We start from the raw sequence: 43,669 nt of genomic DNA on the forward strand, positions 1-43,669 counted from the left end.
CCTAAGTTTATGTGAGGATGTGTCCAAACTTAGGGGGCTAATCCGCCTATTCCGTTAGCATCAGCATGCGTACAATAGCAACGGCAAACGCAACGGCAAACGCAACGGCAAACGCAACAGCAACGCAACAGCAAATGCAACAGCAACGCAACAGCAAATGCAACAGCAGACGCAACTTTAAGCGCTGCAGCACATGCACATCTGCCTGCGCAGCATCGCCAAGCGGAGAGTCGGCGCGGCTGTCCTAACTTTCATAGTTATGATTCCCAACCTGTCCGCATAGGTTGTACAGAGATCAGCAGGACAGGGGGATGCGGGGCGATGAATGCTTACTTGAGTATGGATCCGGCGGTGTATACCGGTCAATTCCTGGCGATCTTAGTGATGGCGCTGGCATTGGGGCTGGATGCCTTCTCCCTGGGAGTCGGGATCGGGATCAGGGGGATCCGGCTGCTGCACATCATGAAGATCAGCTTCATCGTCGGTATGTTCCACATCCTCATGCCCCTAATGGGGATGTTCACCGGCAACTATGTCAGCACGCTGCTGGGCAATATCGCGACGTTGTGCGGCGGCCTCCTGTTGGTCATACTCGGTTCTCATATGGTATACAGCACATTTCATACTGGACAGATGGAGCCCATCGATCATCATACGTTTCTGGGCTTGATGGTGCTTGGCCTCAGCGTGAGCGTGGATTCCTTCTCCGTCGGCCTGTCCCTTGGGCTGTTTCATGCTGATATCCTGCTGACGATGATGCTGTTCGGTCTATGCGGGGGGCTGATGGCGGCAGGAGGTCTGTGGCTTGGCAGGCACTTCAATGGCCTGCTCGGCGATTACGGGGAAGCCGTTGGCGGGTTGATTCTCATCCTCTTTGGCATTAAGTTCTTGTGGATATGAGTTTTAGGGCGGTATGTGCAAGGTGCAGAGGCGGGATGGGATCTGATAACCAAAAAGCATCGAAGAGATCATTCGGTCATCCCTCCATAATATTCTTAATCTAAGGTACAATAAGATAGATAACCTTGCGGCTGATTGCATGCAGCATTAACTGAGCATGAGATGTGATTTTCGGACAGGGTATCGACGCCTCTCTTCTCCATGATACAATCACGAAGGGATAAAGCGGCTGTGAAAGTGTACAAATGCAGTAAAGGAAAGCAGCCTGGATCGGATGTCAGCTCACATGATCGGGCGCCAGGTTAAGCAACGCTGCAGCTTGGTGCGGCAACCGCAAGATTAGAGGAGGAAGACCGATATGATGCGCATATTGTTTGTATGCACAGGCAATACATGTCGTTCGCCAATGGCGGAAGCTATATTCAACCATATGGCCAAGCAAGCCGGCATCGCAGCAGAAGCCCGCTCGGTCGGCGTCGCTGCTCTTACCGGCACGCCGATGTCGGACAAATCGCAAAAAGCGCTCAAAGACCGGGGCATCTCCGCAGAGCATCGATCTAAGCTTTTGAGCGAAGAGGATATTGCTTGGGCTGATCTGATCTTGACGATGACGATCGGGCATAAGCGGGCGGTCATAGAGCAGTACCCGGATGCGATCGACAAAGTCTACGCGCTCAAAGAATATACCCGGGATGATCTGGAATTGCGTCGTCACCTGGAGGAACGGGAGTCGCTGATCGCCGGTATGCAGCTGAGCATTGCGGCGAATCAGCCCCTCGATGAACGGGATAAGGAGCGGCTGTTGGAATTGGAACAGCTGCTTCCAAATTTCGATATTGCGGACCCTTTCGGCGGGGATCAGCGGGTGTATGATCATTGTGCGGTTGAGATCGAAGAAGAGCTCAAGCGGCTGATCGATAAATTGCAAGGATCTGCGAACGGACTTTATGAAGGGTCTGCGGGCGAGAAACTGTCAGGAATTGAATCTGAGCATCTTCCTGAATCAGGAGACATGCATCTGCCAGGAACTGAAGACGAACATCGATTAGGAACTGAAGACGAATATCAGTCAGGGGCTGAAAACAATCATCTGCCAGATGCTGGTGATGGGAACGAACAGAACATGGAGAGCGGCGAAGGCGGGGAGAAACAAGATCCATCCTAAGCGGAAACCGCCATACATCATCTTCAATACTAAACGAGCCCGGCATGAATAGGGATGCACAGGGCTCGTTGTTGTATGCGCAGGTTTAGGCATGGGATGTTAATATGAGATGTTAATGTTAACGTGGGATGTTAACGTGGGGATGTCTACGTGAGATGTTACGTGGGATGCTAACGGAATCTGATTCCGGTATTATGGCGGTTTGCAGCATCACGGTGATGTGCGCCTATTCGGCGGCGAAAGCATGCCGCTGCAATTCTCACTCCATCGCTCATCTAACGTTGTATCGATCACCAGTATGCTTCCGTGTTCGTTCGGCGATGCATACACGATAGGCGAGCCGTGCTCGATATCCGGCGGCGGTGTGAGAGCTCCTGTGCGGCCATCCTCCACGGGTTCCGGAAAGGTCTCATGATAGAAACTCACCACCGTCTTCTGGATGCTGTGAAACAGAGTGACGAAGGAGTAGGCTCCCGGCACCTTCATGTTCACCGCCAGAGTCAGCACAGCTGAACCGATGAAAACCGCAGCGATATACCGCAGTCTCTGATTCCAGCGCTGCACAGATCTGCGCCTTGCAAGCCGCTCCTCAACCCTCTTCCAAGACTCGGTGCTGTCCGGAATCTCGATCTCCTCGTATATTCGCTTCAGCGCTTGTTTTAATGTTTGATCCTGTCGATTATCATGGTCCATCATCGATCCCACTTTCTTCGAAACTGTTGGAGCAGCTTCTTTCTGGCGCGGAACAGCTTCTGACTGGCGGCTGTTTCCGCCAGACCGAGCATCTCCGCGATCTTCTTAAGCGGCCGTTCATCGACATAGTACAGCATGATCATCAGACGGTAATCCGGTTTGAGTTCAGCGATCGCTTCGTACAGCAGTTCATCGCGGATCATCTCTTCCACATGTTGGTCGATGGGCAGCTCTCTAGCCGCGCTCGCTTCATATATGCTCTCTATAGTATTGACGTCTTCCGCGTACAGGATATGACGCTCTCTGTCGATTCTTTTTAAGTAATCCAGTGCTCTGTTGCGGGCAACCTGCCTAATCCAGGGCAAGATCCTCTTCACATCATACTTATGAACAGCCGAGAGGATCTTGAAGAAGGATTCTTGGATCATATCTTCGGTCGCTGCGTGATCTTGCAGCAGATAGTAGATATCTTTGTATACATACGAATAGAAAGAGCGATAGATCGTTTGCTGCACTTCGGGATTTAAACCTTCAAATTGGAGGAGGAGATAGAACCATTCTTTCATGCCGCTGATCCTTTCAACATTCACTAATTAACAGGCGCACGCATTTTCGTACAGTAAATTAGCATATATACCAGATTTTAAGCATAATGGCTTAGGATGTAAAGGATGCGCCGTTGGTTGCAGCTTCAAAGGAGGGCTTTACAGAAATTTCGAAATGAAGTATGATGAAATCAACATTCTTGGCCTGATGTGACTGGCGACAGAAGTGGGTTAACCACGGTGGAGCATCAGGCAATACGGCCGGTCGCCTGGGCAGAGCACTTCGCGCTGATGAAGCGCTAGGTTGCTCTGCCCGTTGTCATTTTTCGATACACAAAGGGATGCTTCCAGAGTGTCGAACATCTCTGACCTGTGCCGTGAACATGGGTATAATAGAAGTCAGTTAAGGAGGTTATCACTTATGAAAATTGCTATCGGTGCTGATCACGGAGGTTTCCGGCTGAAAGATGAGATCATCAAAGTCATCAAGGAGCTCGGCCATGAAGTGATGGACTTCGGCTGCACATGCGGGGATTCGGTGGATTATCCGGACTATGCCCTCCCGGTATGCGAGCAGGTGGTATCCGGCAAAGCGGACCGCGGCATCCTCATCTGCGGCACGGGCATCGGTATGTCGATTGCTGCGAATAAGATTAAAGGGATCCGCTGCGCGTTGGTTCATGATGTTTTCTCAGCTAAGGCAACAAGAGAGCACAACGACACGAATGTCCTGGCGATGGGAGAGAGGGTCATCGGTCCCGGACTGGCAGCGGAGATCGTCCGCGTATGGCTGACGACGGAATTCTCGAACGAACCGAGACACGTGAATCGGATTCAGAAGGTACAAGCACTGGAGGAGAAGCAATCCTAATCCGCTTCAAGAACCATAACGATCCTTGAATCATAACGATGGAGGTGGCGGGACAGATGGCGGATCTTGCGATGATCGCAAGACAGACGGAGACGATCGTGCGTGAGACGGCGGAAGCAGCCAAACTCACCGCAGGCAGACTGCTGGTCATCGGTGTGAGCACCAGTGAGGTGATCGGCCAGCGCATCGGTACCTCCGGTGCTCTGGAGATTGCGGAGGCGATCTTCACGGGAGTGGAGAAGGTGCGGCAAGAGTCCGGTTTCTGGACAGCCTACCAATGCTGTGAACATCTGAATCGCGCGCTCGTCATGGAGCGTTCGGCAGCCGTGGCTATGGGGCTTGAAGAGGTAACAGCTGTACCGGTGCCGAATGCAGGAGGATCGATGGCAGCTTTGGCCTACCGCAAGCTTGCGGAGCCCTGTCTGGTCGAAGCCGTAGAGGCGCATGCCGGCATCGATATCGGGGAGACGCTCATCGGCATGCATCTGCGCCGTGTAGCTGTACCGTTCCGCCCGTCGCTGCGTCAGGTGGGCGAAGCGAGAGTGACCGCGGCCTATACCAGGCCGAAGCTGATCGGCGGAGAACGTGCAGTATACAGACTAGAAGCGAACTCAGAAGGAAACTGTTGATCCAGTCCAGCTGAAGCGCCGTACGAACATCCAAATGTCGATACGGCACGTCATTACGGCGTGAATGCAGGCGGTAACTATATTTCATGATAGAAGGGTGATGAAGCAATATGGAACATCTACGCAAGGCCGATCCGGAGATCTTAGCTGCGATGGGCCAAGAACTGAAGAGACAGCAGGATAATATCGAATTGATTGCATCGGAGAATATCGTCAGCCGTGCGGTCATGGAAGCGATGGGTTCCGTGCTGACGAACAAGTACGCGGAAGGCTACCCGGGCAGACGTTACTACGGCGGATGCGAGTACGTCGACATCGTCGAGGACATCGCACGGGAGCGGGCGAAGCAGCTGTTCGGTGCGGAGCATGTGAACGTGCAGCCGCATTCCGGGGCACAAGCGAACATGGCGGTATATCTGGCAGCACTTAATCCCGGCGATACGGTACTGGGCATGAACTTAGCGCATGGCGGTCATCTTACGCACGGCAGCCCGGTGAATGCCTCCGGAATCCTGTATAACTTCGTTGCATACGGCGTCCATCCGGAGACGTATATGATCGACTATGATGAGGTGCGCAAGGCGGCATTCAAACATCGGCCGCGCATGATCGTAGCCGGTGCCAGCGCCTATCCGCGGACAATCGACTTCGAAGCCTTCGCTTCCATCGCCAATGATGTGGGAGCCCTGCTGTTCGTCGACATGGCTCATATCGCCGGCCTGGTGGCAGCGGGTCTGCATCCGAACCCAGTGCCTCATGCGCACTTCGTGACGACGACGACGCATAAGACACTTCGCGGGCCGCGCGGCGGCATGATCATGACGCGCAAGTCTTGGGCGGCGGCGATCGACAAGGCCGTCTTCCCGGGTACCCAGGGCGGACCGCTGATGCATGTCATCGCGGCGAAGGGCGTAGCCTTAGGCGAAGCTTTGAAGCCGGAATTCAAGGCTTATGCAGAGCGAGTAGTGAAGAACGCGAAGGTGTTGGCCGAAGCGCTGATGGCGGAGGGCATCGATGTCATCTCCGGCGGTACGGACAACCATCTGCTGCTGCTTGACCTGCGCAGTTTGAATATCACCGGCAGAGATGCGGAGCAAGTGCTCGATGAAGTGCGGATCACCGTCAACAAGAACGCGATCCCCTTCGATCCGACCAGCCCGTTCGTGACAAGCGGCATCCGCATCGGCACGCCGGCGGCGACCACACGGGGCATGGGCGAGGAAGAGATGAAAGTGATCGCGAAGATCATCGCTTCCGTTCTTAAGGCTCCTCATGATGAGAGCGTGAAGGAGAAGGCCCGCGCGCAAGTGCAGGAGCTGACGGAACGCTTCCCGCTGTATGAAGGACTGGAATACTAAGCACACAAAGAGCAAGCAGCGAGCTCGACCAAATAAGCCCAAACAATAGGCGCCAAACTCAAGCCAATCAGCGGCGGCAGCCTGTGAGCCGGCATGCCGCATGATTGTGGTGACACCCTCTTATTCTCCGGAATAGGAGGGTGTTTGCTTTTTCCATTATTTGATCGTCATAAGTCTGCTCCTTCGGTGAGAAAATTTGGAGGACATCAACATGCGGGAGGCCGCCGCAGCAAAGCGGCCGCCACTAGAGAAAGGAGCGAACCTGTCATGAGGCGTGGATTCACGATGTTGTCCATCCTGGCAGTCCTAGCGCTGGCCCTGCTTACGACGATCAAGCTTCCCTTGAACGAGCCGGCGGGGGGCGGCCGGTCCCCGTATCACTTCGGCTTCAAGCGAAGCAAGGATGGAAGTCTCCCCTCCATCGAACAGGAAGGATTCAAGACGATTCTGGAGAAGCATGGCGCGATTTTCCTGGGCGATTCTTCGCAGAAGGAACTCTACCTTACCTTTGACAACGGCTATGAGAACGGCTATACGGCGAAGATCCTTGATGTTCTGAAGGAGAAGCAGGTGCCGGCGGCATTTTTTGTTACCGGGCATTATGTGAAGAGCGCGCCGGACCTTGTGCAGCGCATGGCCGAAGAAGGGCATATCGTCGGCAACCACTCTTGGTCCCATCCCGATATGACCACCCTGTCCGATGCGAAGATCAAAGAGGAACTGGTGAAGGTCCAAGAGGCCGTAGCGAGCCTGACCGGTCAGAAGGAGATGCGGTACCTGCGGCCGCCGCGGGGCATCTTCGATGAACGAGTCTTGGCGGTCAGCCGTGATGCCGGATATACCAGCGTTTTCTGGTCGATTGCTTATGCCGATTGGGATAAGAAGCAAGTGCGCGGCGCGCAGTATGCCTACGACAAGGTAATGGGCCAGCTGCATCCCGGCGCGGTCATCCTGCTTCATGCCGTATCGAAGGACAATGCCGATGCCCTTGGCCGCATCATCGATGATGCCCGGGCACAGGGTTATGAGTTCAAAAGTTTGGACGATCTGCAAGTCCGAAATTACTGATGGATAACGGAAGGAATGAAGTCAGGGCGAGGCGGTTGCGGATGGAATGAAGTCAGGGCGAGGCGGCGGGCGGAATGGATGATGATGGTTGCATGATCGGATGAGTGAAGGGCCGCGTGCTCTTTGCTCTTTTTGTATGGGCTGGATCTTGTTTTGTATCCGATTTTCAATCGTGCTAATATGGAATGAAGAAGAAGGAGGCGATGATGGTGAACTCTTCGAACATCCAACGGGCAACCTTTGCCGGAGGCTGCTTCTGGTGCATGGTATCTCCATTCGAAGATATGCCCGGCATCTTAAAGGTCGTGTCCGGATATACCGGCGGGCATAAAGAGAATCCGACCTATGAAGAGGTTTGTGCAGGTACCACCGGTCATTATGAAGCCGTGCAGATCACTTACGATGAGGATATCTTCCCCTATACCCGCCTGCTGGAGATCTACTGGCAGCAGATCGATCCGACGGATCCGGGAGGCCAGTTTAACGACCGCGGCCAGTCCTATCAGACGGCGATCTTCTATCACAATGAAGAGCAGCGGAACGCTGCCGAGGCTTCGAAGCAAGAGCTCGAAAGAAGCGGGCGCTTCAACAAGCCGATCGTCACGAAGATTCTCCCGGCAGGACCTTTCTATGAAGCTGAGGAGTATCACCAGGACTTCCACAAGAAAAATCCGTTTCATTACAAACGGTACAGGGAAGCATCCGGGCGCGATGCCTTCATCGAGAAGCATTGGATGAAGAAACCGGACCCGGAAGAACTGCGCAAGCGGCTGACACCGATGCAGTACGAGGTCACGCAGAACAACGGGACCGAACCGCCGTTCCAGAACGAATATTATGACCATGATGAGCCGGGGATCTATGTGGATATCGTGTCCGGCGAACCGCTGTTCAGCTCCTTGGACAAGTATGATGCAGGCTGCGGATGGCCAAGCTTTACAAGGCCGCTACACAGCTACAACATCAAGGAGAAGTTGGATCTCAGCCACAACATGGTCCGTACGGAGGTACGCAGCAGGTGGGCGGATTCTCATCTGGGTCATGTGTTTAACGACGGTCCGCCTGAGCACGGCGGGCTGAGGTACTGCATCAATTCTGCGGCGCTGCGCTTCATCCCCTTGGAAGATCTGGAGAAGGAAGGATACGGGGAATACCGGGTTCTCTTCGAGCAGAGGGAGCAGCAGAAATAACCTGATCCAGCCCTGACTGTATGAGGCTGTGCCTTGTTCAACCTATCGAACGTAAAATGTAAACTTTCATCGCCATAACTTCACGGTACTGTACAATGATTTTCATCTCTCGTGTATTTTGCAATTGCATCGAGCCAAGACCTGTAATACGCTTAACTAGCTGCCAGTCTGCGCCGGCCGCACAGCTGGCAGTACACTCTAACCGTACGGAGGCATCTGAAGAATATGGGTAAAGTAGTGGTATGCGATCATCCGCTGATCCAACATAAGTTAACGTACATAAGAGATGTGGAAACGAAGACTAAGGATTTTCGGCAGCTGGTCGATGAAGTGGCCATGCTGATGGCGTATGAGATTACGAGAGATCTCCCCCTGCAAGAGGTCGACATCAGGACGCCGGTATGTCCCACGAAAGGCAAAGTGATCGCCGGCCGCATGCTGGGCTTAGTGCCGATCTTGCGGGCGGGCCTGGGCATGGTAGATGGTGTGCTTAGGTTGCATCCAACGGCGAAAGTCGGCCATATCGGACTGTATCGGGATCCGGAGACGCTGCAGCCGGTGGAATATTACGAGAAGCTGCCATCGGATGTGCATGAGCGGGAATTGATCGTCATCGATCCGATGCTGGCAACAGGCGGTTCAGCCGCTGCGGCGATCTCTCTGCTGAAGAAGCGCAAGTGCACACAGATCAAGCTGATGTGCCTTATCGCTGCGCCGGAAGGCATCGAAGCGGTGCACAGCGAACATCCGGATGTGGATATCTATGTTGCAGCGGTGGATGAGAGACTGAATGAACAAGGATATATCGTACCGGGGCTCGGCGATGCCGGCGATCGGCTGTTCGGCACGAAGTGACCGGTACGAAGGAGATCATCGAAGATGATCGTATACGCCGGCGTATAGACGCCGGCTGCGCGGTCATCACGAGCCAGCGCCGCTCCCTCGTTCAGGGGCGGCTGTGAATATTATGGTAAGGGATGTAGAAATGATGTCTAAGTTAAGAGTCATGACGATCTTCGGCACACGGCCGGAAGCGATTAAGATGGCGCCTTTAGTGCTGGAGCTTAAGCGGTATCCGGAGGAGATCGAATCCCTCGTCTGCGTGACGGCTCAGCATCGCGAGCTCCTGGATTCGGTGCTGGAGATCTTCAAGATCACGCCCGACTATGACCTGAATGTGATGAAGGAGCGGCAGACGCTGCAGGAGCTCTCGATTCGCGTGCTGGAAGGGCTGGAACCGGTGTATCGAGAGGCGAAGCCTGATCTTGTCCTCGTGCACGGGGATACAAGCACGACCTTCTTAGCCAGCTATGCCGCGTTCTTGCAGCAGATCCGGGTCGGCCATGTCGAAGCGGGCCTGCGCACTTGGAATAAGCTGTCCCCTTATCCGGAGGAGATGAACCGGCAGCTCACCGGCGTGCTGGCTGATCTGCACTTCGCACCGACTTCTTGGTCGGCAGGGAATCTCCTGAAGGAGAACAAACCGGAGTCGGCGATCTACACGACGGGCAATACGGTCACGGACGTCTTCCAATATACGGTGCGGGAAGATTACAGCCATCCGCTGCTGACATGGGCGCAAGGCAAGCGGATCATCCTGATGACGGCCCATCGCCGGGAGAATCAAGGACAGAAACACCGTCAGATCTTCCAAGCGGTGAGACGCATCGCGGATGAGATGGATGATATCGCTGTCATCTATCCCGTCCATCCAAGTCCTGCTGTGAGAGAACCTGCTTATGAGATCCTAGGCGATCATCCGCGTATCCGCTTGACGGACCCGCTTGATGTCGTCGATCTGCATAATTTCTATCCGCATACCCATCTGATCTTGACGGACTCGGGCGGATTGCAGGAGGAGGCGCCGTCCTTCGGCGTACCGGTTCTCGTGCTGCGGGATACGACGGAGCGGCCGGAGGGGATCGAAGCCGGAACACTCGAACTTGCGGGGACCGAGGAAGAGCATGTCTATGCGAGGACGAAAGCGCTTCTTACGGACGAAGCGCTGTATCAGAGGATGAGCCAAGCAGCGAATCCCTATGGAGACGGACGCTGCTCACCCAGGATCGTACAAGCGATCTTGCATTATTTCGGTCGAACCAGCACCCGCCCAGAGGAGTTTAAAATATAGGTTCAATGACGTATATCACGCATCGACAATAGATATACGGTGCATGATTGTCGATAATTCGACGTTTTTGCAAATTCAGCTAATTCCTTCGATTGACAAACTAAATATCGCTTAGATAAAATAAGTAAGGATTATTGGGATTAGACCCAAGATTATGTTATAATTATGACCTGATGCTATAATTATAACATTGGCGGTGGTCTGCCAAACGTACCCAGTGAGGACGACGATGAATCCCAAGAAACCCGCACAGCCCCCGAGTTCATACAAGATTGCCTTAGCCTTCAGCGGCATAGGCGTCCAATTTGCAATCTGGATCATAATCGGATACTTGGCAGGCGCATGGCTGGTCAAGCATTTCGAGCTGTCACCATTGTGGAAGGGGCTCGGCGCTGTCGCCGGCATGCTTCTAGGTTTGGTGAGTGCGATCCTGCTGATGGTGAGATATCTGAGGGGGCAAGATGAATGACGGATATGGACAAGATCGTCCAGGCGATCACGAGAGTGACATACCTGTTGATATCGGTTTCCTTGCTGGGCTGGGTCTTCTTTCCCGATCTTCGTCCGATCATGGCGGGGTTCTTGATCGGTGCTGTGATCGGGTTGATCAATGTTCGCTATCTAGCGATAAGGATTCACAAAGTGACGGAGTCGGTTGTGAATCAAGAGTCGCGAAGATTCGGCCTGGGTTTTGGCATCCGCTTCCTGATTGCCTTGCTTGGGGTCATGGCCGCCCTTCGCTTAGAACAGATCTCCGTTGAAGGGACGGCAGCGGGATTGATCATCGTGCCGCTGCTGCTGATCCCGGTTGGGATTTTTCTGAGTATGAGGAGCTGAAGCTTCAAGGTTTTACTTCGCTGGAAAGGGGTGAATACTTTGAATGCATGATTCACCGATTATTAATATAGGCGGATTTAATATCGACTTATCTGCCGTAATTATGTTGACAGTCACCTGTGTCATCGCTTTCGTATTAGCGAGACTGGCAGTCCGCAATCTCTCCGTGGAGAATCCGGGTAAGCTGCAGAACTTCATGGAATGGCTGGTGGAGTTCGTACAGAACATCGTGGCCAGCGCCATGGATCTCCGCAAGGGGAAAGTGTTCATCTCTTTAGGTTTGACGCTGATGCTGTTCATCTTCGTGGCGAACCTATTGGGTCTGCCGTTCTCCATCGTAACGATTGCTGAAGGCGAGGTCCAGATCTTCGGTTATGCGATTGAGGCGACGAAGAATCTGGCGGAAGGAGAACATGCAGAACTTCTGTGGTGGAAATCCCCTACCGCGGATATCTCGATCACGACGGGACTGGCATTGGTTGTCTTCTTGGTGATACATATCCAAGGCTTAAGGATGAACCGGAAGCATTACTTAAGACATTATATTGAGCCTTATCCGATTTTCTTGCCGATCAATATCATCGAGCAGTTCTCGCGGCCGATCTCGCTGGCCATTCGTCTATACGCGAATATCTTCGCCGGCGAAGTATTGATCTACGCGATTCTGCAGGCAGGAATATTCGGAATTCCATTCCTGTCCGCATGGCAAGGCTTCAGTATATTCGTAGGTGCTTTGCAAGCCTTTATCTTCACGATGTTGACGATGGTCTACATCGGGCAAGCTGTGGTGCATGAGGAACATTAGTCCTATGCAATATAGATGAACTAAGTTTATTTTTAAACAAAATGGATATAGGAGGAAGTTAATTATGGAAATGTTAGCAGCAGCAATAGCAGTTGGTTTGGGGGCAATCAGTGCAGCCCTGGGGAACGGTTTGATTGTGAGCCGTACAGTGGAATCGATCGCGCGCCAACCTGAAGCAAGAGGACCACTGCAAACAACCATGTTCATCGGTGTAGGTATCGTAGAGGTCGTTCCCCTAGCCGCGGCCGTTATCGCTTTCTTGATTGTATTCGCTGGATAAACAAGATAGGGACAATATTCTAGCATGGCGGGGAAGGCAGAAGCCGTCCGCGCCTTTGTTTTGCATGAGGTATACGTGAGGGTATTGGAACCTGATTGAAGGGAGTGACTTCCTGCATGAATATTACATGGGAAAATATTGTCATGACCGTCGTTGCGTTCGGTATATTGTACTACTTTCTCCACAGATATGCCTTTGGTCCGCTGTTTTCCATCATGGAGAAGCGTCGTGAGCTCGTAACCTCACAGCTGAAAGAAGCGGAAGAGAACAAGCTCAGCAGCGAGAAGCTTCTGGCGGAACAGCGCGAGGCTTTGCAGCAAGCAAGAAATGAGGCTTCGGAGATCATCGAACGTGCGAAGGCGAATGCAACGAAGCAAGCGGAAGAGATCCTGAAGCTCGCACAGGAAGAGTCTGCTCGTATGAAAGAAGAAGCGGTCAAAGAGATTCAGCACGAGAAGGAGAAGGCGATTGCGGAAGTGCGCAGCCAAGTGACCGAGATGTCTGTGCTCATCGCTTCGAAGATCATCGACAAACAGATCGACGAGAAGACACAGTCCGAATTGATTGACCAGTACTTGAAAGAAGTAGGAGGTTAATCATGAGCGACCTCATTTTAGCCAAGCGCTATGCTAAAGCGCTGTACAGTTCCGCAGAAGAAGCGAACGCAGCTGAACAGATCGGCGAGCAGCTTAAGGCGGTTGTCGACTTGTTCGCGCAAGCGCAAGAACAGGACCCGATGGTTCGAAGCTTCCTGTCGCATCCTTCTGTTACGAATGAGGCGAAGATGGATGTGATCAAACAGGTCTTCGGAGATTCGTTGTCTGAATTGTTATACAATACCCTCGGCTTATTGATCGAACGGGGAAGATGGAGCCTTCTTCCGGCGTTGTATCAAGCATACGAGGAGATCGCTGACGAGAAGGCGGGAAGAGCGCGGGCGCTCGTGTACTCCGCTTACGAGCTTTCGAAAGCAGACAGCCAAGCGATCGCAGCGCAGTTCAGCAAGATTACGGGCAAACAGATCCTAGTGCAGAATATCGTCGATCGCTCCCTGATCGGAGGCATCCGCGTGCGGATCGGCGATCGGCTGTACGACGGCAGTATCGCAGGCAAGCTTGAACAACTGCGCAAACAATTGAAGCAGAATGCTTAAACGATAGGGGTGAGGTTCATGAGCATCAGACCTGAGGAAATCAGCACACTGATTAAGAAGCAGATTGAGAATTTTAAATCTGTAACTGAAGTACAAGACGTAGGTACGGTCATTACCGTCGGTGACGGGATTGCTCGCGCACATGGGCTGCAGAACGTGATGGCCGGCGAGCTCCTGGAGTTCGAGAACGGCGTAATGGGGATGGCACAGAACCTGGAAGAAGATAATGTCGGGATCATCATCCTCGGTCCTTATACCGACATCCACGAAGGCGATCAGGTGAAGCGTACAGGCCGGATCATGGAAGTTCCCGTCGGTGAAGCTCTGCTTGGACGCGTGGTGAACGCCATCGGCGAGCCGATCGACGGCAAGGGACCGATCCAAGCTTCGGAATACCGTCCGGTAGAAGCGCCGGCTCCAAGCGTTATGGACCGCAGATCGGTTCATGAACCGATGCAGACGGGGATCAAGGCGATCGACGCGATGATTCCGATCGGCCGCGGACAGCGGGAGCTGATCATCGGTGACCGTCAGACAGGGAAGACGACGATCGCGATCGATACGATCATCAACCAGAAAGGCAACGGCATGATCTGTATCTATGTAGCGATCGGCCAGAAGCAATCGACGGTAGCGAACGTCATGGAGACGCTCCGCAGACACGGGGCATTGGATTATACGATCATCGTCGCAGCGAATGCCTCCGAGCCTTCTCCGATGCTGTATCTGGCTCCATATGCAGGCTGTGCGATGGGCGAGTATTTCATGTACAAAGGCAAGCATGTACTCATCATCTATGATGACTTGTCGAAGCAAGCGGCTGCTTATCGTGAATTGTCCTTGCTGCTTCGTCGTCCTCCGGGCCGTGAAGCTTATCCCGGTGACGTCTTCTATCTGCACTCCCGTCTTCTGGAGCGTGCTGCGAAGCTGAATGATGAGCTCGGCGGAGGTTCCTTGACTGCACTGCCGTTCATCGAGACCCAGGCAGGGGACGTATCGGCCTATATTCCGACGAACGTGATCTCGATTACCGACGGACAGATCTTCCTGGAGACGGACCTCTTCTATGCAGGACAGCGTCCGGCGGTTAACGTGGGTATCTCGGTATCCCGGGTAGGGGGCGCAGCGCAGATCAAGGCGATGAAGAAAGTTGCCGGTACGCTGAAGCTCGACCTGGCGCAATACCGTGAGCTGGCAGCCTTTGCGCAGTTCGGCTCGGATATGGACAAGTCGACGCTGGCACGGCTGAACCGCGGGAAGCGGATGATGGAACTGCTCAAACAGGGCGTTCACCAACCGATGCCGGTTGAGAAACAGGTCGCATCGATCTACACAGGCGTAAGAGGCTATCTGGATGATATCCCTGTAGAGGATATCCAGCGTTTTGAGCGTGAGTTCTTAGCCTTCCTCGATGCTTCCCACCCTGAGATCCTGAAGGGCATAGTTGAGACGGGCGACTTGACGGAAGAGATCGACAAGGCGCTTGCCGATGCGGTTACGGAATTTAAGCAGATGTTCAAGCCTTCTGGATCGGTAGATTCGAACGAACAGTAAGACAGCGGATGAAGCGAAGCTGAACGTCACGAACACAAAGGTGGTGAAGAGATGGCAAAGGGATTACGCGAGATCAAACGCCGGTTGAAGAGCGTAAGGAATATGCGGCAGATCACAAAGGCGATGGAGATGGTCGCAGCCGCCAACCTGCGGCGCGCGCAGGTTAGAGCGGAATCCGCACGTCCGTATGCGGAGAAGATGCGTGAGGTGATCGCCACCATCGCTGCCGGAGCGAAGGAAGAAGTCCAGCATCCGATGCTGCAATCCAGGCCGATCAAGAGGACGGGCTACCTGATCATCACATCCGACCGCGGACTGGCCGGCGGGTACAACGCCAACCTGCTCCGCGAAGCGATCGAGGTGATCCATGAGCGGCATAAGTCGCCGGATGAATATGCGATCCTGGTCATCGGCCGTAAAGGGCGTGACTTCTTAAGAAGACGCGGCATCGAGATCGACGGAGAGATCACGGGTCTGCCGGATTCGCCGCGGTTCTCCGATATCAAATCGATCGCGGCCAGGGCGGTGCAGAAGTTCGCCGACGGCGAGATCGATGAGCTGTACATATGGTACAACAAGTTCATCACAGCTCTGACCCAGAGACCGACCGAAAGCCGTCTGCTTCCATTGGCGGATGTAGGCGAGCACAGCGAGATCAGTTACGAATACGAACCTTCTCCGGAAGCGGTGCTTGAGGTATTGCTGCCGAAATATGCAGAGACCCTCATCTTCGCCGCACTCCTCGAAGCGAAGGCGAGCGAATTTGGCGCACGGATGAATGCGATGGGCAATGCTACCCGCAACGCCAATGATATGATCCACACCTTGACGCTTGAATACAACCGTGCTCGTCAAGCTGCGATTACGCAGGAGATCACGGAGATCGTCGCAGGTGCGAATGCATCACAAGGATACTGATCCTTAACGGATACTTATATGACGGGATCTTATGACGGGATCAAGGTTCCCGGCACGAGCCAACCGTTACAGCAGAATAGATATCCAGCGTTAGCCAATATCATTTGAGGAGGGAATCATAGATGCACAAGGGTCGTGTTATACAGGTCACCGGTCCGGTTGTCGATATCGAATTTGAACGCGGGCACCTGCCGGAGATCATGAATGCGGTCAAGATCAAACACGAGCCGAAGTCCGAATATGAGCGTGCCATCGACTTGACCGTTGAAGTTGCTGTGCACCTCGGAGACAACGTCGCTCGTTGTGTCGCGATGTCCTCGACGGACGGCCTTGTTCGCGGCATGGAAGCGATCGATACGGGCGCGCCGATCACGGTTCCAGTAGGACCGGCCGTCCTGGGACGCATCTTCAACGTTCTGGGTGATACGATCGACAACAAGGGAGATGTAGAGGCGGAACTGAAGCTTCCGATTCACCGTCCAGCGCCGAAATTCGAAGACTTATCGACGGGCACGGAGATGCTCGAGACAGGGATCAAGGTCATCGACCTGCTCGCACCATATGCGAAGGGCGGTAAGATCGGACTGTTCGGCGGTGCCGGTGTCGGCAAGACCGTCCTCATCCAAGAGCTCATCAACAACATCGCGCAAGAGCACGACGGTTTGTCTGTATTTGCTGGTGTAGGAGAGCGGACCCGTGAAGGGAACGACCTCTACCATGAGATGAATGAAACCGGCGTAATCAACAAGATGTCCATGGTCTTCGGTCAGATGAACGAACCGCCGGGAGCACGTCTGCGCGTCGCTCTGACGGGACTGACGATGGCGGAGTACTTCCGCGACTACGAAGGCAAGGACGTTCTGTTGTTCATCGACAATATCTTCCGCTTCACGCAGGCAGGGTCCGAGGTTTCTGCATTGCTGGGCCGCATGCCTTCGGCGGTTGGATATCAACCTACGCTGGCTACGGAGATGGGTCAGCTGCAAGAGCGGATCACCTCGACGAAGAAAGGTTCCGTTACCTCGATCCAGGCGATCTACGTTCCGGCGGACGACTATACGGACCCGGCTCCAGCTACCACTTTCGCGCACTTGGATGCAACGACAAACCTGGAGCGTAAGATTTCGGAGATGGGAATCTATCCAGCCGTTGACCCGCTGGCTTCGACATCCCGCATCTTGACGCCGGAGGTCGTGGGCCAAGAGCACTATGAGGTAGCGCAGGGCGTAAAACGCCTGCTCGCTCGTTACAACGAGCTGCAAGACATCATCGCGATCCTCGGTATGGACGAGCTGTCGGATGAAGACAAGATCGTCGTAGCCCGTGCACGCCGTGTACAGCGCTTCTTGTCGCAGCCATTCCACGTGGCCGAAGCGTTCAACAATATACCTGGTAAGTACGTTCCGGTTAAAGAAACCGTTCGGAGCTTCAAGGAGATCCTTGAAGGGAAGCACGACCATCTGCCTGAGGCAGCATTCCTATATGTAGGCACGATCGAAGAAGCCGTGGAAAAAGCAAAGAACATGTGACGTTAGGAGGCCAATTCATTGAAGACATTTCAATTAGAAGTTGTCACTCCTGAACGCAAAGTGTACAGCGGCGATGCCACGATGGTGATCGTGAAAGGAATCGAAGGCGAACTCGGCATCATGGCGAATCACCTGCCCTTCGTCACGCCTCTGCAGATCGCTCCGGTCAGGATCAAAACGCCGGATCAAGACGAGCATGTGATCGCAGTGAACGGCGGATTCATCGAAGTTCATAACAATAAAGTCATCATCCTGGCTGAATCCGCTGAGCTTCCGGAAGAGATCGATATCGACCGCGCTGAGCGGGCCAGGGAGCGTGCGGAGGAAAGATTGCGCAGAGCCAAACAGGAGAAGATCGACTACCACCGCGCTGAAATGGCGCTGCAGCGGGCGATTAACCGTCTGCGCGTAGCCGGCCGCGGCCGTTGATGGTTGATTCCTTCAGGGTCACATGTTCTTACCCGTGTGGTCACAAAGAAGGGGCTGTCCAAAAAGTCAGTATTCACTGGCTTTAGACGCCCCTTTATTATTATGTATGAGACAACAGATTCTGTTGTCTCATAGTACGCGTAAGGATAACCTGCATTCGTAACGCAAAGGGGCTGTCCTTCAGTCAGTCATCGCTGACTTATTGGACAGCCCTATTGCATGAATACCTTATGACATGATGCACTATATATGATCTATGTGTAGTTCATTCATATATGTTCAATCTTCGCGATCTTGATCATGGTCAATAAGTCTAACCGTCGGTGAAAGTTGATCCCATTCGATGATGCCGTCTTCCTTTAAGTCTTTGAGCTGTTTGGTCAAGGTATTAAAGGAACGGATTCCGGTCATCTCCTGAATCTCTTGCAGAGTGGGATCTTCTTTCGTCTTGTCATAATGCAGTTTAATCGCACGATAGATCAGTCGCCTTCGCGCCTCACCTTTGCTGCTCGTTCGGGGCTCGGGTTCAGGTCCCATGTAAGACATCTACTCCTCTCAAAAATGTATTCAGAATTAATTATAACACTTATTAATTTATTTCACAAAAAACGCTTACAAGCGAAAATGACGAGAAGAGTTAGATAAATGGAGGTTTGTTCATGAAAAGTTTGAAGTTTTCGAAAAATAGAACGAAACATTCATTTAATTTTCCCAACTCATTTATAATAGGATATTGACTAAGGGGGGATGTTATGTCAAATAGGTTAGACACATCAGGGCTTCATTTGCTATAATTGATGGGAAATTTATGGACATTAAGAGAATGGAGGCGGTTAGATGGGCTATGCCAACAACTATATCATCGTCGTCATTTTTATATCATTAGGCATATTATTACCAATTATTGCGCTATCAATTGGAAGATTGCTCCGCCCGCATAAACCGAGCGAAGCGAAGGCGGAAACTTATGAGAGCGGGAATACTCCCGTTGGAGACAGCAGAGTACGCTTCAATGTACGCTATTATCTATTCGCACTGATGTTCGTTATATTCGATGTTGAGACCGCTTTCCTATATCCTTGGGCAACAGCCTATGACCAATTGGGGTTATTCGCGTTGATTGAGATGTTCATATTTGTTTCATTGCTTGTAGTAGGTTTAATATATGCATGGAAGAAGAAGGTGCTAAAATGGCATTCGATTTGAGCACAGTGAAGCTGGATGATGCACAAGAGCAGCTCGAGCGCAATGTATTTCTCGGCACACTTGAACAGATCAAAGGCTGGGCGCGCAGCCATTCCCTGTGGCCGCTGCAGTTCGGTCTGGCTTGCTGCGCGATCGAAATGATGGGAACCGGGGGCGCACACTATGATCTGGATCGCTTCGGCGTGATCTTCCGTGCATCGCCAAGACAAGCGGATGTGATGATCGTTGCCGGTACCGTTACGAAGAAGATGGCCCCGCTTCTCCGGCGGCTGTATGACCAGATGCCGGATCCGAAGTGGGTGATCGCCATGGGTTCCTGTGCAACGGCTGGAGGTCCGTATGTGAATTCATATTCCGTGGTGAAGGGTGTGGACCAGATTGTACCAGTGGACGTCTATATCCCAGGCTGTCCGCCGAATCCTGCAGCGCTGATCTACGGCATCAACAAATTGCAGGAGAAGATCCGCTACGAAGCTAAGACAGGGAAGCGGGTGATCCAAGATGAGTGAGGAGCAGAAGAGAGCCGAGCAGTTGGAAGATCAGAAGCAGGCTGACCAGCAAGAGCAGAAGCAAGATCAGACAGGTGCGCAGGAAAAGAAGCCGAAGGAGCCGTCGCCGAATCAGCCGCTCCTTGATAAAGCAGCGAAGCTGATCCGCGAGCAGGTTGGCACCGAGGCCGTGGAAGAGGCGTATATCAACGAAGCGGACAGTCATCTGCCCGTTGTTGCGGTGAAGGCTTCGCACTGGTTCAGAATCGCCCAACTTCTCAAAGAAGAACTGCAGCTGGACTATCTGATCAATCTCTCGGGCGTGGACTACGAGACACATATGGAAGTGGTCTACCATATCGAGTCGTTCCAGACGGGCGAGAACTACTGTTTCAAAGTACGCACCGATCGGGAGGCGCCCAGCGTCCCGTCAGTAACCCCGGTATGGAACACGGCGAACTGGCCGGAACGCGAAGTCTATGATCTATTCGGGATCGATTTCCCCGGACATCCTGATCTCAGACGGATCATGATGCCGGACGACTGGGTCGGTCATCCGCTGCGCAAAGACTATGAACCGCTTGATCCGGAGGTGTGACCAATGGCAGTACGCACGGAAGAACTGTTACTGAACGTAGGGCCGCAGCATCCGAGTACACACGGTGTGTTTCGCATCATCGTCAAGATCGACGGCGAGGTCATCCAGGAAGCGATCCCGGTCATGGGATATTTACATAGAGGAACGGAGAAGCTTGCGGAGAATCTCAGCTATACGCAGATTATTCCCTATACGGATCGGATGGACTATCTGTCGGCTATGACGAACAATTACGTGCTGGTCTCCGCTGTTGAGAAGCTCATGCAGCTGGAGATCCCGGAGCGTGCGGAATATCTGCGCGTGATCGTCATGGAGCTGCAGCGCATCGCCAGCCACCTGGTATGGTGGGGGACCTATCTTCTGGATATCGGAGCGATGAGTCCCTTCCTCTTCGCCTTCCGCGACCGCGAGATCATCATCGATCTGTTCAATGAACTCTGCGGTGCAAGATTGACCTATTTTTACATGCGGGTCGGCGGCGTGAAGTGGGATGCTCCTCCAGGATGGATTGAGAAGGTAAGGGATTTCATCCCGTATATGCGCGAGCGGCTCAAGGTCTATGACGATCTGGTCAGCGGCAACGAGATCTTCCTGTCGCGGGTTAAGGGCGTCGGCCGTTATGATGCACAGACGGCGATCGATTATGGTCTGAGCGGCGCGAATCTGCGCTGTACCGGCGTGAAGCGGGATCTGCGCAAGGATCATCCATACAGCATCTATGACCAGTTCGAATTCGACGTGCCGACGCGCACCGAAGGGGATTGTTATGCACGTTATCTGGTGAGAGTTGAGGAGATCAAGGAGAGCCTGAAGATCCTCGAACAAGCCGTCGAATCCTTCCCCGAAGGACCGGTTATGGCGAAGGTTCCGCGGGTGATTCGTCCGCCGGAGGGCGAGGTCTATACCCGCGTCGAATCACCGCGCGGCGAGATCGGCTGCTATCTCGTCTCCCGCGGCAAGGACACCCCGTACCGTTTAAAGTTTAGAAGGCCGTCCTTTGTGAATCTGCAGATTCTTCCGAAATTGCTCGTCGGGGAGAGCATCACCAATCTCGTGACGATACTGGGCGGGATCGATATCGTCGTAGGGGAGGTCGACGCTTGATGGGAGAGTTACTGCTGCAGCCCCTGACATGGGGGAATTTTCTGATCTTTTTGGTCATGGCCGTTATCTTTCTCTTGATTATCCTGGGGATGGTGACATACGCCATCTATTTTGAACGGAAAATTCTCGGCTATATGCAGCTTCGTCCCGGCCCGAATCAAACCGGGAAATTCGGCCTGCTGCAAACCGTGGCCGATGTCTTGAAGCTTCTCATGAAGGAAGACACGATTCCGCAGGAAGCGGACCGGCCGCTCTTTAAACTTGCGCCTGTGATCACCTTCGTGCCTTCCTTCGTCGTGCTGGCGACGATCCCTTATTCGGAGAATCTCTACTTTGCGAATCTGGATATCGGCGTCCTGTACTACGTGGCGCTCTCTGGACTGTCGACGATCGGCATCGTCCTCGCCGGCTGGGCGTCCAACAACAAGTATGCCTTAATCGGCGGCATGCGGTCGGGCGCACAGCTCATCAGCTACGCGATCCCGCTTGTCATCTCCGCTGTCGGTGTGGTGATGATCAGCGGTACGATGAATCTGATCGGCATCGTCGAGAGGCAGGCCGGATGGTTCTGGAACTGGAATTTCTTGACCCAGATCCTTGCTTTCATCGTCTTCATCATCGCAGCGGTTGCCGAGTTGAACCGTTCCCCCTTTGACTTGCCGGAGGCAGAGTCGGAGCTGGTGGCGGGGTACCACGTGGAGTACAGCGGGTTCCGATTTGCCTTCTTCATGCTTGCTGAGTACGTGTATATGATCGCGATGTCGGCGCTGATCACGGTGCTGTTCCTCGGCGGTTGGCATGCACCCGCACCGTTCCTGGCGTTTATTCCCGGCATTATATGGTTTATCATTAAGTTTTGTTGTGTATTCTTCTTCATCATCTGGCTTCGCGGTACGATGCCGCGCATACGCGTCGACCAATTGATGAGTCTCGGATGGAAAGTGCTTCTTCCGTTGTCGCTGGCAAACATATTCATCACGGCAATCGTCATGGAGATCATCAGAGCGATCAACGGTTGAAGTGCATAAGACAAGGGGTGATTAGATGAAAGGCTTGGTCACAGGATTAGGCGTCACGCTCCGCAATATGACGAAGAAGAAAGTGACGTACAAGTATCCGCAGGAACCGCTAAAGATGCCGAACCGCTTCCGCGGCATCCAGCACTTCGATCCGGACAAATGCATCGTCTGCAACCAGTGTGCCCGCATCTGTCCGACGCAGTGCATCAGCTTGACCGGTAAGAAGAACCCGGACCCCGAGAGCAAGGTGAAGCTGGTCATCGATACCTTTGATCTAAACTTCGAGATCTGCATCCTGTGCGATCTGTGCACAGAGGTTTGTCCAACGGAAGCCATCGTCATGACGAACAATTTCGAGCTGTCCGTCTACAGCCGGGATGAGCTTTACAAGGACAAGGAATGGCTGGCTGCTAACAACACGAATATCCGGGAAGAGAACAATGTTTCCTTGCTCAAGGCCAAAAAAGGAGGCGCCGATTAATCGATGATCCAGCAATTGTTCAGCAACATCATCCATTTCTTCGGAAGCGGCACGAATGTCGGATTCATGATCTTAGCCCTTCTCGCGATCGGCGGAGCTGTGTTCATGCTGAACTTTACGAAGGTCATCCATATGGTGATCTCGATCGCCGTAACGTTCATCAGCATAGCCGGTATCTACATCCTGCTGCAGGCGGAATTCGTCGCGGTCGCGCAGATCCTGATCTATGCCGGGGCGATAACGATCATGATGATCTTCGGCATCATGATGACGAATCATCAAGAGATCGATCAGTCCACTGGCAGACCGCTGCATCATGCCCTCGTGATCGTGGGATGCGTGGGGCTCTTCGCACTCATCTTCTATGCGATCCAGCAGGGAACGTTCCGGACACAAGTGGTGGACTTGGCGGAAAACAACACCAAGAATATCGGCCTGGAATTGTTTACGGAGCATGTCATTCCATTCGAATTGATGTCGGTGCTGCTGACGGTTGCCTTCATCGGGGCGATTATCATCGCGAAGCGGGAGGAGGACTAGGCCTATGAATGTTGTTTCACCATATCTGATCCTGGCCGCGATCTTGTTCTGTATCGGGCTGTACGGCGCCTTGACGAAGCGAAGTGCGATCATCGTCCTGTTGTCCGTGGAACTGATGCTCACAGCGGTAAATCTCAATCTGGTGGCATTCTCCAAATGGGGACCCTTGCCCAATCTGAAAGGACAGATCTTCGCATTGTTCAACATGACGATTGCTGCTGCAGAAGTCGCTGTCGGCATTGCGATTCTGATCGCTTACTTCCGCAGCAAGAAGACGACGGATGTTCGCAGCATGGATTCGTTGAAGCGCTGAGTCTTAGTCTGATCCTAAACCTAACGTTAGGAGGCTAAACCGATCATGGAAGCTATTTATGCACAATATGCATGGCTGGTACCGCTGTTTCCGCTGGTTGCATACCTGGTGCTGGTGGCAACAGGGCGTACGGCTAACCGATCCGGCCCGCTGATCGGGATTACGGCTGTGCTGGCATCCTTCGCCTTCGCTCTGCTCGTCCTGTTCGAGCAGATGAGCGAGGGCGGCGCGGCTTATGTGTGGAATGATCTGGATTGGATCCAAGCGGGAAGCTTTACTCTGGCGATGGGCTTCGAGGTGAACCCGCTGAATGCGCTGATGCTTGCGGTCGTTACCTTCGTCAGTTTGCTCGTTCAGATCTATTCATTGGGCTATATGAAGGATGATTCGCGCATCGCGGTGTTCTATTCCTATATCGCTCTGTTTACGTTCTCGATGCTCGGTCTCGTCCTCTCTGTGAACCTGATCCAACTGTACATATTCTGGGAGCTTGTCGGCGTATGCTCGTTCCTGCTGATCGGCTTCTGGTATGAGAGACCAGCGGCCAGAGCGGCTGCGAAGAAGGCGTTCATCGTCACGAGGATCGGCGATGCAGGCCTCCTGATTGCGATCTTGATGCTCGTCTGGCATATGCCGGGGCATGCGCTGGACTTCACGAGCATCGCCAACGCCTTCGCGAACGGCGATATCTCGGGGAACCTGGCCACATGGACGGCCGTGCTCATCTTCCTGGGTGCCGTCGGCAAGTCCGGGCAGTTTCCGCTGCATACCTGGCTGCCGGATGCGATGGAAGGTCCGACGCCGATCAGTGCCCTGATCCACGCAGCGACGATGGTGGCGGCGGGCGTGTACCTCGTGGCTCGCACCTATCCGATCTTCCTTGCTTCGGAGGCTGCTTTGCATGTCGTTGCCTATGTCGGTGCGTTTACAGCGATCTTCGCTGCCTGCATCGCGCTGACCCAACAGGATATCAAGCGGGTGCTGGCCTATTCCACGATCAGCCAGCTGGGTTATATGATGATGGCGCTGGGGATCGAAGCCTATGCGGCCGGTATCTTCCATCTGTTCACCCATGCCTTCTTTAAGGCCTTGTTATTCCTGGCTGCCGGCTGCATCATCCATATGCTGCAAGAGCAGAACATCTTCAAGATGGGCGGCTTGTTCCGCAGGATGAGGATGACCGGCTGGACCTTCCTCATCGGTGCGCTGGCGCTTTCGGGCATCTTTCCGCTGTCCGGTTTCTGGTCGAAGGATGCGATCCTGGCAGCGGCTTATGATGCGGACCCGGTGTTGTTCTGGATCGGTTTGATCACCGCGTTCTTAACAGCTCTGTATATGGCTAGATTGTTCTTCTTGGTCTTCACCGGTTCGCCGGCGGCGCAGTCGAAGGCAGCGAAGGCCGAGGAGGCGCCTGCGGTGATGACCGTGCCGCTCATCATCCTGGCGATCTTCTCGATCGGCGCAGGCTTCGTCAATATCCCCGGAGCGGATCAGATGGCTGTGTGGCTTACCGGGGAAGCACAAGCTGCGCATCACAGTTTGCTGGTGATCGTGCTGTCAACGGTCGCTGCGCTCCTCGGCATCCTGACCGGCTTGCTGATCTACGGGAAACAGCCGGGCTCTTATGAACGGATCGCCAAGCGTGTACCATGGCTGTATCAGCTGTCGTACCGCAAGTTCTATATCGATGAACTGTATGATTACGGGATCGTCAGACCGCTGCGCGTGTTCGGATATTTCTTGCATCTGTTCGATGAATTCATCGTCGACGGCATCGTTCGGCTGATTGCGAATGTAACCACGGCGATCGGCAGAACCGGCACCAGATTACAGAATGGGCAGCTGCAGACCTATGGCCTTGTGTCCTTGTTGGGCGTCGTACTCTTAGCTGTCGCATTCGTAGGATGGAGGTTTATCGTCTATGCTGGATAATCTACCGATTCTGTCGATGTTGATCTTCTCTCCGCTGGTCGGCGTCCTGATCCTGGCCTTGATCCGCAGCGAGCACGGCCGGGCGCTGCGCATCGTCGGTGTGGCAGCAACGGCGCTGCCGCTGGCGCTGGCGATCTGGATGCTCAGCGGCTTCGACTTCTCGGGCGGCCGGCAGTTTGCAGAACAAGCTGTGTGGATTCATCTGCCGCTGCCGCCGTTATATGAAGGAGTACCCCATTACGTACAACTGAACTATTCATTGGTCGTTGACGGGATCTCGGCAGCCTTGATCTTCTTGACAACCTTGGTTGCTATGATGGCCGCTTTGGCCTCGCTCGGCCATATCAAGAAGCGGTGGAAGGCGTTCTATATCTGGTTCCTGCTGCTTGAGACGGGGATGCTCGGGGTGTTCGCGGCACAGGACTTGTTCTTATTCTTCATCTTCTTCGAATTGACCTTGGTCCCGCTGTATTTCTTGATCGGCATCTGGGGATACAAGGAACGCGAGCGAACGGCCAACAAGTTCCTTATCTACAATGGGATCGGCTCGGCTTTGATGCTGTTGGCCTTCATCATCCTGATCGCAAACCCTGGATTCATTGCCGGGAGCAAGGAACATGTATACACAAGTGAGATGGATGTCATTCAGTATAATCTAGAGCATGCTGATCTTCATCTTGATTCGCAGTCTCAAGAGCTTCATTATAAGCCGGCGAAAGTTTTGCTTCCAGAAACGAAGACGTTCGTTTTCTTCCTGATCCTGCTGGCCTTCGGCATCAAGCTTCCGGCATTCCCGTTCCATACGTGGATGCTTAGAGTGCATGCTGAAGCGCCGCCCAGCGCTGTCATGATCCACTCCGGGATCTTGCTGAAGATCGGAGCTTACGGGCTGATCCGCTTCGGCTTGGAGCTGTTCCCCGGGCACATGGAGCAGTACGCGCTTCTGATCGCCGTGTTCGGAGTGATCAACATCTTATACGGGGCTGTACTGGCACTCGTGCAGAGCGATCTCAAGCTGGTGCTGGCTTATTCCAGCGTCAGTCATATGGGCGTGGTGCTGCTGGGGATTGCGGCGTTGAATGAGACAGGATTGGAGGGAGCCGTCTTCCAGCTTGTCTCTCACGGTCTCATCTCGGCTCTGATGTTCTTAATCGTCGGCAGTCTCTATGAGCGGACGGAGACGACGTCGCTGGAGAAGCTAGGCGGACTGGCCAAGGCGATGCCCTTCATGTGCGGCATCTTCTTGCTCGGCGGTCTGGCTCTTCTCGGATTGCCGGGACTGTCCGGGTTTATCAGCGAGCTGTTGGCCTTCGTCGGACTCTTCGATTCGATGCCGGTGCTGACCATCCTGGGCGTCCTCGGCATCATCCTGGCGGCGGCTTATGTGCTGCGCGCTGTGATGCGCATCTCCTACGGGCTGATGGACGATCGGTACGCGGAAGTCAAGGATGCGCGGCTTAGCGAAGCGATTCCGATGATCGTGCTGGTCGCATTCATCGTGCTCATCGGCATCTATCCGGCGGTGCTCAGCGAGACGATCGGAACAGCCGTGACCGATATCATACATGGGATAGGGGGTTAGACCGATGGAACGGCTGCAAGCGAGCGATTTGATCTATCTGGCGCCGGAGTTGACGCTGGTCATCTCGGCGATCGTCATCAGCTTGATCGACCTGCTGTTGCCGAGGCGGATCAATCGGGATCTGATCGGCTGGTTGTCCCTGCTCGGGATCGCCGGGTCTGCGGCATTTGTGGTGTTCCACGCGATGCCTCTAGTGAACGGAAGTGACAGCCAGACCATTTCACTGCTCTATGACAGCTATCGGGTCGATGACTTCGCGAATATCCTGAAGTTAATCCTGCTGGGCGGCGGAGTCTTGATCACTTTGATGAGCATCGGAGCAGTTAAGGATAGTGATATTCAGCACCGGGGTGAGTATTACTATCTGCTCCTGCCGGCGCTGATCGGCGGGATGATCATGGCCTCTTCGGCGGAATTGATCACGTTGTATGTGGGGCTGGAGGTGCTGAGCATCACCTCCTATATTCTGGTGGCCCTGCGAAAAAATCATACAGGAGCGACGGAAGGCGCGTTTAAGTACCTGGTAACGGGCAGCATCGCCTCAGCGTTCATCTTGTACGGCATGTCCTTCTTATACGGTATAACTTCAACGACGCAGATTCAGTACATGCGGCACATGTTGGATGTGGATTCTTCCATCTTCCCGCTGCTTTATATCAGTTATATCCTGATGATCGGCGGTTTCGCATTCAAGATCGCGGCGGCTCCGTTCCACACTTGGGCAGCAGACGTGTATCAGGGCGCCGCCACGCCGGTAACCACATTCCTGGCTGCGGTCTCAAAGGCGGCGGGTTTTGCCATCCTGTTCCGCGTCGTTTATGTCACTTTCTTTGGCTTGGGATCGAATACAATTGTACCTGTCCATCATGATTTGTTCTCCGTGCTCATGGTGCTGGCGGCAGCAGCTATGATCCTGGGGAATACGATGGCTCTGAAGGAGAAGAATATCAAACGTCTAATGGCATATTCAGGTGTAGCGAACGCGGGTTATCTGCTCGTGCCGATCCTGAATCATCCCTTGCCGATCCTAAATGATCCTTACTTCCTTTATCACACTACTAAGCATGAGTCGATGTTTTCGGAATTCATCTATTATCTGATCGCCTATGTTCTGATGAATATCGGCATGTTTGCAGCGATCATGATGGTGACGGGCAAATCGCGCAACGAAGAACTGAGCGCCTTCGCAGGGCTCTACTATCGGGCGCCGGCGACGGCCGCGGCGATCATCCTCATCGTGCTCTCATTGGCAGGGATTCCGATCACCGGCGGCTTCTTCGGCAAGTTCTTCATCCTGTTCGGCACGATACAGTCACAGATTTACTGGTTAGCCGCAGTGATGATCATTACGAGTGTTATCTCATATTACTATTACTTCGCGATTGTGCGGCAGATGTTTATGCGCTCGTCGTTCCACGCTGCAGAGCTGACGAGAACCATTCCGCTCACCGCCGTGCTCTGGATCTGTGCTTTGGCGGGCGTGCTTATGGGCTTCTTCCCGCAATGGCTCGTCGGTGCGATCGAATCGATCTTCCATTATGGTTACGATCTGTTCGGCTGACGGGCAGATGATGGATGGGCGGCGGATGACGAATGGCGGTTCGATATGAGGACAAGTCACTGAGCGGCATATGACCTATTAGCTAAGGATCAGCTTTGCTCGAGTATGAGGAGCAGGGCTGATCTTTTTTTCGAAATCTGTCGAAAAGTTTCCCTTTGCCAATGGATTTCTAATGTTTCAGGTCGACAAATTTGATATGATAGGAATGATAAACCTTTATTAAATATTAGCAGGTTTTCCTAATGTTAAAGCGAATCATTAATAGATCATTGTGATAAAGGTTGAACGCCCTATGAGTGAGATTTGGAAGACTAGAATATCCCTCCTTCTCACGGCCATCTTCATCCTTAATGCGGTTCCATACGGGTTTGTTCCGCACAGCGGCGGTGAGCTGGCGGCAGGCGCATCGTTCGAAGCTGCTCGAGGGAGCGGCGCTCTGGACGAAGCTGCGGGTACTTGGATTATCCGTTGGGATGATGAGGTGCCGGCGGAGTTTGCGGCAGAGAGCGAGATCGTCGGCGTGCAGGACTTCCTGCAGGTGACGATCGCTAAGCCGCGTGAACCGGCGGACTTGGAGGCATGGCTTGCCCGCTGGTCCAAAGCGGAGGAGGTTCGCTACATACAACCGAATCATCTGGTGCGGACGGCGGCTGTTCCGAACGATCCCTATCGCAGCGAACAGCGCTATCTTGATCTAATCGGGGCTTATACGGCTTGGGATCATGTGAACAGCAATACGTCGATCACGATCGCGGTGGTCGACACCGGCGTCGACCTGAATCATCCTGATCTGAAGGGGAATCTTACGGAGGGTTATAACCTGCTCAATAAGAACAAGCCCCCGCAGGATGATAACGGCCATGGCACGAATGTTGCGGGCATCATCGCCGCGGTTGGCAATAACCGCATCGGTACGACGGGCATCCTGTGGAATGCCAAGATCATGCCGCTGAAGGCTCTCGACAGACACGGCACCGGCAATGAAGATCATCTCGGCGAAGCGATCCGCTATGCCGTGGACAACGGCGCCAAGATCGTCGTGATGTCCCTGGGGCTGCATCGCTATTCGCCTTATATGCAGGATATCGTTAATTACGCTGAAGAGAACGGCGTGCTGCTGGTTGCCGCAGCGGGCAATGAAGGCAGCGACGTCAAATATCCGGCGGCCTATCCGACCGTACTAGCCGTAGGCGGGATCGGGTCGAACCGCTCGCTCATCAACGAATCGAACTACGGTCCGGAGATCGATCTCGTAGCGCCGTGGGAAGTCTATACGACGGCGCTCGGCGGCGGTTACGAAGTGAACTACGGCACGTCGATGGCAGCGCCGCAGGTGGCTGCCGTCGCCGCCATGGTATGGTCGAGGCATCCGAACTGGACGCCGGCGGAAGTGCGAAATATGCTTCGTCAGACGGCTGAAGATGTCCATATGCGGGGGTGGGACGAGCGCACGGGCTACGGTCTCGTGAGAGCTGACCGGGCACTCACCGCTGTTTACAAACGGGATATGTTCGAGCCGAATAACACCCGCAATACGGCAGCCCATCTGCCGATCGATCACAGCATCATCGCCGAGCTGGCCGGCGGCAAGGATATGGACTGGTTCTATATCCAAGCGCCTTACAGGGGATCTGTGACGATTACACTGAGTCCTTTGCAGTCGACGAATGCTCAGATCACCGTCGATCATCTCGATGTGAACGGAAGGGTGCAGAACACCTATCCGAATATGCTCGGCAAGAGCATGACGATCCCGGTAACGACCAGCCGCAGCTACATCCGGGTGAGGGCGGCGAGCGAATCATCCAACATGGCGATCGGCTATGAGCTGACGACGAAATTCCTGATCTACAGCGATGATTATGAGGACAACGACCGCCAATACAAGGCTTACAGGCTGCAGCCGCGCAGCCAAGTGCTCAAGGGAACCTTCCATCAGGAGAATGATTACGACTGGTTCCAGATCCCGATCAGCCAAGATGGAACGCTGCGGGTGAAGGTCTCCGTTGATACCTCGCGCATCGATCCTGCGATTGTCATCCAGAGACAAGGCGGCAGCGCGCGGGAGATCGATGCTGGGGAAGAGGGGAAGACGGAGTACTCCGATCCGATCGATGTCACGCCGGGCACTTACTACATCTTGATCAAAAATGTCATCTCTAACAGGACATATCCGGTTACCGGCGAATATACGATGACCATCGAATACATGCCGAAGTATATCGATCCGAACGAACCGAACGACAAGCCGTATCAGGCTGTGATGATGGCGGTGGGCACGCAGTATAACGGCGTGATCAGCAGCGCGGCGGATCAGGATTGGTTCACCTTCGTGATGGAAGACAAGGGGGTCGTGGATCTCGATATCCAGCGCATCCCTAAGAACCGGACGATGAGCCTGACGATCTATGACTCCGCACAGAAGATGCTGGCGGTGTACACGTCCAAACTCGGTGCCGAGAAGCTGCATGTCCGCACGGAGCTCAATCAAGGAATCTATTATGTCAGATTGACCGCTAATGCACCGTTCCAGGATCAGATGTACGGCTTTACACTCAGGATCCATGAGCTGGTCGCTGGATTCATAGATATCAAGCATAATTGGGCGAAGGATACCATCGTCAACTTGGTTGAGCAGAACATCGTGCAAGGCTACGGTGATTACACCTTCCGCCCGAATGCTCCGCTGATGCGGTCCGAAGCAGTTGCGATGATCGTGCGGGCATTTAAGCCGCAGCAAAGGGCGGCCGCCTCCTACCCGGACGTACCGATCCGCCACTGGGCGTACCAGGATATCGCCCGTGCGTCCAGTGCCGGAATCGTCCGCGGCTACCCTGACGGCACCTTCCGTCCCAATGATCACGTGACTAGAGTAGAGATGGCACAGATGCTGGGCAATGCCCTGCAGCTTGAGGAACTGTCTGCGAATCCAGGATTCTCAGACATCCCGGAGGATTACTGGGCGGCTGGCATGTTGGCTGCTCTCAAGCAACATGGTACACTAACCGGGTATCCTGATGGCACGTTCCGCCCGAATGCCACCGCATCTCGAGCAGAGTTTGCTAACTTGCTTTACAAAGCTTTGACGAAATAATCGCAGCCGTCATGATGATTGCAGTGATCCTTGTGACAGGTGACCGTCAACACACGATATAAGTGAAAGCGTGGTGAGGAACGTGTCCGGCTTGCCAGTGCAAACCGGGGCGCAGGCGATCGCGTACTTAATCGTACTATTGGCTTGCATCTTGCTGGCATGGTGGGCTCTGACGGCTTTTCGGCTTGACGTCTTCTTAAGAGAGCCTAAGAGTCTCCGTGCCCGCATGCTGCAGCTGATCATCGCTGTCGTCATCGGTTACAACTTAGCCAAGTTTCTGATGGATTACGCTCACTTCGCGTCGCTTATGAGGTGGATCCTTTGACGGACTGATCGCATAACAAGCGGTTGATTAGTAAACAATGGATAGTACAACCGTCATAAAGAAGACCGTGCTATCGAATGGTATACGCAAGTGCCTTTTATTAATTGTGCAAGAACGATGCAATTTCATAAGTGGTACAGGTATAGACAAGTATCCTAAGAATTCATGACGCGGAGGGAATCCAAGATGAGCAGATTTATCGTCCGCGGTGGCCAGCGCTTATCCGGAACAGTTAAGGTACATGGTGCCAAGAATTCGGTACTGCCGATCATCGCTGCTTCAATCCTGGCTTCAGAAGGTCAAAGTATCATACGTGATGTTCCCATGCTCGATGACGTTGTGACGATCAGCAAGGTATTACAGTCGATCGGCGTGGACATATCCGTTCAGCCTGAACAAGAACAAGCCATTATCAATGCTAGATACATATCCAATTGCGAAGCACCCTATGATCTGGTGCGTCAGATGCGCGCTTCCTTCCTTGTGATGGGACCGCTGCTCGCGCGGTGCGGCGAGGCGCGTGTCGCTTTGCCCGGCGGCTGTGCCATCGGGACGAGACCGATCGACCAACACCTCAAAGGGTTCGAAGCGATGGGAGCTGATATCAATCTCGGCCAAGGATATATCGAAGCGCGCACGCGCGGTCGATTGAAGGGAGCGAAGATCTATCTGGATGTGGCCAGTGTAGGCGCTACTGAGAATATCATGATGGCGGCAGCCCTGGCCGAAGGTACGACGGTCATCGAGAATGCGGCCAAGGAGCCGGAGATCGTCGATCTCGCGAACTATCTTAATGCGATGGGAGCTAAGGTTCGCGGAGCGGGGACGGGCCTCATCCGGATCGAAGGCGTAGAGAAGCTGCACGGTGTGGAATATGCGGTCATTCCGGACCGGATCGAAGCCGGCACCTATATGATAGCTGCCGCCATCACCGGCGGGGATGTCTATGTGGAAGGAGCGATCGTCGATCATCTGAAACCGGTGATCTCCAAGATGCAGGAGATGGGCGTTGAGATTCGCGCCGATGAGAACGGCGTCCATGTGTTGGCACCGCATAAGCTGCGAGCCGTCGACGTGAAGACCCTTCCCTATCCTGGGTTCCCGACGGATATGCAGGCGCCGATGATGGCGCTGCTGCTGGTTTCAGAAGGGACCAGCATCGTTACAGAGACGGTCTTCGAGAATCGGTTCATGCATGTGGCGGAGCTGAAGAAAATGAGGGCTGAGATCAAGGTGGAAGGCCGGTCGGCGATTATCACCGGCGGAGCCCGATTGACGGGTGCGAAAGTCTGCGCCACCGATCTGCGTGCTGGTGCAGCATTGATCTTAGCGGGACTTGCCGCCGAAGGAGAGACGGTGATCTCCGGCGTGCACCATATCGATCGCGGGTATGTGAATATCGCGGAGAAGATGCAAGCGCTTGGCGCGGAGATCCGCCGCGTAACCGAGGAGCAGGATGCGGAGCTCGATGATGAAGCGCCGGCCTTGCAATTCGGCATCCAGCCGACGCTCGCATAAGCTTATCCGTGCGAAGCCCTTTTCCAGATTGACAGATCGACTTCTGTTGATCGTCTGGAAAGGGGCTTTTTTTTGGTTATTATTGACTCTTCGTTGATCCCAATTACGCTAGAGAGGTGCCTGCATTTGAGATGCGCAGCAGTGCAGTGAATGCAAGAATGAACGGCAATCCGAGTTTTGAGACGCGGAAGTTTGACATCATCCAGAAAGCATACGAGCTGGGCTTGGTTGATTACCAAGGAATCCTGCTGTCTGAATTCCGTGCTCAAGCATGATGAATCCAGCGGACACCAACTATGACGAATCAAGTGAATCCTATCAAGTTCGACGCCCTCCTGGGACGTGCTCATGTGCGTTCTTCGGAGGGTGATTTTCTTGGCTGCAACGACGGGGGTAAGGTGATCCTCTTCCTCTAATCGGTTCTAGCAAATTCGCCTTCTTCATAGAAATAGATGGAGTCACCATAATAGACAAACAACAGACGGCTCGATGAGGAGGAAACCATATGCCGCGTGCTGCGAAACCTCAGAAGAAATTGATCCTGATGTGGGCGGGGGTCTTGGTCGCGTCTGCGCTTATCCTTCCAACCGTCCTGGTGAAGCAAGTAAAGATGGAACTGCCAATCTATGATCCAATCTATGAGTGGCCGGTCATAGAACAGAAGCAGGAACCGGTGCTTATGATCCCCGTCTATCTATCCCGGCAAGAGAGAGTCATAGAGGTGCCGCTGGAAGGGTATGTTCGCGGCGTCGTCGCGGCTGAGATGCCGGCGGAATTCGAGCTGGAGGCGCTGAAGGCGCAGGCGATCGCCGCGCGGACGTATATCGTGCGGAAGATCGTGGAGCGGGACTTCACGAAGGCCCCCACACCGGAAGCATGGGTGACGGATACCGCATCGGATCAGGTTTATGCAACGGATGAAGAACTGCGGGCCCGCTGGACGCGAAGGGAGTACGCTGGGAAGATCAGCAAGATCAACCGTGCAGTGGCAGAGACGCGGGGACTTATCCTCACCTATGACGGACAGCCGATTGATGCGACTTACTTCTCAACGAGCAACGGCTATACGGAGAATTCTGAAGAGTACTGGTCCGAGACTATCCCCTATCTAAGAAGTGTGGCGAGTCCGTGGGATGCGGAGATCTCCCCGAAATATACGTCGGTGACGAAGATGACCTTGCAAGAAATGATGGAGAAGCTGGGCTTGCATGATCTTCTTGCCTCAGCGATTAAGGGCGGTAAACTGGGGATGGCGGTGACGGAGCGAACGAGCGGCAAGCGGATCAAAACAGTGCTGATCAACGGCATCCCGTTCAGCGGCAGAGAGGTGCGGGAGAAGCTGGGGCTGCCATCGTCAGAGTTTACTTGGAAGATCAGCGGCGATACGATCGAGTTTACCACCTATGGATACGGGCACGGCGTCGGCATGAGCCAGTACGGGGCGAACGGCATGGCGCTGGAGGGGGCTGCGGCAGAGGAAATCTTAACCTACTACTATAAAGGAGTAGAGATCGTTGATCTGAATCAAATAGAAGGCTGGCAGGGTGCTGCCCGGCCGCTTGCGTCTGACGACAGCAGCGGCGGAAATTAAGGAAAGTTGTGCGGACAGGACTGGGCGATGATGTATGAAGGATGTACGAATGATATGCATAGATGCTCAGCGGTTGGGGCATGATATTTTTTCTGCAAAAAAATCTGTCGCCTCATGTTTAAATTCCTGCCTTCTGGCAAGAATGGTAGATGAGGTGATGGAAATGAGTGACCAAAAGAGAGACCATAACGACAAAAACAGCTCAAAACCAACCAATACCGAGTCGATCCATAAGACCGAAAGCGGTGTACAAGGCCGTACTGCCCCGCAGAAGTCATCCTGGAGGAAGTTCACAGCGAAGAAGTGGGTATTCCCGGCGGCATATTTGGCGGCAGCGGCAATCATCTTAGGCATCATGATCGCTTACCAGGGTTCGCAGGACCAAGACATGCTGACCGAAGAGAATCTGGGACTTGAAGTCGGTCATGTCGATGAGCAGGGGGCGAACGCAGAGGAAGATGATCTGCCGGTGGTCGCGCTGCCAGAGGATTTTCGCTGGCCGGCAGCCGATATGACGGGCATCGAAGTCGTCATGCCGTATTACGATGACAGCCTGTCCCACGATGAGAAGACGATGGCGGTGATCCAGTATGAGAACACCTTTGTCACCAGCGAAGGCATCGCGCTGGCCAGGACGGATAATCAGCCCTTCGATGTCACCGCTGCGCTCAGCGGTAAAGTCATCCGGGCGGAGTCCGCACCGGTGATCGGCAACGTCGTGGAGATCGAGCATGCGGACGGATTGACCACGGTATACTACAGTCTGGCGAATGTGCAGGTCTCGGTGAACGATGAAGTGCAGCAAGGACAAGTAATCGCAAGAGCCGGTCAGAATGAGTATGAGAAAGACCTCGGCGTCCACCTGCATTTCGAAGTGCATCAGAACGGCGAACCGGTCAATCCTTTCAACTATTTGCCGGAGATCGACTGAGGTTTGCGTTTAGCAGCGGAAGGAAGATTCCTTCCGCTTATTTTTTTGGCGGCCCTTATGCATAGGATGCATAGCGGTGTGAAGCATGTCCTATGACATGAGACGGGCTCCGGCCAGCCGGCGGTCCCATGGAACGGGACGGAGCACAAGTTTTTGGGCTTGTCAGGCTTGTAAACAAAGCATATATACCCTCTCCACTCATATAATGTACCAATCTTAAATCGAGTAGGGAGGCGAAGGGAGTGCACGACTACATCAAAGAGCGTACGATCAAGATCGGTCACTGCATCGTCGAGACCAGGCATACTGTGCGCACGATTGCGAAGCAGTTTGGCGTCTCGAAGAGCACAGTGCACAAGGACTTGACGGAACGGTTACCCGAGATTAATCCCGAGCTGGCCAACCAGGTCAAGGTGATCCTTGAGTATCACAAATCCATTCGGCATCTGAGGGGAGGAGAAGCGACCAAGATCAAGTACCGGAAAGGCAAGCAAGAAGCGGAGAAAGCGGCGAAGGAAGCCGCAGCGGGTGAAGAGGCGAGCGGCGGGCTCGTATCCTCCAACTCCTGATTCGGGCCTGATCGGCGTTCATTGGTCATCATAAGAACGAATTTCGTCAAAATTATACAAATTGAAAAGGAATTCGATATCCGTACAGCGAATATTGCATTCGAACCTAAATCATCGTTAAATTAACCAATGATATGACCTGTAAGGGCGGCTGTTAGGAGGATTTAGTATGTTTAGCAAGGATATCGGAATTGACTTGGGAACTGCGAATGTACTGGTGTACATCAAAGGTCGCGGAGTGGTACTAAACGAACCGTCCGTAGTAGCGATTGAAAGTGAGACGAAGCGCGTACTCGCCGTAGGGGAGGAAGCGCATCGCATGGTCGGACGCACACCGGGGAATATCGTGGCGATCCGGCCGCTGAAGGACGGTGTGATCGCGGACTTCGAGATTACGGAGATGATGCTTCGCCACTTCATCTCGCAAGTCGGCGGCAAAAAGTGGTACAGCCACCCTCGCATCTTAATATGTGCACCTAGCAATATAACTTCTGTGGAGCAGAAGGCGATCCGTGAAGCGGCGCAGCGAAGCGGAGCTAAGGAGGTTTTCTTAGAGGAAGAAGCGAAAGCGGCTGCGATCGGCGCGGGAATGGATATCTTCCAGCCCAGCGGGAATATGGTAGTCGATATTGGCGGAGGTACAACGGATGTAGCCGTATTATCGATGGGCGACGTTGTCACCGCCTCTTCCATTAAAGTCGCAGGGGACAAGTTCGACGTCGCTATCACGAAATATATCAAAGATAAGTATAAACTGCTCATCGGTGAGCGGACGGCGGAAGACATCAAGATGCGCATCGGCACCGTGCATCCTCAGTCGCGCCAGGAAGAGATGGATATCCGCGGGCGCGATATGGTGTCGGGTCTGCCGCTCAGCGTGACGATTACCTCCGATGAAGTGATGGAGGCGCTCATGGATCCGATCTCCTCAATCATCGCAACGACGAAATCCGTGCTGGAACGCACTCCGCCGGAGCTGTCCGCCGATATTATCGACCGCGGCATCATCCTCACAGGAGGCGGTGCTTTGCTCCATGGATTGGAAGAATTGATGATGGAAGAATTGAAGGTTCCGGTCCTGATCGCCGAAGATCCGCTCGATTGTGTAGCCAAAGGCACGGGAATCATGCTGGATAATATGGATAAAATCTCAGCAAGAAAGTGACGATATAGTATAATAAGAGAATAGATTGTGATAAGAACGAGATCGACTTAAGTTCTATCAGCAGATTTAAGTTCTATCAGCAGAATAGGGGACGGAAGCGATGATCAGAGGGTTATACACCGCTGCTTCGGCGATGATCACCCAGCAGCGCAGACATGATGCGATTACGAACAATATCTCGAATCTGCAGACTCCCGGATACAAGCAGGAGACAGCCGCTGTGCGGTCTTTTCCCGAACTGCTCATCCACTTGATGGAGAACAACGGGCAAGGGCAGCCGGCAAGATCGATCGGCAGGCTGAATACAGGTGTGTTCGTAGAAGAGAATATCCCGTCGTTCCTGCAGGGGGACTTGTCCAGAACGAATCAGCCCGGCGACTTGGCGTTGATATCGAATATTCAGGTGCCCGGCGTGGCCTTCGATCAGAATGGACAAGCTGTCGTCGACGGAGAGATCGTCTATCAGCCCCAAGCGTTCTTCACGGTTCAGGGAGCCGACGGGGAGCCGCGTTATACGCGGGACGGCCGCTTCCATCTGGATGAAGCGGGGCAGCTGGTGAATGTTAACGGACAGCCTGTGCTCGGTGTCGACGGCGAGCCGATCGTCATCGAAGGGCTGTCTATGGATCAGATCTATATCACCGATAATGGAACCTTGATGAACCGGGCAGACGGCACGCCCCTCGGGCAGCAGCTGCTCATCTCGCGTATCGATCAACCGAATCTCTTGATCCGCGAGGGAAGCGGCAATTATCGTTTGTCCCCGGATGCCGAGCCTGCTGTACCGATCGCAGCAGAGGATCAGGTGTCCGTTAGACAAGGCTATCTCGAACGATCCAATGTGGATGCCGCCCAATCGATGGTGGATATGATGACGGCGCTCAGATTGTATGAAGCGAACCAGAGAGTCATCCAATCTTACGATCAGATCTTGGACAAGGCGGTTAATCAGATCGGCCGCATCAATTGAGATTAGGGAGGCCATAAGGTGAATCGAACGATGATAAGCGCTGCTGTCAGCCTGAATGCGCTGCAGCAGAAATTGGATATGATCGCGAACAACGTCGCCAACATGAATACTGTCGGCTATAAGCGTCAAGAAGCGTCGTTCCAGGATGTGCTGACCAGCGTACTCGAGCAGCATCCGGATACACAGCTGCGCGGCCGCCATTCCCCGCACGGGCTGACGGTGGGACATGGGGCGCGCCTGAGCGGCTTAAGGCTGGATCTGTCCCAAGGAACCTTGATCGCAACGGACAACCCTCTCGATCTGGCGATCGAAGGTCGGGGGCTGTTCGAAGTGGAAGTGCCGCTGCTTGATGACGAAGGCAATCCGGTCTTTGATGAGGATGGACAAGCGATGCGGACCTTGTGGACGAGGAGCGGCCAGTTCCAGTTGTCCGCGATGGAGGAACTGGAAGGATATGTGGTCCTGACCACATCCGAAGGGTATCCCGTTCGCTCGGCTGACGATGGTTATATCATGATTCCGGCGCATGCGGATTTTCAGATTGATGCTGCGGGCAATGTGACGTATACTGATGTAGACGGAGCGATTGTGGAAGCCGGACAGATCAAATTGATGCGGATCATGCGTCCTGAATTAATCACGGCGGTTGGCAGCAATCTATATGATGTAGCGGCCAACGTGCAGGATGCGGATAACGTCCTCCAGCAGGTGGATGATCCGGCCGGCGAAGGAATTGCCGTCAGACAATATCGCGCAGAGCAATCGAACGTTGATCTGGCAACGGAGTTGACCGAACTGATCATGGTGCAGCGTGCCTATCAGCTGAACGCCAGAGCACTGATCACCGGCGACACCATGATGAGTCTGGCTAACCAACTGCGCAGATAGTGAGTGAGAGGATTGCGATGACACAAGAACAAGCCAAAACCAAGCCAACACCGAGACCTGCAGCCAAGACTGAGGCCAAACCGCAAACCAGCAAAGCGAAAGTCCCCAAGCGCAAACGGGGGAAAACAACACTTCGAGTGGTGAAGTATGCAGGTATTCCGTTGTTATTCTTAATCTGCCTGTATATCGGTTTGTATATCGGGTACGTGAAGCTTGGCAAGCAGCCGGCATCGGAGATCTGGGAGTGGAAGACCTGGCGCCACATCTATGATCTCATATTTACCGATATCGATTGATCCGGGAACGGCCGTGATGTTGCTCATTTTGAGCATTGAGGAATCAAATAGAACCGTTGTAAGAAACTCTCGTGATCACGGGAGTTTTCTTTTATATTTTGCGTATTTACCAAGTTATTCATTATATGGAAGTGAGGTCCTGATCTAGGTGTCTGTAACGTCTTGTGGGATGGGTTGTGACGCGCTTGCTTTTCATCTTTTATTGGAAATTGTATAATGAAGGAGGTGTTTCTTACACCTTCTTCGGCTAGGAGGGCTGTTATGAATTTGCCGAATTGGATTACGTTGTTTCGTTTTGTGCTCATACCTGTATACGCCTATCTCATCTCGCAGCATATGCTCTACGAGGCTCTAGCCGTAGTGATCATCGCCGGGTTAACGGATGTGCTGGACGGCTATATCGCCCGCAAACGCCAGCAGATCACGACGATCGGCATCATGTTGGATCCACTGGCTGATAAGTTGTTGATGATCGCGGTGATCGTATCCTTCCTCTACTTGCGCTTCGTTCCTTGGGAGGCCGCCCTGGCGATCTTCATCCGGGAGATCGGCATGATCATCGGGGCCGGGATCTTCCATTTGCGAGGATATAAGACGGTACCGGCGAATGTGTTTGGGAAATTGACCACGGTGTTGTATTATTTGGTGATTTTGCTTTTCTTCCTGCAGGTGGACTTCGCCGTTCCTTACTTATGGTGCGTCATCGTCTTATCTTATCTCACGACGATCATCTATATCTTCCTGCAATTCCGTTCGATCAAAGAGCTGAGTGAGAGTAAACGAGCATCCTAACCCCATACTAAAAGAGCATATCCCTCCAGCACTGCAGGCTGGATGAATATGCTCCCTTATATGAACCTCTCTGCTGCAGCCAGAGAGGGACATTCTATATTGTTGCCGCAGGTTGATTTTTTATACGTTTATCATGGATAAGGAAGTGAAGGATATGCTCAATGCCTCGCAGATTAAGGAGATCATCCCGCATCGCTACCCGTTCCTTCTGGTGGATCGCATCATCGAGCTTGAACCGGGGAAGCGGGCTGTCGGGATCAAGAATGTGACGATTAATGAACCGTTTTTTCAGGGGCATTTCCCTGAGTATCCGGTCATGCCGGGAGTCCTCATAGCCGAAGCATTGGCGCAAGTCGGCGCGGTGGCCATGCTGTCTTTGGATGAATACAAGGGCAAGATCGGCTTCTTCGCAGGCATCGATCAATTCCGTTTCCGGGAACAAGTGAAACCCGGGGATACCCTGCAACTTGAACTGGAGATCACGCGTCTTAAGGGCATGATCGCTAAAGCGAAGGGCAAAGCAACGGTCGATGGCCGTGTCGCCGCTGAAGGTGAGCTGATGTTTGCGATCGGCGATGCCAAAGGCGAGTGATCGATGGCAGGACAAGCCCGTTATCTCGGATGTTGGAGGAGTTCGCAGCAGGATTAAGCAGCAGGCTTAGCATTAGGAATAGTCAGCAAGATTTGGCGGCTGCATTAGTCAGCGGGATCAACCATCGAGAGTTGGCAGCAGGATTAAGGTGTTCAGTGTTCTTGTCAGGAGAGAGTTCGCTTAGAATCACGAACAAGAAGCAGAAAAGGAGAGGAGTTGGATGAATATGACGAATTCCGCAGCAGTGGTATATGAACAATGGTTAAACGACCCCCTGATCGATGACGAGACGAAGGCTGAGCTGAAGAGCATTGCGGATCAGCCGGCGGAGATCGAGGATCGTTTCTTCCGTGAGTTAACCTTCGGAACAGGCGGTCTGCGCGGCGTGATCGGCGCGGGTACGAACCGGATGAACCGCTATATCATAGGCAAGGCAACGCAGGGACTGGCTCAGTATGTCCTGAAGAAGAAGGCTGGAAGCGGGACGCCTTCTGTCGTGATCGCCCATGACTCGCGCCGCTGTTCGCCGGAATTCGCCTTGGAAGCGGCGCTGGTATTGGCCGGCAACGGCATCAAGGCATATCTGTTTGAGGATCTGCGGCCGACGCCGGAGTTGTCCTTCGCCGTTCGCCATCTGGGCGCGGATGCGGGGATCGTGATCACGGCCAGCCACAACCCGCCGGAGTACAACGGTTACAAGGTCTACAACCAACACGGCGGCCAGTTGGTGCCTTCCGAAGCGAATGAAGTGATCGAGGAGATCAGCAAGCTTAGCTCCTTTGCTGAGATCCGCCGCATGACACGTGAAGAAGCAGAGCGCCAAGGGCTGCTCGTATGGATCGGCGAGGAGGTGGATGCTGCCTATATCGATGAAGTGGTATCCGTCAGCAGACGGCCGGAAGCGATCCGCGCAGTTGGTGATGAGCTGAAGATCATCTATACGCCTCTCCATGGCACAGGACATCAGCCCGTGGTTCGTGCGCTGCAGAAGGCTGGATTTACGAATGTGCGCGTCGTTGAGGAGCAAGCAACGCCGGACGGCAACTTCCCAACGGTGAAGTCGCCGAATCCGGAGGAGCGGGAAGCCTTCACCCTGGCGCTGGAGATAGCGAAGCAGCAGGGTGCGGACCTGGTCATCGGCACGGACCCCGATGCGGACCGGATGGGCGCCGTTGTGATGAATTCTGAAGGCGAATACGTGATCCTCACGGGCAACCAGTCCGGCGCGATCATGGTCGACTACTTGCTTGGCAGCATGAAGGAGAACGGCGATCTGCCGCAGAATGGTGCGGTCATCAAGACCATCGTCACCAGCGAGATGGGGGCGAAGATCGCGGAGAGCTATGGAGCCAAGGTATTGAATACCCTGACCGGGTTCAAATATATCGGCGAACTCATGACGAAGTTCGAGCAGACGGGTGAGCATACCTTCCTGTTCGGTTATGAGGAGAGCTACGGCTATCTGGCGGGCAACTATGCCCGGGATAAGGATGCCGTCGTTGCTGCGCTGCTGATCGCAGAAGCAGCTGCTTATTACAAGACGCAGGGCAAGACCTTGTATGAGGTGCTGCTCGAGCTGTATGAGCGTTATGGATATTATCAGGAGCATCTGGAATCCCGGACGATGAAGGGCAAGGATGGTCTGGAGCGCATCGGCCGGGTGATGGAGGAATTCCGTCGGACTCCGCCTCAGACGGTGGCCGGCGTGAACGTTGTGGAAGTGAAGGATTACTTGCCGGGGATTGACGGACTGCCTCCAGAGAATGTGTTAAAATTCTTCCTTGAGGACGGTTCGTGGTTCTGCCTGCGTCCGTCGGGCACAGAGCCGAAGATCAAAGTGTACTTCGCCGTACGCGGCACGTCGCTTGCGGACGCGAAGGAACGCCTCGAGAAGCTCGTCCGAGAAGTGATGGCCCGCGTAGACGAGTGAGGGTGATGGGATCGCGCGCGGCATGCTGGGCTGTGGGTAGTGGGCTGGGCAGTGGGCTGGGGTGGTCTGGGCAGTGGGCTGCCGGATTCGTCTTAGCCGCTGGGGCTATCTTGGCTGCTGAGCCGCAGG

The 43,669-nt window shown here is 53.7% G+C and carries 46 protein-coding genes, 1 pseudogene and 1 riboswitch; of the genes and pseudogenes, 44 read left to right on the forward strand and 3 right to left on the reverse strand.

Annotated features, from left to right (window positions below; genetic code table 11):
- Nucleotides 1-321 precede the first annotated feature (321 nt).
- A complete protein-coding gene (locus tag PRECH8_RS13225; protein ID WP_242457587.1) occupies nucleotides 322-900 on the forward strand; it encodes a manganese efflux pump MntP in 579 nt (192 codons plus the stop codon).
- Between the two features lie 361 nt (nucleotides 901-1,261).
- A complete protein-coding gene (locus tag PRECH8_RS13230) occupies nucleotides 1,262-2,065 on the forward strand; it encodes a low molecular weight protein arginine phosphatase (protein ID WP_276569120.1) in 804 nt (267 codons plus the stop codon).
- Nucleotides 2,066-2,275: 210 nt separating this feature from the next.
- On the opposite strand, the gene PRECH8_RS13235 is transcribed toward PRECH8_RS13230, so the two are convergent.
- Together PRECH8_RS13235 and PRECH8_RS13240 are read right to left on the reverse strand one after the other, a co-directional pair.
- The gene (locus PRECH8_RS13235) at nucleotides 2,276-2,761 is read right to left on the reverse strand and encodes a hypothetical protein (protein WP_200967566.1); all 486 of its coding nucleotides are present in this window, start codon (nucleotides 2,759-2,761) and stop codon (nucleotides 2,276-2,278) included.
- Nucleotides 2,758-3,324 carry an RNA polymerase sigma factor gene (locus PRECH8_RS13240; protein WP_200967567.1) on the reverse strand — a complete coding sequence of 189 codons (567 nt, stop codon included), beginning with the start codon at nucleotides 3,322-3,324 and terminating at the stop codon, nucleotides 2,758-2,760. Before PRECH8_RS13240 ends, PRECH8_RS13235 begins: the two co-directional genes overlap by 4 nt.
- Before the next feature lie 179 nt (nucleotides 3,325-3,503).
- Nucleotides 3,504-3,585, forward strand: a riboswitch (ZMP/ZTP riboswitch).
- 139 nt (nucleotides 3,586-3,724) lie between these two features.
- Between PRECH8_RS13240 and rpiB the strand changes: the two genes are divergently transcribed.
- The 17 genes from rpiB to PRECH8_RS13325 all read left to right on the forward strand — a co-directional run bounded on the left by rpiB (nucleotide 3,725) and on the right by PRECH8_RS13325 (nucleotide 18,055).
- Nucleotides 3,725-4,174 carry a ribose 5-phosphate isomerase B gene (rpiB, locus tag PRECH8_RS13245; RefSeq protein WP_200967568.1) on the forward strand — a complete coding sequence of 150 codons (450 nt, stop codon included), beginning with the start codon at nucleotides 3,725-3,727 and terminating at the stop codon, nucleotides 4,172-4,174.
- Nucleotides 4,175-4,212: 38 nt separating this feature from the next.
- A complete protein-coding gene (locus PRECH8_RS13250; RefSeq protein WP_371871220.1) occupies nucleotides 4,213-4,803 on the forward strand; it encodes a TIGR01440 family protein in 591 nt (196 codons plus the stop codon).
- A 110-nt stretch (nucleotides 4,804-4,913) separates the two neighbouring features.
- A complete protein-coding gene (gene glyA / locus PRECH8_RS13255) occupies nucleotides 4,914-6,161 on the forward strand; it encodes a serine hydroxymethyltransferase (RefSeq protein WP_200967569.1) in 1,248 nt (415 codons plus the stop codon).
- Nucleotides 6,162-6,428: 267 nt separating this feature from the next.
- The gene (gene pdaA / locus PRECH8_RS13260) at nucleotides 6,429-7,229 is read left to right on the forward strand and encodes a delta-lactam-biosynthetic de-N-acetylase (protein ID WP_200967570.1); all 801 of its coding nucleotides are present in this window, start codon (nucleotides 6,429-6,431) and stop codon (nucleotides 7,227-7,229) included.
- A gap of 185 nt (nucleotides 7,230-7,414) precedes the next feature.
- Entirely contained in the window at nucleotides 7,415-8,419 is a 1,005-nt protein-coding gene (gene msrA / locus PRECH8_RS13265; protein ID WP_371871221.1) for a peptide-methionine (S)-S-oxide reductase MsrA, read from the forward strand.
- 225 nt (nucleotides 8,420-8,644) lie between these two features.
- Nucleotides 8,645-9,274 carry a uracil phosphoribosyltransferase gene (upp, locus tag PRECH8_RS13270; RefSeq protein WP_200967571.1) on the forward strand — a complete coding sequence of 210 codons (630 nt, stop codon included), beginning with the start codon at nucleotides 8,645-8,647 and terminating at the stop codon, nucleotides 9,272-9,274.
- A gap of 133 nt (nucleotides 9,275-9,407) precedes the next feature.
- A complete protein-coding gene (gene wecB / locus PRECH8_RS13275) occupies nucleotides 9,408-10,550 on the forward strand; it encodes a non-hydrolyzing UDP-N-acetylglucosamine 2-epimerase (RefSeq protein WP_200967572.1) in 1,143 nt (380 codons plus the stop codon).
- A gap of 229 nt (nucleotides 10,551-10,779) precedes the next feature.
- A complete protein-coding gene (locus tag PRECH8_RS13280; RefSeq protein ID WP_200967573.1) occupies nucleotides 10,780-11,019 on the forward strand; it encodes an AtpZ/AtpI family protein in 240 nt (79 codons plus the stop codon).
- Nucleotides 11,016-11,387: an ATP synthase subunit I gene (locus PRECH8_RS13285; protein WP_200967574.1), complete on the forward strand. Its 372-nt coding sequence runs from the start codon at nucleotides 11,016-11,018 to the stop codon at nucleotides 11,385-11,387. The genes PRECH8_RS13280 and PRECH8_RS13285 overlap by 4 nt, the downstream gene beginning before the upstream one ends.
- Nucleotides 11,388-11,430: 43 nt before the next feature.
- Nucleotides 11,431-12,192, forward strand: coding sequence for a F0F1 ATP synthase subunit A (atpB, locus tag PRECH8_RS13290; protein ID WP_200967575.1), 762 nt, complete (start codon nucleotides 11,431-11,433; stop codon nucleotides 12,190-12,192).
- 64 nt (nucleotides 12,193-12,256) lie between these two features.
- Nucleotides 12,257-12,472, forward strand: coding sequence for a F0F1 ATP synthase subunit C (gene atpE / locus PRECH8_RS13295; RefSeq protein ID WP_200967576.1), 216 nt, complete (start codon nucleotides 12,257-12,259; stop codon nucleotides 12,470-12,472).
- A 116-nt stretch (nucleotides 12,473-12,588) separates the two neighbouring features.
- The gene (atpF, locus tag PRECH8_RS13300) at nucleotides 12,589-13,068 is read left to right on the forward strand and encodes a F0F1 ATP synthase subunit B (protein WP_200967577.1); all 480 of its coding nucleotides are present in this window, start codon (nucleotides 12,589-12,591) and stop codon (nucleotides 13,066-13,068) included.
- Nucleotides 13,069-13,070: 2 nt separating this feature from the next.
- Entirely contained in the window at nucleotides 13,071-13,625 is a 555-nt protein-coding gene (locus PRECH8_RS13305) for a F0F1 ATP synthase subunit delta (protein WP_200967578.1), read from the forward strand.
- Between the two features lie 18 nt (nucleotides 13,626-13,643).
- Nucleotides 13,644-15,179, forward strand: a complete 1,536-nt coding sequence (gene atpA / locus PRECH8_RS13310; protein ID WP_200967579.1) for a F0F1 ATP synthase subunit alpha — start codon at nucleotides 13,644-13,646, stop codon at nucleotides 15,177-15,179.
- 51 nt (nucleotides 15,180-15,230) lie between these two features.
- On the forward strand, nucleotides 15,231-16,097 hold the full coding sequence (gene atpG / locus PRECH8_RS13315) for an ATP synthase F1 subunit gamma (protein ID WP_200967580.1): 867 nt from the start codon (nucleotides 15,231-15,233) through the stop codon (nucleotides 16,095-16,097).
- 122 nt (nucleotides 16,098-16,219) lie between these two features.
- Entirely contained in the window at nucleotides 16,220-17,626 is a 1,407-nt protein-coding gene (gene atpD, locus PRECH8_RS13320; protein ID WP_200967581.1) for a F0F1 ATP synthase subunit beta, read from the forward strand.
- An 18-nt stretch (nucleotides 17,627-17,644) separates the two neighbouring features.
- On the forward strand, nucleotides 17,645-18,055 hold the full coding sequence (locus PRECH8_RS13325; protein ID WP_200967582.1) for a F0F1 ATP synthase subunit epsilon: 411 nt from the start codon (nucleotides 17,645-17,647) through the stop codon (nucleotides 18,053-18,055).
- 279 nt (nucleotides 18,056-18,334) lie between these two features.
- Here PRECH8_RS13325 and PRECH8_RS13330 read toward each other — a convergent pair whose 3' ends face one another.
- The gene (locus tag PRECH8_RS13330) at nucleotides 18,335-18,592 is read right to left on the reverse strand and encodes a LexA family protein (RefSeq protein ID WP_200967583.1); all 258 of its coding nucleotides are present in this window, start codon (nucleotides 18,590-18,592) and stop codon (nucleotides 18,335-18,337) included.
- Nucleotides 18,593-18,892: 300 nt separating this feature from the next.
- Between PRECH8_RS13330 and PRECH8_RS13335 the strand changes: the two genes are divergently transcribed.
- The 25 genes and pseudogenes from PRECH8_RS13335 to PRECH8_RS13455 all read left to right on the forward strand — a co-directional run bounded on the left by PRECH8_RS13335 (nucleotide 18,893) and on the right by PRECH8_RS13455 (nucleotide 43,540).
- Nucleotides 18,893-19,261, forward strand: coding sequence for an NADH-quinone oxidoreductase subunit A (locus tag PRECH8_RS13335; RefSeq protein WP_200967584.1), 369 nt, complete (start codon nucleotides 18,893-18,895; stop codon nucleotides 19,259-19,261).
- The gene (locus PRECH8_RS13340) at nucleotides 19,246-19,770 is read left to right on the forward strand and encodes a NuoB/complex I 20 kDa subunit family protein (RefSeq protein ID WP_200967585.1); all 525 of its coding nucleotides are present in this window, start codon (nucleotides 19,246-19,248) and stop codon (nucleotides 19,768-19,770) included. Before PRECH8_RS13335 ends, PRECH8_RS13340 begins: the two co-directional genes overlap by 16 nt.
- Nucleotides 19,763-20,347: an NADH-quinone oxidoreductase subunit C gene (locus PRECH8_RS13345; RefSeq protein ID WP_200967586.1), complete on the forward strand. Its 585-nt coding sequence runs from the start codon at nucleotides 19,763-19,765 to the stop codon at nucleotides 20,345-20,347. The genes PRECH8_RS13340 and PRECH8_RS13345 overlap by 8 nt, the downstream gene beginning before the upstream one ends.
- 3 nt (nucleotides 20,348-20,350) lie before the next feature.
- Nucleotides 20,351-21,451 carry an NADH-quinone oxidoreductase subunit D gene (locus PRECH8_RS13350; RefSeq protein WP_200967587.1) on the forward strand — a complete coding sequence of 367 codons (1,101 nt, stop codon included), beginning with the start codon at nucleotides 20,351-20,353 and terminating at the stop codon, nucleotides 21,449-21,451.
- The gene (gene nuoH / locus PRECH8_RS13355) at nucleotides 21,451-22,470 is read left to right on the forward strand and encodes an NADH-quinone oxidoreductase subunit NuoH (protein WP_200967588.1); all 1,020 of its coding nucleotides are present in this window, start codon (nucleotides 21,451-21,453) and stop codon (nucleotides 22,468-22,470) included. The genes PRECH8_RS13350 and nuoH overlap by 1 nt, the downstream gene beginning before the upstream one ends.
- Before the next feature lie 25 nt (nucleotides 22,471-22,495).
- Entirely contained in the window at nucleotides 22,496-22,951 is a 456-nt protein-coding gene (gene nuoI, locus PRECH8_RS13360; protein ID WP_200967589.1) for an NADH-quinone oxidoreductase subunit NuoI, read from the forward strand.
- A gap of 3 nt (nucleotides 22,952-22,954) precedes the next feature.
- Nucleotides 22,955-23,491 (forward strand): NADH-quinone oxidoreductase subunit J, encoded by a 537-nt coding sequence (locus tag PRECH8_RS13365; protein ID WP_200967590.1) that lies wholly within the window; start codon nucleotides 22,955-22,957, stop codon nucleotides 23,489-23,491.
- A gap of 4 nt (nucleotides 23,492-23,495) precedes the next feature.
- Entirely contained in the window at nucleotides 23,496-23,804 is a 309-nt protein-coding gene (gene nuoK / locus PRECH8_RS13370) for an NADH-quinone oxidoreductase subunit NuoK (protein ID WP_200967591.1), read from the forward strand.
- A gap of 45 nt (nucleotides 23,805-23,849) precedes the next feature.
- On the forward strand, nucleotides 23,850-25,736 hold the full coding sequence (gene nuoL / locus PRECH8_RS13375) for an NADH-quinone oxidoreductase subunit L (RefSeq protein ID WP_200967592.1): 1,887 nt from the start codon (nucleotides 23,850-23,852) through the stop codon (nucleotides 25,734-25,736).
- The gene (locus PRECH8_RS13380; RefSeq protein ID WP_200967593.1) at nucleotides 25,726-27,318 is read left to right on the forward strand and encodes a complex I subunit 4 family protein; all 1,593 of its coding nucleotides are present in this window, start codon (nucleotides 25,726-25,728) and stop codon (nucleotides 27,316-27,318) included. The genes nuoL and PRECH8_RS13380 overlap by 11 nt, the downstream gene beginning before the upstream one ends.
- Before the next feature lie 4 nt (nucleotides 27,319-27,322).
- Nucleotides 27,323-28,879: an NADH-quinone oxidoreductase subunit N gene (locus tag PRECH8_RS13385; protein ID WP_200967594.1), complete on the forward strand. Its 1,557-nt coding sequence runs from the start codon at nucleotides 27,323-27,325 to the stop codon at nucleotides 28,877-28,879.
- 292 nt (nucleotides 28,880-29,171) lie between these two features.
- Entirely contained in the window at nucleotides 29,172-31,973 is a 2,802-nt protein-coding gene (locus PRECH8_RS13390) for a S8 family serine peptidase (RefSeq protein ID WP_200967595.1), read from the forward strand.
- 97 nt (nucleotides 31,974-32,070) lie between these two features.
- The gene (locus PRECH8_RS13395; RefSeq protein WP_242457589.1) at nucleotides 32,071-32,298 is read left to right on the forward strand and encodes a DUF1146 domain-containing protein; all 228 of its coding nucleotides are present in this window, start codon (nucleotides 32,071-32,073) and stop codon (nucleotides 32,296-32,298) included.
- Nucleotides 32,299-32,484: 186 nt separating this feature from the next.
- Entirely contained in the window at nucleotides 32,485-33,816 is a 1,332-nt protein-coding gene (murA, locus tag PRECH8_RS13400; protein WP_200967597.1) for a UDP-N-acetylglucosamine 1-carboxyvinyltransferase, read from the forward strand.
- A gap of 104 nt (nucleotides 33,817-33,920) precedes the next feature.
- Nucleotides 33,921-34,091, forward strand: a pseudogene (locus PRECH8_RS14665) (YolB family phage-derived protein); the annotation flags it as partial.
- Between the two features lie 230 nt (nucleotides 34,092-34,321).
- A complete protein-coding gene (spoIID, locus tag PRECH8_RS13410) occupies nucleotides 34,322-35,407 on the forward strand; it encodes a stage II sporulation protein D (protein WP_200967599.1) in 1,086 nt (361 codons plus the stop codon).
- A gap of 163 nt (nucleotides 35,408-35,570) precedes the next feature.
- On the forward strand, nucleotides 35,571-36,338 hold the full coding sequence (locus PRECH8_RS13415) for a M23 family metallopeptidase (protein WP_200967600.1): 768 nt from the start codon (nucleotides 35,571-35,573) through the stop codon (nucleotides 36,336-36,338).
- A gap of 242 nt (nucleotides 36,339-36,580) precedes the next feature.
- Nucleotides 36,581-36,907, forward strand: coding sequence for a sporulation transcriptional regulator SpoIIID (gene spoIIID / locus PRECH8_RS13420; protein WP_200967601.1), 327 nt, complete (start codon nucleotides 36,581-36,583; stop codon nucleotides 36,905-36,907).
- Nucleotides 36,908-37,076: 169 nt separating this feature from the next.
- Nucleotides 37,077-38,072, forward strand: a complete 996-nt coding sequence (locus PRECH8_RS13425; protein WP_200967602.1) for a rod shape-determining protein — start codon at nucleotides 37,077-37,079, stop codon at nucleotides 38,070-38,072.
- A 100-nt stretch (nucleotides 38,073-38,172) separates the two neighbouring features.
- Nucleotides 38,173-39,042 carry a flagellar hook-basal body protein gene (locus tag PRECH8_RS13430; protein WP_200967603.1) on the forward strand — a complete coding sequence of 290 codons (870 nt, stop codon included), beginning with the start codon at nucleotides 38,173-38,175 and terminating at the stop codon, nucleotides 39,040-39,042.
- Between the two features lie 18 nt (nucleotides 39,043-39,060).
- A complete protein-coding gene (locus tag PRECH8_RS13435) occupies nucleotides 39,061-39,930 on the forward strand; it encodes a flagellar hook-basal body protein (RefSeq protein ID WP_200967604.1) in 870 nt (289 codons plus the stop codon).
- A 17-nt stretch (nucleotides 39,931-39,947) separates the two neighbouring features.
- Nucleotides 39,948-40,226 carry a DNA-directed RNA polymerase subunit beta gene (locus tag PRECH8_RS13440; protein ID WP_200967605.1) on the forward strand — a complete coding sequence of 93 codons (279 nt, stop codon included), beginning with the start codon at nucleotides 39,948-39,950 and terminating at the stop codon, nucleotides 40,224-40,226.
- A 261-nt stretch (nucleotides 40,227-40,487) separates the two neighbouring features.
- Nucleotides 40,488-41,018, forward strand: coding sequence for a CDP-alcohol phosphatidyltransferase family protein (locus PRECH8_RS13445; RefSeq protein WP_200967606.1), 531 nt, complete (start codon nucleotides 40,488-40,490; stop codon nucleotides 41,016-41,018).
- Between the two features lie 154 nt (nucleotides 41,019-41,172).
- Nucleotides 41,173-41,610: a 3-hydroxyacyl-ACP dehydratase FabZ gene (gene fabZ, locus PRECH8_RS13450; RefSeq protein ID WP_200967610.1), complete on the forward strand. Its 438-nt coding sequence runs from the start codon at nucleotides 41,173-41,175 to the stop codon at nucleotides 41,608-41,610.
- Nucleotides 41,611-41,830: 220 nt separating this feature from the next.
- Entirely contained in the window at nucleotides 41,831-43,540 is a 1,710-nt protein-coding gene (locus tag PRECH8_RS13455; RefSeq protein ID WP_371871222.1) for a phospho-sugar mutase, read from the forward strand.
- Nucleotides 43,541-43,669 lie beyond the last annotated feature (129 nt).

This window comes from Insulibacter thermoxylanivorax (assembly GCF_015472005.1).
Classification (GTDB): Bacteria; Bacillota; Bacilli; order Paenibacillales; family DA-C8; genus Insulibacter; species Insulibacter thermoxylanivorax.

Bases quoted from the DNA above. Each gene is read 5' to 3' on its own strand.
- PRECH8_RS13390 (WP_200967595.1), top strand. From the start codon at position 29,172: ATGAGTGAGATTTGGAAGACTAGAATATCCCTCCTTCTCACGGCCATC.
- PRECH8_RS13230 (WP_276569120.1), top strand. From the start codon at position 1,262: ATGCGCATATTGTTTGTATGCACAGGCAATACATGTCGTTCGCCAATG.
- upp (WP_200967571.1), top strand. From the start codon at position 8,645: ATGGGTAAAGTAGTGGTATGCGATCATCCGCTGATCCAACATAAGTTA.
- PRECH8_RS13225 (WP_242457587.1), top strand. From the start codon at position 322: ATGAATGCTTACTTGAGTATGGATCCGGCGGTGTATACCGGTCAATTC.
- PRECH8_RS13415 (WP_200967600.1), top strand. From the start codon at position 35,571: ATGAGTGACCAAAAGAGAGACCATAACGACAAAAACAGCTCAAAACCA.
- pdaA (WP_200967570.1), top strand. From the start codon at position 6,429: ATGAGGCGTGGATTCACGATGTTGTCCATCCTGGCAGTCCTAGCGCTG.
- wecB (WP_200967572.1), top strand. From the start codon at position 9,408: ATGTCTAAGTTAAGAGTCATGACGATCTTCGGCACACGGCCGGAAGCG.
- PRECH8_RS13385 (WP_200967594.1), top strand. From the start codon at position 27,323: ATGGAACGGCTGCAAGCGAGCGATTTGATCTATCTGGCGCCGGAGTTG.
- PRECH8_RS13285 (WP_200967574.1), top strand. From the start codon at position 11,016: ATGACGGATATGGACAAGATCGTCCAGGCGATCACGAGAGTGACATAC.
- rpiB (WP_200967568.1), top strand. From the start codon at position 3,725: ATGAAAATTGCTATCGGTGCTGATCACGGAGGTTTCCGGCTGAAAGAT.
- atpB (WP_200967575.1), top strand. From the start codon at position 11,431: ATGCATGATTCACCGATTATTAATATAGGCGGATTTAATATCGACTTA.
- nuoL (WP_200967592.1), top strand. From the start codon at position 23,850: ATGGAAGCTATTTATGCACAATATGCATGGCTGGTACCGCTGTTTCCG.
- PRECH8_RS13240 (WP_200967567.1), bottom strand. From the start codon at position 3,324: ATGAAAGAATGGTTCTATCTCCTCCTCCAATTTGAAGGTTTAAATCCC.
- PRECH8_RS13340 (WP_200967585.1), top strand. From the start codon at position 19,246: ATGGCATTCGATTTGAGCACAGTGAAGCTGGATGATGCACAAGAGCAG.
- atpG (WP_200967580.1), top strand. From the start codon at position 15,231: ATGGCAAAGGGATTACGCGAGATCAAACGCCGGTTGAAGAGCGTAAGG.
- PRECH8_RS13235 (WP_200967566.1), bottom strand. From the start codon at position 2,761: ATGATGGACCATGATAATCGACAGGATCAAACATTAAAACAAGCGCTG.
- atpD (WP_200967581.1), top strand. From the start codon at position 16,220: ATGCACAAGGGTCGTGTTATACAGGTCACCGGTCCGGTTGTCGATATC.
- PRECH8_RS13350 (WP_200967587.1), top strand. From the start codon at position 20,351: ATGGCAGTACGCACGGAAGAACTGTTACTGAACGTAGGGCCGCAGCAT.
- glyA (WP_200967569.1), top strand. From the start codon at position 4,914: ATGGAACATCTACGCAAGGCCGATCCGGAGATCTTAGCTGCGATGGGC.
- murA (WP_200967597.1), top strand. From the start codon at position 32,485: ATGAGCAGATTTATCGTCCGCGGTGGCCAGCGCTTATCCGGAACAGTT.
- nuoH (WP_200967588.1), top strand. From the start codon at position 21,451: ATGGGAGAGTTACTGCTGCAGCCCCTGACATGGGGGAATTTTCTGATC.
- PRECH8_RS13330 (WP_200967583.1), bottom strand. From the start codon at position 18,592: ATGGGACCTGAACCCGAGCCCCGAACGAGCAGCAAAGGTGAGGCGCGA.
- PRECH8_RS13440 (WP_200967605.1), top strand. From the start codon at position 39,948: ATGACACAAGAACAAGCCAAAACCAAGCCAACACCGAGACCTGCAGCC.
- PRECH8_RS13445 (WP_200967606.1), top strand. From the start codon at position 40,488: ATGAATTTGCCGAATTGGATTACGTTGTTTCGTTTTGTGCTCATACCT.
- PRECH8_RS13280 (WP_200967573.1), top strand. From the start codon at position 10,780: ATGAATCCCAAGAAACCCGCACAGCCCCCGAGTTCATACAAGATTGCC.
- nuoI (WP_200967589.1), top strand. From the start codon at position 22,496: ATGAAAGGCTTGGTCACAGGATTAGGCGTCACGCTCCGCAATATGACG.
- atpF (WP_200967577.1), top strand. From the start codon at position 12,589: ATGAATATTACATGGGAAAATATTGTCATGACCGTCGTTGCGTTCGGT.
- PRECH8_RS13425 (WP_200967602.1), top strand. From the start codon at position 37,077: ATGTTTAGCAAGGATATCGGAATTGACTTGGGAACTGCGAATGTACTG.
- atpE (WP_200967576.1), top strand. From the start codon at position 12,257: ATGGAAATGTTAGCAGCAGCAATAGCAGTTGGTTTGGGGGCAATCAGT.
- PRECH8_RS13305 (WP_200967578.1), top strand. From the start codon at position 13,071: ATGAGCGACCTCATTTTAGCCAAGCGCTATGCTAAAGCGCTGTACAGT.
- spoIID (WP_200967599.1), top strand. From the start codon at position 34,322: ATGCCGCGTGCTGCGAAACCTCAGAAGAAATTGATCCTGATGTGGGCG.
- PRECH8_RS13380 (WP_200967593.1), top strand. From the start codon at position 25,726: ATGCTGGATAATCTACCGATTCTGTCGATGTTGATCTTCTCTCCGCTG.
- PRECH8_RS13250 (WP_371871220.1), top strand. From the start codon at position 4,213: ATGGAGGTGGCGGGACAGATGGCGGATCTTGCGATGATCGCAAGACAG.
- fabZ (WP_200967610.1), top strand. From the start codon at position 41,173: ATGCTCAATGCCTCGCAGATTAAGGAGATCATCCCGCATCGCTACCCG.
- PRECH8_RS13345 (WP_200967586.1), top strand. From the start codon at position 19,763: ATGAGTGAGGAGCAGAAGAGAGCCGAGCAGTTGGAAGATCAGAAGCAG.
- PRECH8_RS13455 (WP_371871222.1), top strand. From the start codon at position 41,831: ATGAATATGACGAATTCCGCAGCAGTGGTATATGAACAATGGTTAAAC.
- PRECH8_RS13430 (WP_200967603.1), top strand. From the start codon at position 38,173: ATGATCAGAGGGTTATACACCGCTGCTTCGGCGATGATCACCCAGCAG.
- atpA (WP_200967579.1), top strand. From the start codon at position 13,644: ATGAGCATCAGACCTGAGGAAATCAGCACACTGATTAAGAAGCAGATT.
- PRECH8_RS13335 (WP_200967584.1), top strand. From the start codon at position 18,893: ATGGGCTATGCCAACAACTATATCATCGTCGTCATTTTTATATCATTA.
- nuoK (WP_200967591.1), top strand. From the start codon at position 23,496: ATGAATGTTGTTTCACCATATCTGATCCTGGCCGCGATCTTGTTCTGT.
- PRECH8_RS13365 (WP_200967590.1), top strand. From the start codon at position 22,955: ATGATCCAGCAATTGTTCAGCAACATCATCCATTTCTTCGGAAGCGGC.
- msrA (WP_371871221.1), top strand. From the start codon at position 7,415: ATGAAGAAGAAGGAGGCGATGATGGTGAACTCTTCGAACATCCAACGG.